General features: G+C 59.6%; 56 protein-coding genes. 35 read left to right on the forward strand and 21 right to left on the reverse strand.

What is annotated here, in order from left to right; translation table 11 throughout:
- The first annotated feature begins 250 nt into the window (after positions 1-250).
- A complete protein-coding gene (locus QLG10_RS10800; protein ID WP_020796133.1) occupies positions 251-418 on the forward strand; it encodes a DUF2897 family protein in 168 nt (55 codons plus the stop codon).
- 50 nt (positions 419-468) lie between these two features.
- Here the strand turns inward: QLG10_RS10800 and QLG10_RS10805 are convergent, their stop codons facing one another.
- From QLG10_RS10805 to QLG10_RS10815, 3 genes are all read right to left on the reverse strand, one after another.
- Positions 469-1,482, reverse strand: coding sequence for a GNAT family N-acetyltransferase (locus QLG10_RS10805; RefSeq protein WP_188263789.1), 1,014 nt, complete (start codon positions 1,480-1,482; stop codon positions 469-471).
- 87 nt (positions 1,483-1,569) lie between these two features.
- Complete coding sequence (locus QLG10_RS10810) at positions 1,570-2,364, reverse strand: amino acid ABC transporter substrate-binding protein (protein ID WP_282487325.1); 795 nt, start codon at positions 2,362-2,364, stop codon at positions 1,570-1,572.
- Positions 2,365-2,457: 93 nt separating this feature from the next.
- Positions 2,458-3,081: a TetR/AcrR family transcriptional regulator gene (locus QLG10_RS10815; protein ID WP_110749615.1), complete on the reverse strand. Its 624-nt coding sequence runs from the start codon at positions 3,079-3,081 to the stop codon at positions 2,458-2,460.
- 177 nt (positions 3,082-3,258) lie between these two features.
- Here QLG10_RS10815 and QLG10_RS10820 point away from each other — a divergent pair, with 177 nt between their 5' ends.
- The 8 genes from QLG10_RS10820 (at position 3,259) to QLG10_RS10855 (ending at position 12,596) form a co-directional block, all read left to right on the forward strand.
- The gene (locus QLG10_RS10820; protein ID WP_282487326.1) at positions 3,259-5,061 is read left to right on the forward strand and encodes an acyclic terpene utilization AtuA family protein; all 1,803 of its coding nucleotides are present in this window, start codon (positions 3,259-3,261) and stop codon (positions 5,059-5,061) included.
- A 12-nt stretch (positions 5,062-5,073) separates the two neighbouring features.
- On the forward strand, positions 5,074-5,943 hold the full coding sequence (locus QLG10_RS10825) for an SDR family oxidoreductase (protein ID WP_110749619.1): 870 nt from the start codon (positions 5,074-5,076) through the stop codon (positions 5,941-5,943).
- A 3-nt stretch (positions 5,944-5,946) separates the two neighbouring features.
- On the forward strand, positions 5,947-7,563 hold the full coding sequence (gene atuC / locus QLG10_RS10830) for a geranyl-CoA carboxylase subunit beta (protein ID WP_110749621.1): 1,617 nt from the start codon (positions 5,947-5,949) through the stop codon (positions 7,561-7,563).
- A gap of 42 nt (positions 7,564-7,605) precedes the next feature.
- A complete protein-coding gene (atuD, locus tag QLG10_RS10835) occupies positions 7,606-8,763 on the forward strand; it encodes a citronellyl-CoA dehydrogenase (RefSeq protein WP_110749623.1) in 1,158 nt (385 codons plus the stop codon).
- Positions 8,760-9,557, forward strand: coding sequence for an enoyl-CoA hydratase-related protein (locus QLG10_RS10840; protein ID WP_110749625.1), 798 nt, complete (start codon positions 8,760-8,762; stop codon positions 9,555-9,557). The genes atuD and QLG10_RS10840 overlap by 4 nt, the downstream gene beginning before the upstream one ends.
- 109 nt (positions 9,558-9,666) lie before the next feature.
- Positions 9,667-11,628, forward strand: coding sequence for an acetyl/propionyl/methylcrotonyl-CoA carboxylase subunit alpha (locus tag QLG10_RS10845; RefSeq protein ID WP_110749627.1), 1,962 nt, complete (start codon positions 9,667-9,669; stop codon positions 11,626-11,628).
- Between the two features lie 71 nt (positions 11,629-11,699).
- Positions 11,700-12,242 carry an exonuclease domain-containing protein gene (locus QLG10_RS10850; protein ID WP_033042085.1) on the forward strand — a complete coding sequence of 181 codons (543 nt, stop codon included), beginning with the start codon at positions 11,700-11,702 and terminating at the stop codon, positions 12,240-12,242.
- A 69-nt stretch (positions 12,243-12,311) separates the two neighbouring features.
- Positions 12,312-12,596 carry a pyrimidine/purine nucleoside phosphorylase gene (locus tag QLG10_RS10855; protein WP_007973461.1) on the forward strand — a complete coding sequence of 95 codons (285 nt, stop codon included), beginning with the start codon at positions 12,312-12,314 and terminating at the stop codon, positions 12,594-12,596.
- 67 nt (positions 12,597-12,663) lie between these two features.
- Here QLG10_RS10855 and QLG10_RS10860 read toward each other — a convergent pair whose 3' ends face one another.
- Both QLG10_RS10860 and QLG10_RS10865 read right to left on the reverse strand, forming a co-directional pair.
- Positions 12,664-13,470: an MOSC domain-containing protein gene (locus QLG10_RS10860; protein WP_110749628.1), complete on the reverse strand. Its 807-nt coding sequence runs from the start codon at positions 13,468-13,470 to the stop codon at positions 12,664-12,666.
- Between the two features lie 157 nt (positions 13,471-13,627).
- Positions 13,628-14,563, reverse strand: coding sequence for a chemotaxis protein CheV (locus QLG10_RS10865; protein ID WP_188263785.1), 936 nt, complete (start codon positions 14,561-14,563; stop codon positions 13,628-13,630).
- Between the two features lie 422 nt (positions 14,564-14,985).
- On the opposite strand from QLG10_RS10865, the gene QLG10_RS10870 reads away from it, so the two are divergent.
- From QLG10_RS10870 to QLG10_RS10880, 3 genes are all read left to right on the forward strand, one after another.
- On the forward strand, positions 14,986-15,456 hold the full coding sequence (locus QLG10_RS10870; RefSeq protein ID WP_188263784.1) for a hypothetical protein: 471 nt from the start codon (positions 14,986-14,988) through the stop codon (positions 15,454-15,456).
- Between the two features lie 455 nt (positions 15,457-15,911).
- A complete protein-coding gene (locus QLG10_RS10875; protein ID WP_188263824.1) occupies positions 15,912-16,805 on the forward strand; it encodes a sensor histidine kinase in 894 nt (297 codons plus the stop codon).
- Positions 16,802-17,461 carry a response regulator transcription factor gene (locus QLG10_RS10880; protein ID WP_110749635.1) on the forward strand — a complete coding sequence of 220 codons (660 nt, stop codon included), beginning with the start codon at positions 16,802-16,804 and terminating at the stop codon, positions 17,459-17,461. Before QLG10_RS10875 ends, QLG10_RS10880 begins: the two co-directional genes overlap by 4 nt.
- Here the strand turns inward: QLG10_RS10880 and yegS are convergent.
- Positions 17,445-18,362, reverse strand: coding sequence for a lipid kinase YegS (yegS, locus tag QLG10_RS10885; protein ID WP_188263782.1), 918 nt, complete (start codon positions 18,360-18,362; stop codon positions 17,445-17,447). The genes QLG10_RS10880 and yegS overlap by 17 nt on opposite strands.
- Positions 18,363-18,575: 213 nt before the next feature.
- Here yegS and QLG10_RS10890 point away from each other — a divergent pair, with 213 nt between their 5' ends.
- Positions 18,576-18,884 carry a hypothetical protein gene (locus tag QLG10_RS10890; RefSeq protein ID WP_110749639.1) on the forward strand — a complete coding sequence of 103 codons (309 nt, stop codon included), beginning with the start codon at positions 18,576-18,578 and terminating at the stop codon, positions 18,882-18,884.
- Between the two features lie 62 nt (positions 18,885-18,946).
- Here QLG10_RS10890 and glp read toward each other — a convergent pair whose 3' ends face one another.
- Together glp and moaB are read right to left on the reverse strand one after the other, a co-directional pair.
- Positions 18,947-20,173: a gephyrin-like molybdotransferase Glp gene (glp, locus tag QLG10_RS10895; protein ID WP_282487327.1), complete on the reverse strand. Its 1,227-nt coding sequence runs from the start codon at positions 20,171-20,173 to the stop codon at positions 18,947-18,949.
- Positions 20,157-20,696 (reverse strand): molybdenum cofactor biosynthesis protein B, encoded by a 540-nt coding sequence (moaB, locus tag QLG10_RS10900; RefSeq protein ID WP_020796825.1) that lies wholly within the window; start codon positions 20,694-20,696, stop codon positions 20,157-20,159. Before moaB ends, glp begins: the two co-directional genes overlap by 17 nt.
- A gap of 81 nt (positions 20,697-20,777) precedes the next feature.
- Here moaB and mobA point away from each other — a divergent pair, with 81 nt between their 5' ends.
- Positions 20,778-21,380, forward strand: a complete 603-nt coding sequence (gene mobA / locus QLG10_RS10905; RefSeq protein ID WP_248678872.1) for a molybdenum cofactor guanylyltransferase MobA — start codon at positions 20,778-20,780, stop codon at positions 21,378-21,380.
- Positions 21,381-21,455: 75 nt separating this feature from the next.
- On the forward strand, positions 21,456-21,677 hold the full coding sequence (locus QLG10_RS10910; RefSeq protein ID WP_020796823.1) for a YgdI/YgdR family lipoprotein: 222 nt from the start codon (positions 21,456-21,458) through the stop codon (positions 21,675-21,677).
- A gap of 76 nt (positions 21,678-21,753) precedes the next feature.
- On the opposite strand, the gene QLG10_RS10915 is transcribed toward QLG10_RS10910, so the two are convergent.
- The 5 genes from QLG10_RS10915 to QLG10_RS10935 all read right to left on the reverse strand — a co-directional run bounded on the left by QLG10_RS10915 (position 21,754) and on the right by QLG10_RS10935 (position 25,125).
- Positions 21,754-22,032 carry a hypothetical protein gene (locus QLG10_RS10915; RefSeq protein WP_020796822.1) on the reverse strand — a complete coding sequence of 93 codons (279 nt, stop codon included), beginning with the start codon at positions 22,030-22,032 and terminating at the stop codon, positions 21,754-21,756.
- Positions 22,033-22,170: 138 nt separating this feature from the next.
- Positions 22,171-23,061 (reverse strand): pseudouridine synthase, encoded by an 891-nt coding sequence (locus QLG10_RS10920; RefSeq protein WP_110749645.1) that lies wholly within the window; start codon positions 23,059-23,061, stop codon positions 22,171-22,173.
- Positions 23,062-23,132: 71 nt separating this feature from the next.
- On the reverse strand, positions 23,133-23,450 hold the full coding sequence (locus tag QLG10_RS10925) for a hypothetical protein (RefSeq protein WP_020796820.1): 318 nt from the start codon (positions 23,448-23,450) through the stop codon (positions 23,133-23,135).
- 153 nt (positions 23,451-23,603) lie between these two features.
- Positions 23,604-23,843, reverse strand: coding sequence for a glutaredoxin family protein (locus QLG10_RS10930; protein ID WP_110749647.1), 240 nt, complete (start codon positions 23,841-23,843; stop codon positions 23,604-23,606).
- Positions 23,844-23,916: 73 nt separating this feature from the next.
- Positions 23,917-25,125, reverse strand: coding sequence for an ammonium transporter (locus QLG10_RS10935; protein WP_282487328.1), 1,209 nt, complete (start codon positions 25,123-25,125; stop codon positions 23,917-23,919).
- Positions 25,126-25,442: 317 nt separating this feature from the next.
- Here QLG10_RS10935 and QLG10_RS10940 point away from each other — a divergent pair, with 317 nt between their 5' ends.
- From QLG10_RS10940 to QLG10_RS10980, 9 genes are all read left to right on the forward strand, one after another.
- Positions 25,443-25,757 carry a YqjD family protein gene (locus QLG10_RS10940; RefSeq protein ID WP_282487329.1) on the forward strand — a complete coding sequence of 105 codons (315 nt, stop codon included), beginning with the start codon at positions 25,443-25,445 and terminating at the stop codon, positions 25,755-25,757.
- Position 25,758: 1 nt separating this feature from the next.
- Complete coding sequence (locus QLG10_RS10945; protein ID WP_020796816.1) at positions 25,759-26,148, forward strand: phage holin family protein; 390 nt, start codon at positions 25,759-25,761, stop codon at positions 26,146-26,148.
- Entirely contained in the window at positions 26,145-26,489 is a 345-nt protein-coding gene (locus tag QLG10_RS10950) for a hypothetical protein (RefSeq protein ID WP_179054607.1), read from the forward strand. The genes QLG10_RS10945 and QLG10_RS10950 overlap by 4 nt, the downstream gene beginning before the upstream one ends.
- A gap of 129 nt (positions 26,490-26,618) precedes the next feature.
- Positions 26,619-27,782, forward strand: coding sequence for an EAL domain-containing protein (locus tag QLG10_RS10955; protein ID WP_110749652.1), 1,164 nt, complete (start codon positions 26,619-26,621; stop codon positions 27,780-27,782).
- Between the two features lie 68 nt (positions 27,783-27,850).
- A complete protein-coding gene (locus QLG10_RS10960; protein WP_020796813.1) occupies positions 27,851-29,179 on the forward strand; it encodes a deoxyguanosinetriphosphate triphosphohydrolase in 1,329 nt (442 codons plus the stop codon).
- Between the two features lie 178 nt (positions 29,180-29,357).
- Positions 29,358-29,768 carry a response regulator gene (locus QLG10_RS10965; protein ID WP_110749656.1) on the forward strand — a complete coding sequence of 137 codons (411 nt, stop codon included), beginning with the start codon at positions 29,358-29,360 and terminating at the stop codon, positions 29,766-29,768.
- A gap of 215 nt (positions 29,769-29,983) precedes the next feature.
- Positions 29,984-30,610 (forward strand): response regulator transcription factor, encoded by a 627-nt coding sequence (locus QLG10_RS10970; protein ID WP_110749658.1) that lies wholly within the window; start codon positions 29,984-29,986, stop codon positions 30,608-30,610.
- Between the two features lie 8 nt (positions 30,611-30,618).
- The gene (locus QLG10_RS10975; RefSeq protein WP_282487330.1) at positions 30,619-34,248 is read left to right on the forward strand and encodes a transporter substrate-binding domain-containing protein; all 3,630 of its coding nucleotides are present in this window, start codon (positions 30,619-30,621) and stop codon (positions 34,246-34,248) included.
- A gap of 59 nt (positions 34,249-34,307) precedes the next feature.
- The gene (locus tag QLG10_RS10980) at positions 34,308-37,253 is read left to right on the forward strand and encodes an HD domain-containing phosphohydrolase (protein ID WP_282487331.1); all 2,946 of its coding nucleotides are present in this window, start codon (positions 34,308-34,310) and stop codon (positions 37,251-37,253) included.
- Here QLG10_RS10980 and QLG10_RS10985 read toward each other — a convergent pair whose 3' ends face one another.
- Positions 37,254-37,736, reverse strand: a complete 483-nt coding sequence (locus tag QLG10_RS10985) for a GAF domain-containing protein (protein ID WP_020796807.1) — start codon at positions 37,734-37,736, stop codon at positions 37,254-37,256. It lies immediately after the preceding gene.
- Positions 37,733-38,623, reverse strand: coding sequence for an ATP-binding protein (locus QLG10_RS10990; protein WP_110749670.1), 891 nt, complete (start codon positions 38,621-38,623; stop codon positions 37,733-37,735). The genes QLG10_RS10985 and QLG10_RS10990 overlap by 4 nt, the downstream gene beginning before the upstream one ends.
- A gap of 159 nt (positions 38,624-38,782) precedes the next feature.
- Between QLG10_RS10990 and QLG10_RS10995 the strand changes: the two genes are divergently transcribed.
- Positions 38,783-41,104 (forward strand): response regulator, encoded by a 2,322-nt coding sequence (locus QLG10_RS10995; protein ID WP_177411603.1) that lies wholly within the window; start codon positions 38,783-38,785, stop codon positions 41,102-41,104.
- On the opposite strand, the gene QLG10_RS11000 is transcribed toward QLG10_RS10995, so the two are convergent.
- The 3 genes from QLG10_RS11000 to msrB all read right to left on the reverse strand — a co-directional run bounded on the left by QLG10_RS11000 (position 41,088) and on the right by msrB (position 42,638).
- Positions 41,088-41,549: a MarR family transcriptional regulator gene (locus QLG10_RS11000; RefSeq protein ID WP_020796804.1), complete on the reverse strand. Its 462-nt coding sequence runs from the start codon at positions 41,547-41,549 to the stop codon at positions 41,088-41,090. The genes QLG10_RS10995 and QLG10_RS11000 overlap by 17 nt on opposite strands.
- Positions 41,546-42,031 carry a glutathione peroxidase gene (locus QLG10_RS11005; RefSeq protein ID WP_110749674.1) on the reverse strand — a complete coding sequence of 162 codons (486 nt, stop codon included), beginning with the start codon at positions 42,029-42,031 and terminating at the stop codon, positions 41,546-41,548. The genes QLG10_RS11000 and QLG10_RS11005 overlap by 4 nt, the downstream gene beginning before the upstream one ends.
- A 211-nt stretch (positions 42,032-42,242) precedes the next feature.
- A complete protein-coding gene (gene msrB, locus QLG10_RS11010; RefSeq protein WP_020796802.1) occupies positions 42,243-42,638 on the reverse strand; it encodes a peptide-methionine (R)-S-oxide reductase MsrB in 396 nt (131 codons plus the stop codon).
- A gap of 226 nt (positions 42,639-42,864) precedes the next feature.
- Here msrB and QLG10_RS11015 point away from each other — a divergent pair, with 226 nt between their 5' ends.
- Entirely contained in the window at positions 42,865-44,076 is a 1,212-nt protein-coding gene (locus QLG10_RS11015; protein ID WP_007983502.1) for a pyridoxal phosphate-dependent aminotransferase, read from the forward strand.
- Positions 44,077-44,392: 316 nt separating this feature from the next.
- Positions 44,393-45,283, forward strand: coding sequence for a protease HtpX (gene htpX, locus QLG10_RS11020; RefSeq protein WP_110749676.1), 891 nt, complete (start codon positions 44,393-44,395; stop codon positions 45,281-45,283).
- A 127-nt stretch (positions 45,284-45,410) separates the two neighbouring features.
- On the opposite strand, the gene QLG10_RS11025 is transcribed toward htpX, so the two are convergent.
- Positions 45,411-46,067, reverse strand: coding sequence for a thiopurine S-methyltransferase (locus tag QLG10_RS11025; RefSeq protein ID WP_110749678.1), 657 nt, complete (start codon positions 46,065-46,067; stop codon positions 45,411-45,413).
- 102 nt (positions 46,068-46,169) lie between these two features.
- On the opposite strand from QLG10_RS11025, the gene QLG10_RS11030 reads away from it, so the two are divergent.
- Complete coding sequence (locus QLG10_RS11030) at positions 46,170-46,937, forward strand: class III extradiol ring-cleavage dioxygenase (RefSeq protein WP_110749680.1); 768 nt, start codon at positions 46,170-46,172, stop codon at positions 46,935-46,937.
- Positions 46,938-46,962: 25 nt separating this feature from the next.
- Here QLG10_RS11030 and phnR read toward each other — a convergent pair whose 3' ends face one another.
- Positions 46,963-47,676, reverse strand: coding sequence for a phosphonate utilization transcriptional regulator PhnR (phnR, locus tag QLG10_RS11035; RefSeq protein WP_110749682.1), 714 nt, complete (start codon positions 47,674-47,676; stop codon positions 46,963-46,965).
- A 350-nt stretch (positions 47,677-48,026) separates the two neighbouring features.
- Here phnR and QLG10_RS11040 point away from each other — a divergent pair, with 350 nt between their 5' ends.
- The 6 genes from QLG10_RS11040 to QLG10_RS11065 all read left to right on the forward strand — a co-directional run bounded on the left by QLG10_RS11040 (position 48,027) and on the right by QLG10_RS11065 (position 53,328).
- Positions 48,027-49,091, forward strand: coding sequence for an ABC transporter substrate-binding protein (locus QLG10_RS11040; RefSeq protein WP_110749684.1), 1,065 nt, complete (start codon positions 48,027-48,029; stop codon positions 49,089-49,091).
- Between the two features lie 127 nt (positions 49,092-49,218).
- On the forward strand, positions 49,219-50,025 hold the full coding sequence (locus QLG10_RS11045) for an alkaline phosphatase family protein (RefSeq protein ID WP_110749686.1): 807 nt from the start codon (positions 49,219-49,221) through the stop codon (positions 50,023-50,025).
- Between the two features lie 5 nt (positions 50,026-50,030).
- Positions 50,031-50,867, forward strand: a complete 837-nt coding sequence (locus QLG10_RS11050; RefSeq protein WP_282487336.1) for an ABC transporter permease subunit — start codon at positions 50,031-50,033, stop codon at positions 50,865-50,867.
- Complete coding sequence (locus tag QLG10_RS11055; RefSeq protein ID WP_110749689.1) at positions 50,854-51,654, forward strand: ABC transporter permease; 801 nt, start codon at positions 50,854-50,856, stop codon at positions 51,652-51,654. Before QLG10_RS11050 ends, QLG10_RS11055 begins: the two co-directional genes overlap by 14 nt.
- The gene (locus QLG10_RS11060) at positions 51,651-52,640 is read left to right on the forward strand and encodes an ABC transporter ATP-binding protein (RefSeq protein WP_110749691.1); all 990 of its coding nucleotides are present in this window, start codon (positions 51,651-51,653) and stop codon (positions 52,638-52,640) included. Before QLG10_RS11055 ends, QLG10_RS11060 begins: the two co-directional genes overlap by 4 nt.
- Before the next feature lie 34 nt (positions 52,641-52,674).
- Positions 52,675-53,328, forward strand: coding sequence for an HAD family hydrolase (locus QLG10_RS11065; protein ID WP_110749693.1), 654 nt, complete (start codon positions 52,675-52,677; stop codon positions 53,326-53,328).
- Between the two features lie 126 nt (positions 53,329-53,454).
- Here the strand turns inward: QLG10_RS11065 and QLG10_RS11070 are convergent, their stop codons facing one another.
- A complete protein-coding gene (locus tag QLG10_RS11070; protein WP_110749697.1) occupies positions 53,455-54,417 on the reverse strand; it encodes an NAD(P)H-quinone oxidoreductase in 963 nt (320 codons plus the stop codon).
- 138 nt (positions 54,418-54,555) lie between these two features.
- On the opposite strand from QLG10_RS11070, the gene QLG10_RS11075 reads away from it, so the two are divergent.
- Positions 54,556-56,637, forward strand: coding sequence for a carboxy terminal-processing peptidase (locus tag QLG10_RS11075; protein ID WP_177411597.1), 2,082 nt, complete (start codon positions 54,556-54,558; stop codon positions 56,635-56,637).
- The last annotated feature ends 40 nt before the right edge of the window (positions 56,638-56,677 follow it).

The following is a 56,677-nucleotide window of genomic DNA, read 5'->3' on the forward strand; positions in this document are numbered from 1 at the left end:
ATACCAACCGAAAACAAGTTGAGGGCTTCACCTCAACCATAGAATCTCCCACAGTGTTTTGCAGTGTTTGGGCGAACGCTTACCCCCTGTGGGAGCGAGCCTGCTCGCGAAGGGGCGATGCAGACGACACAGGGGTGAACGACACAGAACAGGCATACAATGGAACCACTGCGAAATCCAATCGCTCAAAGTGGTATGCACGTTCGACAGGCGAAACCCTCGCCCGCCGGCCGGCTTTCAAGGAGGTCGTATGCCCTGGTATGCCTGGTTGATTCTGGTGGTTGCCATTGGCTCTATCGTTGGCGGTTTAATGATGTTGCGCGACACCGCCCACAAGGTTGAGCTGACCGATGAACAGCGCAAACGCGTCGCCGAACGCAATGCGGAGATGGACGCCAAGGAAGCGCAGGACCGCTAGCGGCAAAATCGTCCGAGACCTGTGCGGCATTCGGACGATTTTCCTGCGGTTCAGGTCAACGAGCAGCGATCAAAAAAACGCTCGCGCCCCAGCGCCATCAGTGCTGCGCGCTTGTGTGGAAAGTCGAATTCCTTCTCGCAATAAAACCCCTGTCGCTGCAGGTGCCCAATCATCTTCGCGTTGTCGGCACGGGGCTCGGCGACCACCCGACGAGTCCGTGGATCGTCGAGAAACAGGTAATGCACCAGCGCCGTCAGCCAGCTCGCCACCTTGTGCGGACCACGGTGACATTCTTCGCCCACCAGCATATGGATGCCACGGTCGTAATCATCCGCATCATAGAACGGTGCGATACGATCTTCCTTAGCCCAGTAAGCTTCGAAATAGGCAAAGGGTTGATCGTCGAAACAACCGATCAACGTCAGGGTATGGGGATCGTCCTGGCGTTTGCCCAGGTACTCTCGATGCTGATGGAGGCTGCCCTGCTCTTGCCAGAAATTCGCGACCCGAGGACTGTTCTGCCAGCCATTGAAACGCGCAAGATCCTCGTCGATATCCACCGTGCGCAGGGAAACCCAGGCTCCCAGCCCGACATCGAAACGCCGATACACCTCGCCTTGCGGCTTCGGTGGGCGCAGGGGGTGACGCTTGCCGCCGCTGAGGACCCTCTGCTGCGGGTAACAGCCCATCAGCGATCGGCCCACCCACGGCTGTGGCAACTGCCAGAACAGCGTGCGTTCGCTCCGGTATTGGCCAACCGTTTCGGTAGGGATCAGCAATGCGTCGAGCAAGGCGGCAGGCGGGGCCTCATCCAGTTGCCAGAGCAGACGCTGGCAAGCAGGGTCACGGGCGAACAACCAATAACAAGCGGCCCAGACCGCTCGATGGTCGAGGCATGCTGCGCCCTCTGGCAACTGCAGCAGCAACTCCGGCTCGCGCGTCAGGTGTAACGAGATCAACGGCTGGCCTTCAAGACTGAGGCTCAGCCCGGTTGCGGTTTCATCGGCTACAAGACTACCGCCGGTTGATAAAGGCAACGCAGTCAGGACATTCGCAATGGACATGGGTCGGGCTCACGTTATTCATCGACAGGTCAACGGATGACGTGAGCGGAGCCTGGAAATTTAAGCGACATGACTTGCGGTGTCCGCTCAGTTACCGGGCACCGGCAATACCGCGATTTTATAGGGGGCGAAAATCTTCAGCATCTGGCCATTATCGCGCAACCCTTGCAGCAACCTGCCGAAGACCTCGCCGCTGATCGGCGCGGTCGGGCGGAGAATGGCGTAGTGGTGATAGATCTGGTCGACGCGCTCGGATACCAGTAACTCACTGGCGACTTTCTCGTTGCGCAGGAAGTAGTCGCTCAGGTAGGAGCGGGTGACCAGGGCGACATCGGCGCGGTCACGCAGCACCATCAGCAGGTTGCTGTCATGGGAATAGGTCAAGGTGGCGTTGTGGTGAGTGGCGAGGTACTTGGGATCGGCATTGAAGTGGGCGAATTCGTAGTGATACCCGCTGAACAATGCCAGGCGCTTGCCGGCGAGCTCGCTGAAGTAGCTTTGCTGGCGCTGTGGCAAGCGTTGCGCAACGAAGATTTCGGCGTCTTCCAGGCCCATGTCGACGCTGGTGTGGGGTATGTCCCCCCAGCCCCAGTCAGGGTTCTCGAAGATCGCCATGTCCACCCGGCCTTGCTTGAAGTCGCCAAAGCGGCGGGGAATGGAGGTGGGTACCAACACGAACCGGTAGTCGCTTTGCAGGTTGTTGAGAGCGGCGACCAATTGCGGTAGCAAGCCAGTGTCGGCACCGGACTCCGGGCGTACCGTATAGGGAGGAAAGTGCGCGGCACCGATGCGCACCAGCTGCGCGGCCTGGGTCGGCATGATTGCCAGCGCCGCGAGTACCGCCAGTAAAAGTCGCGAAGCCGTCCGAATTGGCGAAGACATCAAAACAACCCACTCCCCGAAAACTGCATCAATGCATTGAAGCTAGGCGATTTCGACCACTTAGCCAGTTTCCTGCCGACCCGCCTGCACGCCCTATTTGCCCGCCAGTACCAGAATCAAGGCCTCCTCGGCCAGTTGATCCAGGTTCATGCTGCCATCGGCGCGAAACCAGGTGGTGGTCCAGGACAACGCTCCGGTCAGGAAACGCCGGGTGATAAACACATCGCCGCGGATAAAACCGGCGCTTTTGGCTTCACCCAGCACCTGCAGCCAGATGTCTTCATAGATATCGCGCAACGCCAGGACCTTGGCCTGCCCCTCATTGGACAGTGACCGCCATTCATAGACCAGCACCGCCATGGCCTCGCCACTGCCGCCCATGATGGACTGCAATTCGCAGCGAATCAGCGCCAGCACCCGCTCGCGCACGGTGTCGGCCTCGGCGATGGCCGCACGCATCAACGCGGTGTTGTAGCGAATGGTCTCCTCCATCACCGCCCGCAGGATATCGTCCTTGCTCTTGAAGTGATGAAAAATACTTCCCGACTGGATGCCCACGGCACCGGCCAGGTCGCGCACGGTAGTGCGTTCATAGCCTTTGTTGCGAAACAGGTGGGCCGCCACTTGCAGCAACTTGCCCCGGGCGCTGTCCGGGTCGGTCAATTGTCCGCTGTCGACCAACTCGCGCATGACGCTCAAGGCTTTTTGCTCATCCACCCGTTCTCTCCTACAGTCGATCAGTCCAATGCCGCGCTCCCCGCGAAAACATTGGGTTGCGCTGGCAATTTAAGCAACTGGCGACGACCAAGCAAGCGCTCGGGCAGAAGATAGTTCAGTCGTTTACAAACCAAGCGCTTGCTTGGTAGTCTCACAGCATTGTTGCCGGAGGTGGTTATGGAGTTGACTGCGCCAAGAACAATTCGCATCGGGTGCGCCAGCGCCTTCTGGGGCGACACCTCGACCGCCGCCGCGCAACTGGTCGAAGGCGGGCGCCTGGACTACCTGGTCTTCGATTACCTGGCCGAAATCACCCTGTCGATCATGGCCGGCGCACGGATGAAAGATCCCCAGGCCGGGTACGCCAGTGACTTCATCGAAGTGCTCTCTCCTCTGCTCTCTCAACTGGCCGAACAAAAGATCCGCGTCATCAGCAATGGCGGCGGGGTCAACCCTCAAGCCTGTGCAGCCGCCCTGCAGGCAGCTTGCGACAAGGCCGGCGTCGCGCTGAAGATCGCCGTCTTGTCAGGCGATGACTTGCAACCGCAGATCAAACAACTGGGCAGCCTTGGCATTCATGAAATGTTCAGCGCCGCCCCCCTGCCGCCGATGTGTGTCTCGACCAACGCCTACCTGGGCGCACCGGGCATTGTCGAGGCCTTGCGCCTGGGCGCGGACATCGTGATCACCGGACGCGTGGTCGACAGCGCCGTGGTCAGCGGCGCGCTGGTGCATGAGTTCGGCTGGTCGTGGCACGACTACGACAAACTGGCCCAGGCGGCGCTGGCCGGGCACATCATCGAGTGTGGCGCGCAATGCACCGGTGGCAACTTCACCGACTGGCGCGATGTGCCCGATTACGAGCACATCGGTTTTCCCATCGTCGAAGTCAGCGCCGACAGCCAGTTCATCGTCAGCAAACCCGAAGGCACCGGCGGCCTGGTCACACCCTTGACCGTGGGCGAACAGATGCTCTACGAAATCGGTGACCCGCGGGCCTACCTGCTGCCCGACGTGGTCTGTGATTTCACCCAGGTCAAACTCGTGCAGCAAGGCAGGAACGCGGTCCGGGTGCACGGCGCAAAAGGCTTGCCGCCCACCGCTCAGTACAAGGTCAGCGCCACGTACCCGGACGGTTTCCGTTGCACCGCCAGTTGCCTGATCGCCGGAATCGATGCGGTCGCCAAGGGCCGCAGGGTCAGCGAAGCGATCATCAACAAGACCTCACAGATGTTCAGCCAGCGCGGCTGGGCGCCCTACAGCGAGGTGAACATTGAACTGCTTGGCAGCGAAGCCACGTACGGCCCCCACGGGCAGCGCCAGGACAGTCGCGAAGTGGTGATCAAGCTCGCGGTGCGCCATCCGCACAAACCGGCATTGATACTGTTCTCCCGGGAAATCGCCCAGGCCGCCACCGGCATGGCGCCGGGGCTGACCGGGATCGTCGGCGGCCGGCCGACGGTGTATCCGCTGATCCGCTTGTTTTCGTTCCTGATCGACAAAACTGCCTGCACGCTGGAAATTGATCTCATGGGCCAGCGCCACTCGTGCGCCCTGCCCGCCCTCGATGTGCTCGACAGCGCCGACTTGCCCGTGCCGATTGAGCCACCCCGCCCCACGGGACCTGCCGATGCCAGCGTCGCCCTGGTCAAGCTCGCGGTGGCCCGCTCTGGTGACAAGGGCAATCACAGCAACATCGGCGTCATGGCCCGCGACCCGCAGTACCTGCCGTGGATCGCCGAAGCCTTGACCCCGGCCGTGATCGTCGACTGGATGAGCCATGTCCTCGACCCGATCCACGGGCGCGTCGAGCGTTGGTATTTGCCCGCCAGCCACAGCCTGAATTTCCTTTTGGAAAACGCTTTGGGTGGCGGAGGCGTCGCCAGCCTGCGGATCGATCCGCAGGGCAAGGCCTTCGCCCAGCAATTGCTGGAGATCCAGATTCCGGTGCCACAGCGCATCGCCGACCAGGTCAACTAGAGGATTGCCGCCATGGCTTACGATTCGATTTTCAAAGCCGGTCTGTTTGCCGGCCAGACCATCATCGTCACCGGTGGCGGCAGTGGCATTGGCCGCTGCACGGCTCACGAACTGGCGGCCCTCGGTGCGCATGTGCTGCTGGTCGGGCGCAAGGCTGACAAGTTGAAAAATGTCGCTGCCGAGATTACCGAAGATGGCGGCAAGGCTGACTGGGGCACCTGCGATATCCGTGAGGAAGAAGCGGTCACGCACCTTGTCAGCGAATTCATCCGCAAGTACGGCCCGATTCACGGCCTGGTCAATAACGCTGGGGGCCAGTACCCATCGCCCCTGGCCTCGATCAACCAGAAGGGTTTCGAAACCGTGATGCGCACCAATCTGCTGGGCGGATTCCTGATGGCCCGGGAAGTGTTCAACCAGTCCATGAGCAAGCACGGCGGCGCCATCGTCAACATGCTCGCCGACATGTGGGGCGGCATGCCCGGCATGGGCCACTCAGGCGCGGCGCGCTCGGGCATGGACAACCTGACCAAGACCGCGGCCTTCGAATGGGGGTACGCCGGGGTCCGGGTCAACGCTGTGGCGCCGGGGTGGATCGCTTCCAGCGGCATGGACACCTACGAAGGTGCGTTCAAGGCGGTGATTCCGACCTTGCGTGAGCACGTGCCGCTCAAGCGCATCGGCACCGAATCGGAAGTCAGCGCGGCGATCGTGTTCCTGCTCAGCCCGGCGGCGGCGTTCATCAGCGGCAGCACCCTGCGCATCGACGGCGCGGCCAGCCTCGGCGGGCGCGCATGGCCGATTCACAAGGCGACCAACAGCCACTCGTACAACGGCTTCCACCGCGCGTACTTGCCTGATGTTCTCAAGGACAAGGAATAACCCATGCCGGTGATTGAATCGCAACTGGACCCCCACAGCGAACAGTTCGCCCGTCATCGCGCGGCCATGCTGGACGCCGTCGAACAGGTCCGTACCCTCGAACAGAACCTGCTGGACAAGGCGGCCGAGGCCAGGCCCAGGTTCGAAAAACGCGGTCAGTTACTGCCCCGCGAGCGCCTCAACCTGCTGCTCGACCCGGGTGCGCCATTTCTCGAACTGGCGAGCCTGGCCGGCTACAAGTTGCACGACGACAAGGACGGCAGTTCGGCCGGCGGCGGCTTGATTGCCGGGATCGGCTACGTGTCAGGTGTGCGGGTGTTGGTGGTGGCCAATAACAGTGCGATCAAGGGCGGCACCATTTCCCCTTCAGGCCTGAAAAAATCCCTGCGCCTGCAACAGATCGCCATGGAAAACAAACTGCCGGTGATTACCCTGGCCGAGAGTGGCGGCGCGAACCTCAATTACGCGGCGGAGATTTTCGTCGAAGGCGCGCGCAGCTTTGCCAACCAGGCACGCATGTCGGCCATGGGCCTGCCGCAGATTACCGTGGTCCACGGCTCGGCGACGGCTGGCGGTGCCTATCAGCCGGGGCTGTCGGACTATGTGGTGGTGGTGCGTGGCAAGGCCAAGCTGTTCCTGGCCGGCCCGCCTCTTTTAAAAGCAGCAACCGGAGAGGTCGCCAGCGACGAAGAACTGGGTGGCGCGTTGATGCACGCGCAAACCGCCGGCACCGCCGAATACCTGGCAGAGAATGACGCCGACGGCGTGCGCCAGGTGCGCGAGATCGTCAGTCTGCTGCCATGGAATGCTCGCTTGCCGGTGTTGCCTGCCAGACAATGGCAGGAACCGCTCTACCCCATCGACCAATTGCTGGGCCTGATCCCGGACGATCCGAAAAAACCCTACGACGTGCGTGAGATCGTCGCCCGAATCGCCGATGGCTCGAACTTCCTCGAGTTCAAGGCCGAGTTCGATCAGCAGACCGTGTGCGGCCAATTGACAATCCAGGGGCGCGCCTGCGGATTCATCGGCAACAACGGTCCGATTACGCCCAAGGGTGCGAGCAAGGCTGCACAATTCATTCAGCTGTGCGACCAGAGCCAGACGCCCCTGCTGTTTTTCCACAACACCACCGGGTTCATGGTTGGCACCGAATCAGAGCAGCAAGGAGTGATCAAGCATGGCGCCAAAATGATCCAGGCGGTGGCCAATGCCCGGGTGCCGAAACTGACCATCGTGGTGGGCGGCTCCTACGGCGCCGGCAACTACGCGATGTGCGGCCGGGGCCTGGACCCACGCTTCATCTTCGCCTGGCCCAACAGTCGCACCGCCGTCATGGGCGGCACCCAGGCCGGCAAGGTGTTGCGCATCGTCACCGAAGCCAAGCAGGCCAAGGACGGCCTGGTGCCCGACCCGAAAATGCTCGACATGCTCGAACAGGTCACCGCGCAGAAACTCGACAGCCAGTCCACGGCGCTGTATGGCAGCGCCAACCTGTGGGACGACGGCCTGATCGATCCACGGGACACCCGGACCCTTCTTGGTTACCTGCTGGATATCTGTCACGAGGCCGAGGTGCGCTCGCTGCAAACCAACAGCTTCGGTGTCGCGAGGTTTTGATCGTTCCCACGCTCTGCGTGGTTTGCCAGGAGAAAAATAAAAATGATCTTCACCCAGGAACACGAAGCACTGCGTCGTACCGTCCGCCAGTTCGTCGATCATGAGATCAATCCACACGTCGAGGAATGGGAAAAGGCCGGGCGTTTTCCGATCCACGAGATCTTTCGCAAGGCCGGCGACCTCGGCCTGCTGGGCATTTCCAAACCGGAAAAATTCGGCGGCATGGGCCTGGACTACAGCTACTCGATCGTCGCCGCCGAAGAGTTCGGCACCATTCATTGTGGCGGGATTCCCATGTCGATCGGCGTGCAGACCGACATGTGCACCCCGGCCCTGGCACGTTTCGGTTCCGATGAGTTGCGCGATGAGTTCCTGCGCCCGGCCATCAGCGGCGAGCAGGTCGGCTGCATCGGCGTCTCCGAAGTCGGCGCGGGGTCCGACGTGGCCGGCTTGAAAACCACGGCGCGCAAGGACGGCGACGACTACGTGATCAACGGCAGCAAGATGTGGATCACCAACTCGCCGAGCGCCGATTTCATCTGCCTGCTGGCCAACACCTCGGATGACAAACCGCACGTCAACAAGTCGCTGATCATGGTGCCGATGAACACGCCGGGCATCAGCCTCAGCTCGCACCTGGACAAACTGGGCATGCGCAGCTCGGAAACCGCCCAGGTATTTTTCGACAACGTGCGGGTGCCACAGCGCAATCGCATCGGTCACGAAGGCGCGGGGTTCATGATGCAGATGCTGCAGTTCCAGGAGGAGCGCCTGTTCGGTGCGGCCAATATGATCAAGGGATTGGAGTACTGCGTCGACAGCACCATCGAGTATTGCAAGGAGCGCAGAACCTTCGGCAGTGCGCTGATCGACAATCAGGTCATTCACTTTCGCCTGGCTGAACTGCAAACCGAGATCGAATGCCTGCGGGCGCTGGTCTATCAAGCCACCGAACAATACATCAAGGGCCAGGACGTCACGCGCCTGGCGTCCATGGCCAAGCTCAAGGCCGGTCGCCTGGGTCGCGAGGTGACCGACAGCTGCCTGCAGTACTGGGGCGGCATGGGCTTCATGTGGGACAACCCGGTGGCCCGCGCCTACCGCGATGTGCGCCTGGTGTCGATCGGCGGCGGTGCCGACGAAATCATGCTGGGGATTATCTGCAAGCTCATGGGCATCCTGCCCGGGAAAAACAAATGAGTACTCTGCCGGATTGCCAGACACTGCTGCTCGATATGCACAACGGCGTGCTGCACATCACCCTCAATCGACCGGACAACCGCAACGCCATGAACTTGCAGATGGTCAGCGAACTGCGTGCGGTGCTGGTGGCAGTGCACGATGACCGGGGAGTCAGGGCCTTGGTGATCGGCGGTGCCGGCGGGCATTTCTGTGCCGGGGGCGACATCAAGGACATGGCCAATGCACGCGCCCAAGGTCCGGGCGCGCACCGCGACTTGAATCGACTGTTCGGTGCGTTGCTGCAAGAGGTGCAGCATGCGCCGCAGGTGGTGATCACCGTCCTGCAAGGCGCGGTGCTCGGTGGTGGCTTCGGTTTGGCCTGTGTCAGCGATATAGCCCTGGCCGATCACCAGGCGCAGTTCGGCCTGCCGGAAACCAGCCTCGGTCTGTTGCCAGCGCAGATCGCACCGTTCGTGGTGCAGCGCATCGGCCTGACCCAGGCCCGCCGCCTCGCCCTGACCGCAGCCCGTTTCGACGGCACCCAGGCACGGCGGATGGGGCTGGTGCATTTTGTCGAGCACGATACGCAGGCATTGGCCGAGCGTCTCGATGAAGTGCTGGCCCATGTGCTTTGTTGCGCGCCCGGGGCGAATGCGGCGACCAAGAAACTGTTGCTGGCGAGCGCCATGCAGCCATCGGATGCTTTGCTCGATGAGGCGGCCGAGTGGTTCAGCGAAGCAGTGACCGGGGTTGAAGGGGTCGAGGGGACCACGGCATTCGTGCAAAAACGCAAACCGGGGTGGGCCCTTTAAAAGCTTCGCGAGCAGGCTCGCGCCCACAATTGGAATGCGTTTCAACTGTGGGAGCGAGCCTGCTCGCGAAGAGGCCCTCACATTCAACGCAAATCCCTGGGAGCAGAACATGCCCGGATTCAGCAAGATCCTGATCGCCAATCGCGGTGAAATCGCCTGCCGCCTCCAGCGCACCGCCCAGGCCCTGGGCTACCGCACCGTCGCGGTATTCAGCGACACCGACGCCGATGCCCTGCACGTGCAAATGGCCGACGAAGCGGTGAACATCGGCCCGGCTCCGGTGCAGCAGTCCTACCTGAATATCCAGGCGATCATCGACGCGGCCCGGCGCACTGGCGCGGATGCCATCCATCCGGGCTACGGTTTCCTCTCGGAAAATGCCGCTTTCGCCCGCGCCTGCCAGGACGCCCGCATCACTTTCATCGGGCCCAGCCCCGAAGCCATCGAGCTGATGGGCAGCAAGCGCCGGTCGAAAATCGCCATGCTCAATGCCGGCGTACCCTGCATCGAGGGTTATCAGGGTGCCGAACAGGACGATGCCACCCTCATCCGCGAAGCCGACCGCATCGGCTACCCGCTGATGATCAAGGCCAGTGCCGGCGGCGGTGGGCGTGGCATGCGCCTGGTGCATGGGGCCAGCGACCTGGTGCAACAGCTGCGCAGCGCTCGCTCCGAAGCCTTGCACGGTTTTGGCAGTGACGAACTGATCCTCGAGCAGGCCTTGATCGAACCGCGCCATGTCGAGGTGCAGTTGTTCGGCGACTCGCACGGTAACCTGATCTACCTTGGCGAGCGTGATTGTTCGATCCAGCGTCGCCACCAGAAAGTCATCGAAGAGGCCCCCTGCCCCGTGATGACGAGTCCGTTGCGCCAGGCCATGGGCGAAGCGGCGCTCAAGGCGGGACGCGCGGTCAACTATGTCGGCGCGGGCACGGTGGAATTCCTGCTGGATGCGCGCGGACAGTTTTACTTCCTGGAAATGAACACCCGACTGCAAGTGGAACATCCGGTGACCGAATTCATCACCGGCCTGGACCTGGTGGCCTGGCAGTTGAACATCGCCCAGGGACAGGCGCTGCCGCTGCGTCAGGAAGACGTTCAGCTCAAGGGACATGCCATGGAAGTGCGCCTGTACGCCGAAGACCCTGCGCAAGGTTTCCTGCCACAAACCGGACGAGTCACGGCCTGGGAACCGCGTTTGCAGGATGGCGTGCGGATCGACCATGGGCTGGTCGAAAGCCAGGGGATCAGCCCGTTCTACGACCCGCTGCTGGGCAAAATCATCGCCCACGGCCAGACCCGTGAAGAGGCTCGGCGCAAGTTGCTGCGGGCCGTGCAGGACTGCGTGCTGCTGGGCGTACAGAGCAACCAGCGCTTGCTCGTCAGCCTGCTGCAACATCCGCAATTCATCGGTGGCGAGTTCAGCACCGGGTTCATCGAGCAGCATTTCGCCGAACATTCCTGTTTGCAGCGCCAGGTCCCGAGTGCCGAACAACTGGCGATTGCCGCGGCGCTGTTCTATCAGGCATCGGCACAGGCGCATCCGGTGGCGCTGGCCGGTTGGCGCAATAACGCCAGCGTGCCGCTGCACTATCGCCTCGCACTGGACGATCAGGATTGGCCGGTGGCGTTGCACGCGGTTCCCGGTGAGCCGCTGCGGGTTGAAGTCGCCAGTCGCCACCTCGAACTTAAGATCATCCAGAGCGACGGCCGCTGGGCCACGCTGCAACTCGACGGCATCCGCCAGCGTCATGCGTACCGCATGGAGGCCGGGCAACTTTGGCTGCACACAGGTCCCGGCAGCCTGCGACTGGTGGATCGCACTCAAGCGCCGGCCTGCAGCCAGGCCAGTGTCAGCTGCGGCACCCTCAAGGCGCCCATGGACGGTGCGGTCATCGACGTGCTGGTCAGTGAGGGCAGCAAGGTCAGCAAAGGCCAATTGCTGGTGGTGCTGGAAGCCATGAAAATGGAGCACCCGCTCAAGTCGGGTATCGACGGCGTGCTCAAGCGCTTGCAGGTGCAGGTCGGAGACCAGGTGAAAAACCGTCAGATTCTGCTGGAGGTCGAATAAGCCGCTAGGCGTAACCGCAGGCTTTGGCTACGCTCAAGCCCTATCAGCATGCGGATACCGGGAACCCTGCGATGCCTCACTGGTTGGTCATTGATCTGGAAGCCACCACCGATGAGGGTGGTTGGCCCATTACGGAAATGGAAATCATCGAAATTGGTGCCACCCTGGTGGATCACAAAGGCCGCGAGCTGGATTTCTTCCAGCGTTTCGTGCGCCCGTTGCGGCGCCCTTTGTTGACGCCGTTTTGCCGGGAGTTAACGCACATCACCCAGGCCAATATCGATGCCGCACAGCCCCTCGGCGAAGTCTGGGCGGCGTTCGAGCGTTGGCTGGGCCAACATCACGCGCGGCTTGAAGGCTGGGTCAGTTGGGGCGACTACGATCGCAAACAGTTGCTCCAGGATTGGCAACGCCTGGCACTCGATAGCGCGTTGAGCCAAGTGCCGCACATGAATCTCAAGCAGCGCTTTGCCAAGGCCCGGCGCCTGGAACGACCCTTGGGACTCAACGGTGCCCTGCAACTGGCGGGACTGCAGTTCAGCGGGCAGCAACACCGGGCGCTGGAAGACGCGCGCAATACCGCACGCCTGTTGCCCCTTGTCCTTGCGCTTTAGAGAGGTGACTAGGCCTTGGGCCTTGTGCATACTGGCCGGCCCTTTTTAGCCCTTTTCGAGGAATCGCCCATGTTTAAAGTCAACGAGTACTTCGACGGCACCGTCAAGTCGATCGCCTTTGGCACTGCTGAAGGTCCAGCGACCATTGGCGTCATGGCTCCGGGCGAATACGAATTCGGCACCAGCCAGCGTGAAATCATGCACGTGGTGTCCGGCGCCCTGACCGTCAAGCTCCCGGACAGCAACGATTGGGAAACCTTCGCCGCTGGCAGCCAGTTCAATGTGCCGGCCAACAGCAAGTTCCAGCTCAAGGTGGCCGTCGACACCGCCTACCTGTGCGAATACCGCGGCTAAAATCCCGGTTTCATCGCGAAAAAAAATGCCCGTGTCCATCGACACGGGCATTTTCATTGAGGGGTATTTATTCGAGCACGGTGACTGGCATGCCGACTTCGAGCCGGCCATTGCCGTCGTTGACCAGGTTCTGCCCAAACATCGCACCCTCGGCCTGGGCACGGTACTTCTGCAAGGTGGCGAAGGGTTCGCGGTCAGCGCTACGCTCGCCGGTCTGCGGGTCGATAGTGGTCATGATGCAGCGTGAACAGGGCTTGACCACGCGGAACTCGACATCACCGATGCGCAGGCGTTTCCAGCCATCCTCGGCAAACGCCTCGCTGCCCTCTATCACCAGGTTCGGACGAAAACGCAGCATCTCCAGCGGGCGCCCGACGCGTTGCGATAAGTCCGCAAGCGATGCCTGGCCAATCAGCAACAACGGGAAGCCATCGGCGAAGGCGACCTGATCGTCGTCCTGGCCATAGCCCGATGCGGTGGTCCGTGCGCGGTCCAGTGGCACCTGCACCAGGCGCGTCGGCTTGCCGATGAACCGGCTGACCCAGGCGGCCGCCGCATCGCCGGCGTCGGGCACACGCAAGCTGTCACGCCAGATGGTCACGCCGCGCAATTGAGCATCGCTGTCGGGCAAGTCGACATCGATCGGCGAATGGCCGGGCGCGCTGAGGGTCAAGCCGCCCTCGGCATTGCACAATGCCGACAGCTGGCTCATCTGCGCTACCGCGCGCTGGGTCAAGAAGCGTCCACTGGCTTCATCCACCAACATCCAGCGTCGATCGCCGTCCAGCCCCAGCTTGTCGAGGCCAACCTGTTGCAGGATCTCCCCTTTGCCGGATTTCAACGGATAACGATACAGCGCGCTCAGACGCAACATGGCCAGCTCCCTGATGGAAAAAAACGCCACCCTATACGAGCTTGATCAGCGAATCAAAGCCCCCCAACCAAGGTGGCCTGGATTTTCAAGAAGCCTGTAGGAGCGAGCATGCTCGCTCCTACAGGGACGGGTGCAGCCGAAAAATCCTGACCGGCTGTCAGGCCGGTACCGCATCAAGCATCAAGCGCTGGCGCACCACATCAACGAGCTTGTCCGGCTGGAACTTGGAGAGAAAGTTGTCGCAGCCAACCTTCTTGACCATCGATTCGTTGAAACTGCCGGACAGGGACGTATGCAGCACCACATAAAGGCCACGCAGTCGCGGATCGTTGCGGATTTCGGTGGTCAGCCGGTAGCCATCCATTTCCGGCATTTCCGCGTCGGTGAATACCATCAGCAGCTTGTCGGTCATATTGACGCCGGTATCCGCCCAGGCCTTGAGCATGTTCAAGGCCTTAAGGCCATCGCTGGCGATGTGCATCTTCACACCCAACTGCCCCAGGGTATCGCGCAATTGCGCCAGGGCCACATTCGAGTCATCCACCAGCAGCACCTCGCGGCCACGGGCGCGTTCCAGCACTGGATCCTCGAGTTTTTCCCGGGAGACCTTGGCGCTGTAAGGCACGATTTCGGCGAGGACTTTCTCGACGTCGATGATCTCCACCAGCTGATCATCGACCTTGCTGATCGCAGTCAGGTAATGCTGCCGACCAGCACTGCTGGGCGGCGGCAGGATGGCTTCCCAATTCATATTGACGATGCGGTCCACCCCACCGACCAGGAAGGCCTGAACCGATCGGTTGTACTCGGTAACGATGATCGTGCTGCCAGGACCTGGCACCAAAGGACGCATCCCGATTGCCTGGGACAGGTCGATGACCGGCAGGGTCTGGCCGCGCAAATTGACCACGCCGCAAACGAACGGGTGCCGCTGGGGCATCAAAGTCAGCTTCGGCAGTTGCAGGACTTCCTGCACTTTAAACACGTTGATCGCGAACAGTTGCCGCCCGGCAAGCCGGAACATGAGAATTTCCAGGCGGTTCTCACCCACAAGTTGCGTTCGTTGGTCTACCGTATCGAGAATGCCGGCCATCGATGACTCCTGGGCTTGTTCGGATGAATTCACTGGATAGAGGGTTATCGGCGGTTTTCGCTGGACCTTGACCCCCTTGGCAAATGCCACGCCCTGCATTGATGTCACATTAACATCATGCTTTACTGGCGCTGTTATTTCATCTGCTGCATTCTCTTCGCCGCGACCACAGTTCGTGCGATGAGTTCCGTCACATAAGGGATTCCCCTAGCAACAATCAGGTGCAACCTGATATTCGCGATATCCAATAGCCATTAATGTGACGCCATTCTCATTGCATGAAGTGGAGTCGGGCATTTGTGTGCGATCGCAAACCAGTGGCCAGCCACCCTCTCAAGCGTCCAGCCCGCACTTGAGCCGTTCAGAGCGCGAACTCAAGACACGACACCCTCCTCATTTGACATGATGTTGTGGAGATAAGCATGCCGAACAATCGTAAAGAGTGGGCAAAGCGTATTCCGGAGTTTATCGTCGAGGCTGAAACGCTCCTGGCCAGGACCGAGGAATGCCTGAGTCATCTGCAATTGATCAGCAACGACCCGGACGCCATTGACTGCTTGCTCAGCACCCTGCTCAAGCTCGCCAGCAAGGCCGACGCCCTCGCTCTCGCCGCGGTGTCAGAGTTTTCATTGCATATTCATGGTTTGCTCAATCACGCCCTGAACCACATGGAACTGCACGACGAAGCCCTGGACGCGCTCAAGGACTGCCTGACGCTGATCGCCTGGCAACTTGAGCTGATCGACCAGAACACCGGACAGCTCAGCCTTGATGAAACCGAACAGACCACCCTGATCGAAGCTTTTGCGTTCCAGGTCGGCCAGAGTCAGTTTCGTCCGCCAGTTAATTCCACGCCGTTCACGCTCCTCTCTTACTCGGAGCGACAGGCTTAGTTTTTTGCAAGTACAATTCAGCGGCAATAGAGAACTGCATCACTAGAATCAATGTCGCAATTGAATACTTCATATCGATCAGCGACACTCGAAACAAGTAACTATTGCTTGTACAAGTATTTGTCTGCCTGACCCGACTTTTCGGATATGTAACGACCTGAATAATCGAACCCTGCGTGACGATATCCCCATTCCTGCGCGCTATGTCCTGCCCTCCTGGATCTTTATCACAGGCGCGACCAACGGTATCCGAAGTGGTATTATGCCGCCCATTAGTTGACGTCAATTAACGGCAACGATTGCAGCCAACAAGTTGCAGGCCTGATTTCTTATACAAAACTCTGATTTTCTTATACAAAATTCAGTTGAAATCGATAGCTGACCATAAAAATCATCGATCTGTCAGCGAGCATGACCGATCAGCCCGCAGCGAACATCCATTGGCTCCATCCGCTATGTACGCCAGCCTCAAGTCAATTGCCAAATGGCCACCCTCCCGAGAAAACGCACGTCGGTTCACGTTATTGCTGTGTGTCGGTTCGACGCTCGGCAGCCTGCTGGTCTACAGCCTGTCCACGCGCTTGCCGCTGGGCCTGCTGATACTCGATAGTGCTGCACTGGGCTGCGTGTGGGTGCAGTACCGCCTGTCACGCAAGTCGATCAAGTTCCAGCCCCAGGAGCTGGCCGATCGGCTGCTGCAAGTCCAGGAAAACGAACGCCACCGCCTCAGTCGGGAGTTGCACGACGACATCGGCCAGTTGCTGACGGCGGCAAAACTCCAAAGTGACTGGCTCAAGCGCAGGATGCCCGAAGACCTCCAGGCGCAGTGCTCGGTGCTGTGCGACACGCTCGAGGAAACCCTGGCCAAGGTTCGCGATGTATCGGCCATCCTTAACCCCCGGCAACTGACCAGCCTTGGGCTGGAAGCCAGCCTGCGGGCGCATTTGCTCAAGACGCTGAGCAACACTTCGGTGCACTGGAGCCTGGAATGCCATCAACGACTGACCGGCATCCCGGAAGAAATAGCGGTGGCGGCCTTTCGTATTACCCAGGAAGCCGTCACCAATATGCTGCGCCATGCCCAAGCGCAAAACCTGTTGGTCTGCCTGCAGCGTTTGCCCCAGGGCCTGACATTGATGATCAGTGACGATGGCCTGGGGTTCGCGCCCGCCACCGACCCGGGGCGTGAGGGACAACGCGGAATGGCCGGGATGTCGGAACGGATCAAACAACTGGGTGGCACTCTGACCGTGACCAGCGAGCCAGGCAAAGGCACTCAAATCGAAGCCCTCTTCCCATGGGCGCCGCGTGCGTTCGAACGGGCCAGTCCGAATAAGGTTATGCATTGACTTGTAACTTACTTCTGGTGGATGACCACTCGCTGATCAGGGCAGGCGTACGCGCCCTGGTGCTGGATCTTCCTGGCTATGCGGTTATTGGCGAGGCCAATGATGGCTCGCAATTGCTCGACATGGTCCAGCAACTGTCGCCTGATATCGTGCTGCTGGATATTTCCATGAAGCAGACAGGCGGCCTCGAAGCCCTGCAGCAACTCAAGCGGGTCCGCCCGCAGGCCAAAGTGCTGATCCTGTCGATGCACACCGACCCGGCCCTGATCATGCAGGCCCTGGAATCGGGCGCCCATGGTTACCTGCTCAAGGACACCACGGCCACCGAACTGGAACACGCGCTGCACGCCCTGCGTAACAATGAGCGCTACCTGAGCCCGGCCATCGCCCATACCGTGATCACCCAGGCATTGAACCGGACCCAGAAAAACCCGGTAGAGCCGGCAGACTCGCACAACCTGACAGCTCGCCAACTGGAAATCCTGCGGCTGATCGTGCGCGGAAAATCCACCCGGGAAATCGCCAACGGCCTGGGCCTGAGCGTCAAGACGGTCGAAACCCATCGCTCGCAAGTCATGAAGCGCTTGCAGATCTTCGACGTGGCCGGCCTGGTATTATTCGCCGTCCGAGAGCAAATCATCAGTCTGGATGACTGACAGCGCAGGCTTTGCTCAACAAGGGTGACTGCTCGGGTAAATGCACCCACAACGCTGCCGGCCGGGCCGAGAAACGCAGACTGTCACCCTCGAGCGGCTCCCCATCAAGGTTGATGTAAAGCCCCTCCGAGGACTTGATCTCAACCCATGGCAGGCGAGCACGAACGAACATGTTGTCGATTCCGAAGCCATCGGCCAGCAGGTCTTTCAAGGTGCTGAGCAGCTCCTGCGGCGCTGGCAAAATACTGATGTCGAGCATCCCGTCGTCAGCCAGGGCCTGCGGGCAGAGCAGATGCCCACCGCCCGCCTGCCGGCCATTGCCGATCCCCAGAGCCAGCAACTCGCCACTCCAGTGGAAATCAGGCCCCTGTAACTCACCATAGGCGGCATGCAACTCACTGAACCGCGACAAACCGGTGAACAGATACGCCGCCCCGCCTAAAACCTTTTTCAGTTCCTCGGAGGTATTGGCCGTAACCTGGCTGCCAAAACCACCAGTGGCCATGTTCAGAAATACCTGCCCACCGACCTCCCCGAGGTCGATGGCACTGGGGGCAACGTCCAGAAGCGCCAGTGCCTCATCCGGCTCCAGTGGAACACCGGCAGCACGGGCAAAATCGTTGGCGGTTCCCAGCGGCATCAATACCAGGCTGGCCTGCTGCGCCTGTCCGGCCATCGCTTCAGCGATATCGCGCAGGGTACCGTCGCCGCCACCGGCGATGATTTGCCGATAACCTGCATCCAGCGCTTCACCCACCAGCCTTTGCGCATCCCCGGCCTCCCACGTCAATCGAACGGCCAGCTCCCAGCCTTGTTCACGCTTGCTGTCGACGGCGGCCCGAACCGCTTCGTTGAGCGCCTGCTTGCCATGCAAAATCAACAGCGCCTTGCGTTCGCTCATTGTCGTCACTCCCATTATTGAAGGCGTATGAGACATGTGACCTTGCTTCCCTGCGGAAAAGTCGCAAAAAACTGAATTATTTACACTTGAGTTCAATAAGGAGATTTTTCTTACAAAACGTGAGGAAACGGCTCAATTGACCAGAAATGACGATTGGTCCACTTTTGTGTCAGCGGTTTTCAGTCATCAGCAGGACAGACACAAGGATGTGCAATGCAACAACATGACACCAGGTCACCGGTGGTTCCGGTGATGCCGCTCGCAATGAAACGGGCCAATCATCAAGCTGAATTCGTCAGCGATGCAAAATCCAGCGGAGAAGTTGATATGCCACATCGCCTCAACGAGCTTGAGACACTGGACACCCTGCGCAGCGACCTGGAAAAGATTCGCAGTGACATCAAGTCCGTCAGGCATAGGCTCGCCTATTCGGCGGTCGGAACAGCCGTAGTCCTGGGGCTGCTGGGCTGGATCGCCAACAGCCGTTTTGATCAGGTGGTACTACTGCTGTTGGCCCATTGACCGGGCATGGGTGCAAAACCCGGCGCGATCGACCGGGCTTGCACGCCTGGCGGCGGCCAGGCTCAGCCCAACACTTCGCTCAGCGGGATGAAGTAGACGACATCGCCTGGCACCAGTGTTCGCTCCTCCATGACCTCGACCAATCCATCGGCCCAGGCCGCGCTACGCAGCACACCGGAACTCTGATTGCTGTAGAGGATGGCCCGGCCGTTCTGCAGCCGACCGCGCGGGTACTCGCGTCGGTTGCCGGCCTTGGGCCAGTCGAACCCAGCTGGCACTTGCACCTTCAGAGGCTCCACCTCCAGGACACCCATGCGCCGCAGCAGATAAGGCCTTGCCAACAAGGCAAAGGTCACCAGGGTCGAGGCGGGGTTGCCTGGCAAGCCAATCACCGGTACGCCACGAAAATGCCCGAAAGTCAGGGGTTTTCCAGGTTTGATGGCGAGTTTCCACAGCGCCAGCTCGCCCTCTTCTCTCAGGGCGATACCCAGAAAGTCGGCCTCCCCCACCGATACGCCACCGGTCGAGAGAATCAGGTCGACATCCCCCAACTCGCCCAGGCGTGTGCGCGTGGTATCCAGGTCATCCGGCAGAATTCCGGCATCAATGACCTCGCAACCCAGGCGCTGCAACCAGCTGCAGAGCAACACGCGGTTGCTGTTGTAGATTTGCCCTGGCCCCAACGCCTGGCCTGGCTCGATCAATTCGTCGCCAGTGGACAGTACCGCCACGCGTACCTTGCGAATCACTTCCAGCTCGGCACACCCTAGCGAGGCTGCCAGGCCTTGTTCGATTGGCCCCAGCCGTGTTCCTGCGGGCAGGATCAGTTCGCCAACGGTGGTTTCCTGTCCTTGCGCACGAATGTTCTGCCCGATGATCAGGGTTTCGGTGAAACGTACACGTTCATCCCCCAGGACTTCGGCGTTCTCCTGCATCTCGACGCAATCTGCACCGGGTGGCACAGGTGCCCCGGTGAAGATTCGTGCACAGGTGCCCGGCGTCAACTCAACAGGGGCCTGGCCAGCAAACACTTTCTGACTGACGACCAGCGGCTCTGTGTTCCAGTCGGCCACGCGCAGGGCATATCCATCCATCGCGCTATTGGGCCACGGCGGCAGATCGAGGGACGACAGCAGATCATCGGCCAGCACCCGGCCCTGGACTTGCGCCAATGGCAAACGCTCGCGCTCGACAATTCGTGAGGCGTCCGCCATTTCCAGCAAGCGAGCGAGGGCCACCTCGACTGGCATCAGGCTGCCAGTCTTGCCCGGCTTACCCGCGGGATTCACAGGGTGCCGCCTGTTTCAGGTGAGTCACGAAATTGCACGGGCGATGCCGCGAATCCAGCTGCTCGCCAAGAATGCCATCCCAACCGGTGCGCACTGCATTGGTCGACCCCGGCAAGCAGCACACCAGCGTGCCGTTGGCCAGGCCGGCCAATGCGCGGGACTGGACGGTGGAGGTGCCGATGTCCGCCACCGATATCTGGCGGAACAACTCACCAAAACCATCGACTTGTTTGTCGAGCAGGCAGCTCACCGCTTCCGGCGTGCTGTCACGACCAGTGAAGCCAGTGCCACCGGTGATCAGCACCACCTGTACGACGTCGTCGGCGATCCAGTTGGCAACTTGCGCGCGAATCTTGTAGAGATCATCTTTGAGCAAGACCCGACAGGCCAGGTTATGTCCGGCAGCCGTCAGGCGGTCAACGAAGACCTGGCCTGAGGTATCGGTTTCCAGGGTACGGGTGTCGCTGACCGTCAACACCGCGATGTTGAGCGGTGCGAAAGGTACATCAGCCTTGGCTTTCATAGGCTCGTCCAGTTGTAGGAGAAACAGCCCGGTGTTATATCACAGCGACCCCATTTTTCGCCGCCCCCATGGAGGCCTGCCATGACTTCAAATCCTGCGTTGCCACCCTGCTCCATTTTGCTCCTGGCAGGCGGCCGTGGCCAACGCATGGGCGGCCAGGACAAAGGATTGCTGGAATGGCACGGCGAGCCGCTGATTGCGCATTTGCACCGCAAGACGCGCCCTCTGAGCGATGACTTGATCGTTTCTTGCAACAGGAACCTGGAAAAGTACGCGCCCTACGCCGATCAATTGGTCCATGACGACGAAGGCGACTTTCCGGGCCCCTTGGCGGGCATTCTTGCAGGTCTGAAGGCTGCTCGGCATCCACACCTGCTAGTCTTGCCTTGTGATGTCCCGCGCATCGACAACGCACTGCTCACCCGCATGCGCGAAGCCGCCGCCGAGCATCCCGACAAACCGTTGATGCTGCGCCATGACGATCACTGGGAACCCCTGTTGTGCGTAATTCCCCTGGCCCTGCGCGTTGATTTCGAAACGGCCTGGAAGGAGGGGGAGCGTAGTCCGGGACGACTCATGCGCAGGCTGGGCGCTACTGCATTGCAGTGCCCCGACAACGATCCGCGCCTGGCAAACCTTAATACGCCGGAACTATTAAGCATGCCAGACGGTGTGTCAGACTGAGTATCAAGGAACTTGCACGCGCTGTTCACGTCTCAACCCCAGCAACCAAAAGAATTCATTTTCGGAGACACTTCCATGACTCAACGGACCCTGGCCACTTTCATGCTTGCACTGGGCCTCGCTACCCTCGCCGGTTGCGCATCGCCTACCGTGATCACTTTGAATGACGGTCGCGAAATCCAGGCCGTCGATACGCCAAGCTATGACAAGGATTCGGGCTTCTACGAATTCGAACAACTGGATGGCAAGCAAAACCGCATCAACAAGGATCAGGTTCGTACCGTCAAAGAGTTGTAATCTTCGCGGTGACTACCGGATACATGAAAATGCCCCGACTTGTCGGGGCATTTTTTATGCAACCGAAAACCCGGCGCTACGGGTTTGGCTCGTTGTTCAGTTTATCCACCCGTGCCAGCGCCTGGGTGGCTTCGGTGATGCATTTCTTGTCATCCTTGGCAGCCCGGGCCGCTTCAGCGCTGGCCTGCATCCGCTTGATTTCCATGGTGGTGTTTTCGGACGTGGCAGGCAGGCTTGTGACCTTGTCCTTGAGCTCCTGCAGCTTGATGGTGCACAGATCGTTGTCTGCGGCATAGACGGAAGAGGACAACATGGCGGCGCAAATCAACATTCCAGCGAAAACAGTGCGTTTCATGAAAATCTCCTTGCTTGGGAGGTCTCGGCGCGCCTGATAACCATGCGGCTGCGCCGAGTTCATCGGACGCCACATGCGTGGCGCCTGATCAAAAGACTGTAGCGCTGCGCACAAATTCGATTTTTTTGACGCCCTTGCTCACCATTGCAGTGTGATTGCGCTCTCGAACTCCCTGTCCTCGCCGGATACCGGGTCTACAAATTTCAGGCCCTGGGCCAGCAGCTTCAGCGGGTTGGCGTAGTCATCCTGCACATCCTTGAGCACCTGGGGATAAAACGGATCGTTGCAGATGCTCGCGCCCAACGCCGTCATGTGCACCCGCAACTGATGCTTCTTGCCCGTTACCGGATAAAGGCCATAACGCCAGAGATCACCGTTCTTCTCCCGGACTTCGACAGCCGTCTCGGTGTTGCTCGCGCCCGGACCTTCCTGCATGCGAAAGAAAGGCTCGCCATCGATGAGCCGGCTCTTGTGCACCAGGGGGAACGTCAATTCAGGCAACGCCCGGGCAATAGCTTCGTAGCGCTTTTCTATTTGTCGTGTTGGAAACAACGATTGATACGCCGAACGGCTTTGCGGATTGGCTGAAAACAGCACAAGCCCCGCCGTATGCCGGTCGATGCGATGCAAAGGCACCAGATGCGGGTTATCCAGTCGACGGATAAGACGGCGCAACAGGGTCTGCTCAACGTATTCTCCCGCCGGGGTCACGGGCAGGAAATGAGGCTTGTCTGCCACGACCAGATGCTCGTCCGCGTACAGGATCGACTCGACCACCGGGATCGATTTTTCATCCGGCACTTCGCGAAAATAGTGAATCCGCAGGCCTTCCTTGTAGGGCAGGTCCAGGGCAATTGGCGCGCCCTGCCCATCGAGCACGCGGCCGCGAGCGATTCTGTCCAGCCACTGTTCACGACCGATGGCGCTGAAGTGCTCGCACAGGCAATCGAAAACGGTCTGCCACGGGCCGGGCGGCAAGTACAGCGTGCTGGCCTGGCTGTGTGCAGCAGAAAAAGATGAAGTGGACATACAAAAGCTCTTACCTTGAATGCAGAGCGGCATTATCCAACAGCAACGCAAGCGAACCTAGCGCAGAATCCTCAAGCCGGTATCTGCGCTCGCCCGGCTGCCTCGGTGTACTCCTTGAGCCAGCGCAACACGTCGACCGCCTCCCAGCGACCCGGGTCATACAGTGCATACAACAAACCCTGATAGCCCACGACATCCAGCTGCCGGTGATAGCCAGCGCGCTGAAACAAGGCTTCGATTTCAGCGAAACAGGTATTGAAATGCAGCTTGTTGAAGGGCGTCTTGCCCTCCGTCACCAAGCCGTCCAGACGCAATTCAGCGACGGCTTCGCGTACTACATCCACCGACATGCGGTTAACGCTGCTCTTCAATTGTTCGACATTGACCACGAATCACCCTCTCTCGCCCGGATTTGCCCCGCTCAAAGCCGAAAATCAGCGCAGACAAGGCAACAACCCGGATAACTGTATGCGCATACAGTATCCGAATCGCGCCAATTAAGCCAAGGGGATAGATCCTGAAGTTCGACGGGCGGAACAAAATCATTCACGCAAGAAGGCCACCACTTCGTCGGGACTAAAGGGCCAACCCAGTTCCGAGCCGGTGTCGAGCCGACGCAACACCGGAATGCGCAGGCTGTAGGCCTGGAACCATGTTTCGTCTTCCGCGATGTCCACCAGCTCCACCAGCAAGCCACGCTCGACGAACTCCATCAACATGGCTTCGGCCACTTCACAGAGATGGCACCCAAGCGTGCCGAACAGCTGACATTCAGGAAGCATGAGCGCTCTACCAAAAAATTAAGAGCCTATTCTAGGCCTGCCCCGAAATGCCGTCGAGCCAATGAACCCACGGTTAATCCTGGCTGACGGCGCCGATCTTGTGCACCGACAAGTCCGCGCCGTAATACTCTTCTTCCTGGCTCAGGCGCAAACCATGGAACGCCTTGATCACGCCGTACACCGCAAAGCCACCGGCCAGCGCCACCATCACACCCAGCGCAGTGCCGATCAACTGGCTGAGCAGGCTCACACCGCCCAATCCACCCAAGGCCGCCTGGCCAAAAATGCCGCAGGCAATCCCGCCCCAGGCGCCACACAGACCATGCAGTGGCCAGACGCCCAGCACGTCATCGATATGCCATTTGCCTTGCGCGGCCGTAAAGCACCAGACAAACAGCGCCCCGGCGATGGCACCGGTGGCCAGGGCACCCACCGGGTGCATCAGGTCGGAGCCGGCACAGATCGCTACCAGGCCGGCCAGTGGACCGTTGTGCAGAAAGCCCGGGTCGTTGCGCCCGACAATCAGCGCCGCCACCGTACCGCCGACCATGGCCATCAGCGAGTTTACCGCTACCAGCCCGCTGACCCCTTGCAGGGTTTGCGCGCTCATCACGTTGAAGCCGAACCAGCCGACGATGAGAATCCACGAGCCCAATGCCAGAAACGGGATGCTCGACGGCGCGAACGCCACCAGTTTCCCTTCGCGATAACGCCCGTTGCGTGGCCCTAACAACAGCACCGCTGCAAGCGCCAGCCAACCGCCCATGGCGTGCACCACCACGGAACCGGCAAAATCGTGGAAGCTGGCGCCCAAATGCTCCAGCAGCCAGGCCTGCAGGCCCAGGTTGCCGTTCCAGATCATGCCTTCGAAGAAGGGGTAGATGAATGCCACGATCAACGCCGTCGCGCACAACTGCGGGACGAACAGGGCCCGCTCGGCGATGCCTCCGGAAATGATTGCCGGGATCGCCGCGGCAAAGGTCAGCAGGAAGAAAAACTTCACCAGGCCATAGCCGTGATCGGCGTTGATCACCGCCGCCGGTTGCATGAAAGTCACCCCATAGGAAATCCAATAGCCTATAAAGAAGTAGGCCAGGGTCGAAACAGCGAAGTCGCTGAGAATCTTCGACAAGGCGTTGACCTGGTTTTTTTGCCGAACCGTGCCCACTTCAAGAAAGGCGAACCCGGCATGCATGGCCAGCACCATGACCGCGCCGATCAGGATGAACAAGGTATTGGAGCTATGGACCAGGGTGTCCACAGCGCTTTGCAGATTTTCCATGGATTAGGCAGACCTTAAGGCTGAAAAAAGCACCAAAGCAGTTCGCGCGGGCAATCCATGCACCAAGTTGAGACTTCAACACGTCTCTACCGATGAACCGTTTTGGAGCACAGGTTCATCAAGGTCAATCACGACCGGGACATTCGCGCGGGTTTCGATTGTTTGAGTTAAGGTTTTACGGGAATCTTGCCCAGCAACAGCGCAACAGCGCGGGCTGACGCACCACGACACAGCAAAAGTTGTACCAGTCATTTGTACTGAACCTTCGCACAAGGCTCATACTCGAACGATTCAGACGCCACTTATGGAGATCACCAATGGCCAGCATCAAGGCAAAGACTGCTCAAGAAATTTTGATGAGCGATTTTCAGACACTGGTCAGCGATACCGAACGGTTGCTGGAGCACACCGCCTCCCTGGCCGGTGACCAGGCCGATGAATTGCGCAACCAGATCCACGACAGTCTGCTGCGTGCACGTGAAACCTTGAAACTGACTGAAGACTCCCTGCGCGAACGCGGAAAGGCTGCCGTGACCGCCACCGAGGACTATGTCCAGGCCAACCCATGGCAATCGGTCGGAATCGCGGCCGGCGTGGGCTTCCTGATTGGCTTGCTAGCTACTCGGCGCTGATATGGCCATCGATGAATCCGGCTCGTCCGGGACAGGCCCAAGTTCCTCACCGCGGCGCCTGGGTGCCGCTTTCCTTGGACTGCTGCACAGCCATGTCGAACTGTTCGGCATCGAACTGCAGGAACAAAAAGCCCGCACTGTGAGCCTGTTGCTGTTTGCAGGCCTGGCGCTGGTGTTTGCCTTATTGTTGCTGGTGGGGTTGTCCACCCTGGTGCTGATCCTGTTTTGGGACACTTACCGCTTGCCTGCCATCATCGCGCTTTGCGTGTTCTACACCTTGGCATGCGTCTTCTGCGGCATGCGCCTGAGAGCGGCGATCTTCGACGAGTCCTCGCCTTTCCATGGCACGCTGGAAGAGCTGGCCAATGATCGGGAGCGCCTGCTGCCATGAACCTGCCTGAACTGCCTCGAAACAGCTCGCGCACGGAAATGCGCAAGGCACTGATACGCCTGCGCATGGAAATGCATCGCCAGGAGATCCGCCACGAATCCGCGCAACTACTGCAACCCTTGCAGCGGGTACGTGGAATGACCCAAAACCTGCAGGACGGTTTCGGCATCAAGCATGCCCCGCTGTGGGGCGTGGCCGCTGTCACCCTGCTGGGGTTTCTGAGCGGCAAGGGCGCCAGGAAGGGCAACGGCGTGGGTAGCCTGGCCCGACTGGTCCGCCTGGGCACCACGCTGGGGCCTCTGGTCAAACTGGTCTTGCAAGGTTCTTCGCGTAAACACTGACCCTGTCAGTATCTGGCTACATTCTTGCAGTACCCACGGGATCGAACCTCTCCATCGAGGGGTTCAATCCTGCGCGCCTATCCGGTGGCCCGGGCTTTATCCAATAACAAGATCCATCAAGGAGGCCTTGTGATCGACGGGCAACCGCTCGCCTGCTTTCAGCCGTTCATCGATACCGCCACCGGCGGTATCGCCGGCGTGGAGGCCTTGGGCCGCCTTCGCCGGGCGGACGGCCAACTGGTTTCGGTCGGGCCGCTGTTCGCAGATCCCAGAACCAACGCCGTTGCCCTGCGTCGGTTGGACCGCCAGCTACGCGACAACGCGCTGAGCCGCCTGCATGAAGCACCCGGCGACTGGTTTCTCAGCCTGAACATTTCTCCACGCTGGATCAGCCGCCTGCGCCCGGACCAACCGTTGCCCAGCCTCGGCCAGCTGCAAAAGCACGGCGTCGACCCGCAACGCATCGTTTTCGAAATCACCGAACTGGGTGGTGACGTCCAGCGCCTGGCTCACGTGGTGGCCCGCTATCGGCAAGCCGGCGCACGGATTGCCATCGATGATTTCGGTGCCGGGTACTCTCAGCTCGATCGGGTACTGGCGCTGCAACCGGACATCCTCAAACTCGATATGCGCCTGTTCCAGGCGGCGGCTCTGGGCGGACCCAGCAGCGATGTGGTCAAGGCCCTTGCACAAATGGCGGAAAAAACCGGTTGCTGGATCATTGCCGAAGGCGTGGAAACCGAAGCGCAACTGAATTTCGCCCTGGAGTGCGGCTCACGTTACGTCCAGGGGTTTCTGTTTGCCGGGGCACAAGCGGATTTCTTTGCCGCTGACGCCTTCGTCGAGCGCTTTGCGCATCTGCGCCAGCGCTATGTGGAGCAAAAGCTGGCCGAGCGCGGTCGCCTGAAGATCATGCGCCAGCAACTCAGTGAGCTGATGGCGATCCTGCAGGCCTGGGCACAGGCCAGGGCACCCCTTAGTGCCCTGCCACGACTGGAGGCCTTTCCCTGGCTACTGCGTTTCTACCAGTGCGACCGTCACGGTACGCAGCTGACGCCCAACCTGGAGTGGCGCAATAGCGAGTGGGTCGCCGACAACCGCTATCTGGGCCATAACTGGTCGTGGCGTCCGTATTTCTATCACCTGCTGGCGCAGGGTTGGGACGAGTGTCAGCTGACCCTTTCCAATACGTATCGCGACGCCACCAGCAATCAGTACTGCCTCACCGCCGGGCAATTTTTCGACAACGGCGAACGCCTGCTGCTCATCGATATCGATGCCATGGGGCTGTAGTGACACTTGCAGGTAACGATGCGAACCGGGAAGCTAGCCAATCAGTCACCTGACGGAGAGAACCAGCCTTGGATTGGCCTACCCTGCTTACCCGCGAACGCCTCGGAAAGCCCCTGTACAGCCCGGAAGAAGTGGGCCGCAGTCCTTTTCACAAAGACCACGACCGCATCATTTTCTCGGGGGCGTTCCGCCGTCTCGGACGCAAGACTCAAGTTCATCCGGTCCACAGCAACGACCATATCCACACGCGCCTGACCCACTCGCTGGAAGTCAGCTGTGTAGGCCGTTCATTGGGCATGCGCGTCGGTGAAAGCATCCGCAGCGCCCTGCCCGACTGGTGTGAACCCAGTGATCTGGGAATGGTGGTCCAATCGGCCTGCCTGGCCCATGACATCGGCAATCCACCCTTCGGCCATTCCGGCGAAGACGCGATTCGGCACTGGTTCCAGCAAGCCGCTGGACGGGGCTGGCTGGATGCGATGAGTGAAGCGCAGCGCAATGACTTCCTCAACTTCGAAGGTAACGCCCAAGGCTTTCGGGTACTGACCCAGCTTGAGTATCACCAGTTCGACGGCGGAACCCGGCTGACCTATGCCACCTTGGGCACTTACCTGAAATACCCATGGACAGCCAGGCACGCCGACTCTCTGGGGTACAAGAAGCACAAATTCGGGTGCTACCAGAGCGAACTGCCGCTGCTGGAACAGATCGCGCAAAAACTTGGCCTGCCACAGCTTGAGGAGCAGCGCTGGGCACGCCACCCGTTGGTGTACCTGATGGAAGCCGCGGATGACATCTGCTACGCATTGATCGACCTCGAAGACGGCCTGGAAATGGAGTTGCTGGAGTACGCCGAAGTCGAGTCCCTGTTACTGGATCTGGTGGGCGACGATTTACCGCAAACCTATCGCCTGCTCGGCCCGAACGATTCGCGGCGACGCAAACTGGCGATCCTGCGGGGCAAGGCCATCGAGCACCTGACCAACGCAGCGGCCCGCGCCTTTGTCGAGCAACAGGATGCACTGTTGGCCGGCTCCCTGCCTGGCGACCTGGTGGAGCATATGCACGGCCCGGCCAAACGCTGTGTCCTCAATGCAAAGGACATGGCTCGGCAGAAAATCTTCCAGGACAAACGCAAGACCCTGCACGAAATCGGTGCCTACACCACCCTGGAAATTCTGCTCAACGCTTTCTGCGGTGCCGCACTGGAGCAACACAACGGTCGAACGCCGTCCTTCAAGAGCCGACGGGTTCTCGACCTGCTGGGCAACAATGCACCCGATCCGAACGGCCCCCTGCACAACTCGTTCCTGCGCATGATCGATTTCATCGCTGGCATGACCGATAGCTACGCCAGCCATATGGCTCTCGAGATGACAGGACGCTCCAGCCACTGAAAACTATTGGTCGAGCGGCTATTACCCCGCAGGTAATGGCCGTTCAGTCCTGAAGTTCAAATAACTTTCAACGAACACCGAATTCCCCTACAGCATCTGTCGAGTGCACTGATCGAATGCGCGATTTTGACAGGAAACAATCACGCCTATCGGTTCCGATAGAAGAAGCGTGAATAATATGATCGACGACAGTCTGCGCATCATGCTGGTGGAAGACCACCCATTTCAGCTCAAGGCTACTCAATGCCTGCTTGAGAGTTACGGCTTCATTCATTTAACCACCAGCGACTGTGCCACAGGCGCATTGCAACACATGCTCAGGGCAGAACAGCCGTTCGATATTCTGTTATGCGACCAGTGCCTGCCCGAAGTATCCGGCATTGACCTGATAAAAATTGCCAGTCATCGGGGAATGATCAAGCAGGCGATACTTTTAAGTAGCCTGACATCTACCGAACTGCGCGAACTTGAAATGATGGCATTGCTCAATGGACTGCCATTACTTGGCTGCTTGATAAAACCTTTGAAACAATGCGAACTGAGTCGCCTGTTGAAACTTATTCCGCACCCTCCGAACAGGCCCAGATGAAAAATCCGTGACCTGCAAATTTTCGCCTGCGCCCCATAATTAAACAGCAACACTAATTGCGTTAACCTCACCAAAAACCAGTTGACACGTAAGTAATTTCCTTTTCGCACGTAGGAACTTTCCTATATTGCCACGACAGACCCGTCAGTTCATACGGCACATCAACTATCTGAGCTAAGGTGCGCGCTTTATCTGAGCTCGCATGGGATTTGATTATGAACTCCGTTTTTATCGTCGACGATCACCCTGTCATCCGCCTTGCCGTTCGTATGTTGCTTGAGCACGAGGGCTTCAAAGTCGTCGGTGAAACCGATAATGGTGTCGATGCCATGCAGATGGTGCGTGAATGCATGCCCGACCTGGTCATTCTCGATATCAGCATTCCCAAACTGGATGGCCTGGAAGTGCTGACCCGTTTCAACGCCATGCATACACCCCCGAGAATCCTGGTATTGACCGCACAATGCCCGAAACTGTTCGGTATACGCTGCATGCAATCCGGCGCCTCGGGATATGTTTGCAAACAGGAAGAACTGAGCGAACTGGTGAGCGCCATTAAAGCGGTACTGTCAGGTTACAACTATTTCCCCAGTGAAGCCTTGAACCCTGCCCGTGGTGATGAAGCGCGGTGCGCCGAACTCGAACTGTTCAAGTCAGTCAATGACAGGGAGCTCATGGTCATGCAACTTTTTGCACAAGGTCGCAACAACAAGGAAATTGCCAAGGGCATGTTTCTCAGCAACAAAACGGTCAGTACTTATAAAAAACGACTCATGCAAAAGCTCAAGGCCAAATCACTGGTTGAACTCATCGAGATGGCAAAACGTAACTTGTTAGTGTGAGACACAGGATGCCCAGTCGCTTGAAGGACTATTTGCTGATCATGATTACAAGCTTGTGCCTGTGCACCTCGCTGCACGCCGCGCAGGCCTCCGAGCAACTCACCCTGCTCAGTCGTTCAGCCCCCCTGCACCTGAAAGTCGAGCTGGATCAATCACAGCGACATTGGGCCCGGAGCAAACAGGAACTGATCCTGGGTACTTCAGCACCCGACTATCCCCCCTTCGACCTGACCAGCAGCGGTCATGACTACGAAGGTTTTACTGCGGACTACGCGGGCATTCTTGGCACGGTGCTTGACCTGCCCATCAAGGTCCGGCGCTTCACCTCCCGGGGAGCTGCAATCGAAGCACTGGAAAACGGCGAGGTAGACCTGCTGGGCACCGCCAACGGATTCGAGGCGAGCAATGACCATATCGCGCTTTCCAGGCCCTATGCGGTCGATCAACCGGTCCTGGTGACACGTGAAGGCGAAACCCGCACGCTCAATGATGGGCTGTCCGGATTACGGCTGAGCATGCTTTATCACTACCTGCCCCTGGAGGAGGTAAAGGCCCTGTATCCGAAGGCAATCATCACCTCCTACCCCTCCTACCAGAACGCGATCAATGCCGTTGCTTTCGGTCAGGCCGATGTTTTTCTCGGTGACACCATTTCAACCCACTACATGATCAACAAGGGCTATCTGAACAACATTCGCATGGCCAGTTTCGGTAGGCACGAAGCCCACGGTTTCAGTTTTGCGGTGCACAAGACCAATCCACAACTGCTCGACATCATCAACACGATGCTCAAGGCTATCCCCGCCAGCGAACGGGAAAACATCGCCAAGCGCTGGAGCGCCGGGAGCGATATCCTGCTCACCGACCAGAAACTGGAGCTCAGTTACAATGAGGAACACTGGCTGGCGCAACATCCGGTGGTCCGGGTAGTCGTCAATGAGGCCTATGCGCCACTGACTTTTTTTGACAGCGCCGGCAACTTTCGTGGAATTGCCGCGGATCTGCTCGAGTTGATCAGGTTGCGTACCGGCCTGCGCTTCGATATTCAGCGCAGCCGCAGCGACAGCGACATGATCGAGCGGATCAAGACCGGTCAGGCCGACGTGATCGCCGCGCTGCTCCCCAGCGCGAAACGCGATAACTTGCTGAATTTTACCCGCCCCTACCTGCAGAACTCCTACGTCCTGTTGACACGCAAGGCGCATGACAGTCCGACAAGCCTTGCGCAGCTCAAGGGCAAGAGCCTGGCAATTGCCCGAGGCAATCCCCTGGTCGAGTATCTGCGCAGCGAGTTTCCGCAGATCCGGTTGATCAAGACCCCGGACACCTTCAGTGCGGTAGAAATGCTCGCCGAAGGCCGGGTGGAAGGCGCAGTGAATTCGCTGGTGATCGCCAACTACTTCATCGCCTCGCAACTGTTCGAAACCGATCTGCAAATCAGCACCACCATCGGCACCCGGCAGGCGGCGTTCTCCCTGGCAACCGGGCGCGATGCCAAGGAACTCAATGACATCCTCAACAAGGCACTGTTGAGCATCACGCCACAGGAGCTGGGCGTCATCAATAACCGTTGGCGTGGCTACTCGGCGTCCTCGCAAAGTACCTGGCGCAATTATCAACGGGTGTTCTATCAGATCGTCATCGGTGCGGGATTACTGTTGTTGATCTCCGTGACCTGGAACGCCTACATGCGGCGTCAGATCAATCAACGCAGGGCGGCCGAGCGAGCGCTGAACGATCAATTGGAATTCATGGGTTCATTGGTCAATGGCACGCCTCATCCAATTTATGTGCGTGATCGTCAAGGACTGCTGCAAAGTTGCAATGACAGTTACCTGCGAACCTTCAACACAAAACGCGAAGACGTGATCGGCAAAAGCGTGATCCAGGGCACCCTCGGGAACGCCTTCGAAGCCCGGGAGTACCAGGCCGATTACCAGCGTGTCGTGACCGAGGGCACGCCCATGATCCTTGACCGTGCGCTGCACATTGGCGACCGCCGATTGACGATCTATCACTGGATTCTTCCGTACCGTGACTCGAGTGGTGAGGTCCAGGGCATCATTGGTGGCTGGATCGACATCAGCGAACGGCGGCAATTGCTCGATGACCTGCGTTGTGCCAAGGAACGTGCCGACGAAGCGAACCGCGCCAAGAGTACGTTCCTGGCAACCATGAGTCATGAAATTCGCACCCCGATGAATGCCATCATCGGCATGCTCGAACTGACGCTCAAACGCATCGACCACCAGCACCCGGATCGTCCCGCCATTGATGTGGCCTACCACTCGGCGAGGGACCTGCTGGAACTGATCGGGGACATCCTCGATATTGCCCGCATTGAGTCCGGCCACCTGAGCCTGAACCCGGAACGGGTCAATCCAGAGGAAATCGTGGCGTCAGTGGCGCGTATTTTCGATGGGCTGGCACGACAGAAGGGCCTCGAACTGCAATTGGAATTCAATCCGGCCAACCCGATGATCGACGTGTTGCTCGACCCCCTGCGCTTCAAGCAGGTGTTGTCGAACCTGGTCAGCAATGCCATCAAGTTTACCGAGCATGGCCAGGTCAGGATTATTGTCGCCCTGCACCTGACCGATAAACCCAACCAGGTTCAAATGCTGCTGCTGGTCGAAGACACTGGCCCGGGGATCAGCCATGAGGATCAACAACGCCTGTTCGAACCGTTCGCCCAGGCCGGTAATACTGCTCAGTCGGCCAGGGGGGGTGCCGGGCTTGGCCTGGTAATCAGCCGCAGCCTGTGCGAGATGATGAACGGCAGCCTGCAGTTGAGCAGCCAGCCTTGCGTCGGTACCCGGGTGAGGATTTCATTGCCGTTACCTGCACTGCCTCGCCAATCACGGGAGCAAACAGCTGAGCCGCCCATCCACTGCGCCACGGTCCCATTGAATGTGCTGGTGGTCGACGACCACGCAGCCAATCGCTTGCTGATGTGCCAGCAGCTGGAGTTACTGGGCCATCGATTCAGCGTCGCGGCAGATGGCCAGGCTGGCTTGGACGCATGGAAATCCGACAAATTTGACCTGGTGATCGCCGATTGCAACATGCCGGTCATGAACGGATACGAACTGGCCCAAGCCATTCGTCGACATGAACAGCAAACACAATTGCCGCGCTGCACCCTCCTGGGCTTTACCGCCAATGCTCAACCGGAAGAGATTCAACGTTGCAAACAGGCCGGGATGGACGACTGCCTGTTCAAGCCACTGTCCCTGGCCGCCCTGGGTCAATGGGTCAAGGGCATCCAGCCCGCGGCCGCCGCACCAGCCTTCAGCCAGCAAGGCTTGCATGTGTTGACGGGTGGCAATTCAACGTTAAACCTGCGCCTGCTGACCGAACTGTTGAACAGCAACCGCCTGGATCGACAGAGCCTGCAGGCGCTGTCAGGCACACGGGACCCACAGGCATATCGCGACATTGCCCATAGAATCAAGGGCGCCGCCCGAATCGTCCAGGCCACTCGGTTGATCGACAGCTGCGAGGCGCTCGAGGCTGCCGGCCATGCCCCCTTCTCCCCCGAGAAAGTAAGCGAATGCTGCGACGCCGTAGAGCACGCTTTGCTCGAACTGGAGCAGGCATTGCTGCAACAGATCGAGCAAACGCCCCCTGCACAATGAGCGAGCCTTAACTATGCTTGGACGCGGAGCAGTGTGTTAACCATCATGGAGTGACCTGCATGCCCAGCCCACTGCGTCCGGATCAACGCCGTTTTCCCCTGCACGTTCATATCAGCGTGATGTTCACTTGCCTGCTGTTGCTGACCGGGATCGTGCTGGGCATTTTCAACTATCAGCAAACCACGCAAATCATTCTGTCGAGCAGTGAAAAACTGTTCAGCCGAATTGAACAGGACGTGCGCCTGGACCTGCACGCCACCTATGAACCGATTCGGCACCTGCTGAGCCTGTTGACGCTTACCCCCGCCACCCAGGCGCCCGATCTGCAGCAGCGCCTGGCGCTGCTACTGCCCTTCAGTCAGTCACTCCAGGACAACCCCGACCTGGCTTCGCTGTACGTGGGGTACGACACCGGTGACTTCTTCATGGTTCGCCCGCTGCGCACCCCAGATCAGAAGGCGCTACTCAAGGCCCCGGATACCGCGGTCTACCAGGTCTGGAGTATCGAGCGAAACAGCAACGGCCAGGCCCATTCGCAATCCCTGTTTTTTGATCGGGAGCTGACGCTCGTCAGCCGTCAGGACAACCCGGAAGAAACCTACGATCCGCGTGGCCGCGCCTGGTTTATCAGCGCCAGCCAAAACGCTGACCAGATCACCACCGAACCCTACGTTTTTTTCTCGACCCACAATGTCGGTACCACCCTGGCACGGCGCAGCGGCGAGCATGCCGTACTCGCGGCCGACCTGACCCTGGCCGAGCTTTCGGCCACACTGGCCAAGCATGTGGTGACGCCCGCTACCGAGATCGTGCTGTTCGACGCGCAAGGCAATGCCATCGCTTATCCCGACAGCCGGCGCCTGATCGTTGACGATCAAACCGCCCGCCTGAGCAAGGCCGCCGACCTCAGCCCGGCCCTGCAGGCGCTGCTCGGCACACCTGCGCCGGGTAATCGCCTGGCTGCCATGGGTCGTCAATGGATTGTTGCGCGTAGCCGCATGCAGGAAGGCGGCCCCCAGGGGCTGCAACTGGCAATGCTGGTACCTGAAGATGAACTGCTCGTCGATGCCTACCGCATGCGCTGGCAAGGCGCACTGATTACCCTGGCGACCCTGCTGCTGTGCGTGCCACTGGGTTGGCTGACGTCCAGGATCCTGGTCAAGCCCCTGCGCTCCCTGGTGCAGGAAGCGGATGCCATTCGCAGTTTCGATTTCAACTTTCCGGCCACACGTCGCTCTCCGGTACTTGAGGTCGACCAGCTAAGCCTGTCCATGGAGCGGATGAAAGATACCCTGGCGAGCTTTTTCCAGATCACTGACAGCCTGAGCGCCGAGACCCGGTTTGCCCCATTGCTGGAGCGGGTGCTGTTTGAAACGGTAAGGATCGGCCGGGCCCAGGCTGGCCTGATCTACCTGCGCGAAGGGGATGGCGACCTGATGGAACCCCAGGGCCTGGTGATCAACGACACCGCACACGCCCTGTCTTCATTCGACCTTCGCGCACACGCATTCAAGGACGCAGACAGCCCCGCCTGGCTGCAGCAGCTGTCGACGGCCGACAACGTTGTCACCCACCTGGGTTTCGAACAGGCGGGGGATCTCCAAAAAGTCCTGCTGGCAATGGCCTGTCCCCGCGTTCACCTGATCGGCATCCGCTTACACAATCGTCACAACGAAACCGTCGGCCTGCTGGTGTTTCTACTGGCCGACAGCGGCAACGAGAGCGACCTGGACAAACTGCGTCCCGACCGCATCGCATTCCTGCAGGCGGTATCCGGTGCCGCCGCTGTGAGTATTGAAAGCCATCGCTTGCAGGACCGGCAAAAAAAGCTGTTGGACGCCTTCATCAAGCTGCTGGCCGGCGCGATAGATGCCAAGAGCCCCTATACCGGTGGCCATTGCCAACGAGTGCCGGCGCTGACGCTGATGCTCGCCCAGGCTGCGGCAGCCAGCCAGGACCCGGCTTTCAGCGGCTACCAGCCAACGGACGATGAGTGGGAGGCGCTGCACATCGCCGCCTGGCTGCATGACTGCGGCAAGGTGACAACCCCGGAGTACGTCGTCGACAAAGCCACCAAGCTCGAAACCCTGAACGATCGAATCCACGAAATACGCACCCGCTTCGAAGTGCTCAAGCGCGATGCCTGGATCCACTATTGGCAAGCCATTGCCCAAGGTGGCGATGAGCAGCCCCTGGCGCAACAGCGCGATGCCACTTTGGCGGAGCTCGATGATGATTTCGCCTTCATCGCCCGCTGCAACCTCGGCGGCGAGACCATGGCCGAAGCCGATCTGCAACGCCTGCGCCGTATCGGTCAACGCACCTGGACGCGGACCCTGGATGACCGCCTGGGTGTTTCCTGGGAGGAGAACCAGCGCCAGGCACGCACGCCCGCACCCACACTGCCCGTCTGCGAGACGTTGCTGGCGGACCGGCCCGAGCATCTGTTCGAACGCACCGAAGCCGAAGTGATTGCCCAGGACAATCCCTGGGGTTTCAAGCTCGATGTCCCGCATTACAAGTACAACCGCGGCGAGCTCTACAACTTGAGCATTACCCGAGGCACCCTGACACGCGAAGAGCGCTACATCATCAACCACCACATGGTGCAAACGATTCTGATGCTCAGCCACCTGCCCTTCCCCGAGCACCTGGGCAACGTCGCGGAGATCGCCGGCGGCCATCACGAAAAAATGGACGGTACGGGTTATCCGAAACGCTTGAAGCGTGAGCAGATGAGCCTGCCGGCGCGGATGATGGCGATTGCCGATATCTTCGAGGCGCTGACCGCCGCCGACCGTCCCTACAAGAAAGCCAAGACCCTGAGTGAAGCGCTGGGCATCATGGCCAACATGTGCCGGGATGCCCACATCGACCCACAGTTGTTCGAACTGTTCATCAACGCGCAGATTTACCTGCAGTACGCCCGACGCTTCCTCGCCCCAGAGCAGGTCGATGCAGTGGATGCGCCAAGCCTGCTGGTCAAGGCAGGCTTGAGAGCGTGATCAGCAGTCGGTCAGGCGCAGGAAAATAGCGGCCAATTGCTCGATGCCGGCTTGATCCTGCGCAGTGAAACGCGCCAGTTGCGGGCTGTCGAGATCGAGCACGCCGATCAGGCGACCATCCTTGACCAAGGGCACGACCAGTTCGCTGTTCGACGCACTGTCGCAGGCGATATGCCCGGCAAACGCGTGCACGTCTTCGACTCGCTGGGTCTGCAAGGTCGCCGCCGCCGTCCCGCACACGCCCCGGCCGAACGGAATCCGCACGCAAGCGATTTGCCCTTGGAACGGCCCCAGCACCAGCTCCCCATCACGATTGAGGTAGAACCCGGCCCAGTTCAAGCCCTCGAGTTGATTGAACAGGAACGCCGAAAACTGAGCGGCGTTGGCAATGAAATCACGCTCATCCGCCAGCAAGGACTCCAGCTGCGCGTGCAGCATGCCGTAGCCCTCGAGGCCCTGGCCGCTCTTTTGTAAATCGATCATGCCTTGTGCTCCAACAGTTTCAACCCCACCCAATAGCGGGCAAATTGATACGCGCAACGTCCGTTGCGATTGCCCCGCCCCGTGGCCCAGCGCACCGCAAGGACGTCCAGCTCTTCGGTGCGTTGCCACGGCAGGCCTGCCTTGTCGGCCAATTGACCGATCCAGTGTTCGACCACATCCAGGAAGTGCTCCTGGGTGAACGGATAGAACGATAGCCACAAGCCGAAGCGATCCGACAGGGCGATCTTGTCTTCCACTGCCTCGCTGGGGTGCAATTCACCATCGACCCGTTTCCAGTTTTCGTTATCGCTTTCCTTTTCCGGCACCAGGTGTCGACGGTTGGAGGTGGCGTACAGCAACACGTTGTCCGGTGCCTGTTCGAGCGAACCGTCGAGAACGCTTTTGAGCACGCGATAGTCGCCCTCGCCTGACTCGAACGACAGGTCATCGCAGAACAATACGAAACGCTGCGGTAGCTTGGCGATCTGCTCGACCACCCGCGGTAAGTCCGCCAGGTGATCACGCTCGATTTCGATCAGGCGCAGACCGGCCTCGGCGTGCTCAGCCAGCAAGGCGCGCACCAGCGACGATTTGCCAGTGCCACGCGAACCCCAGAGCAGGGCGTGGTTGGCCGGCAGGCCATCGAGGAACTGGCGGGTATTTCGTCCCAGTTGCTCCACCTGGCGGTCGACACCGATGAGGTCGCTCAGACGCATGTCCAGGCTGACCTGCAGCGGTAGCAGAAAACCGCTGCGCCCCTCACGCTGCCAGCGCGCAGCCAGGCAATGGGTCCAGTCGATGGCTTGCCGAGGGGTGGGCAACAACGGTTCGATACGGGCCAGAACGGCATCGGCACGCTCAAGAAAAGCATTTAATCGGGAATCCACGTCTTCTCCTCGGGCACGTTCACAGTAATGATGGCGATACAGCAACGAAATACAGCGTTCGATGAACGGTCAACCGCCCTGTAGCGGGGCTCGCGGGATCACCCTGCATGATCGACTATGCTTGAGCAGCGAAGGAAAACGGAAGTGATTCAACACCCCATGGACATCAAGTTCACCAACCGGCTGTCTTACAAACAAGCGCGGCTCACCGTGCTGGTCGGTTTTGTTCTGGGTATGCTGCTCAGCGTGCTGCAAATAGGCATCGATTATGCCAGTGAAGACGCCTCCATCAACCGCGAAATCCTGTCTTTGCTCGAAATCAGTCACAACCCCGCCTCGCGCATCGCCTACAACATCGACGCCGAACTCGCCCAGGAACTGACCTTGGGCCTGTTGCGCTCGCCCGCGATCATCGGTGCGAAACTGACAGACAACAACGGCAGTATCCTGGCCAAGGTCAAGCGTCCAGGCCTGCAAAGCGACTATCGGGTCTTGAGTGACCTTCTGTTCGGGGCCAACCGGCAGTTCGAAGACCGCCTGTACCTGGATCATTTGCCCAGCGAATCCCTGGGTACCCTGCAACTGGACGTCGACACTTACTCGTTCGGCTACCGGTTCCTGCGGCGGGCCGAGGTCACCCTGATCAATGGTTTCGCCCGCAGCCTGCTCCTGAGCGGTATCCTGCTGGCGCTGTTCTACGTGATGCTGACCAAGCCGTTGGTGCGGGTCATCCGCGAACTCAGTGGCCGCGATCCGCGCAGCGCGGAGCCGACCTCCCTGGAATGTCCGGCGGGGCATGCCAACGATGAAATCGGCGTACTGGTGAAAGTCGCCAACCAGCAATTCGAAAACATCGCCACCGAAATCCAGCAGCGACGCAACGCCGAAAACCGTCTGACCGACTATCTTGGCCAGCTGGAAAACATCGTTTCGGCGCGCACCACCGAACTCAAGAGCATCAACGCCCGGCTCAGTCAGTCCAACCAGGAACTGGAAGTCGCGCGCAGTACCGCCCTGGACATGGCCGAAGCGCGTTCAGTGTTCCTGGCCAACATGAGCCACGAAATTCGCACGCCCCTCAATGGCTTGCTGGGCATGATCGCGCTGTCGCTGGACGGCCCGCTGTCTGCCGAGCAACAGCAACAGCTGGCCATCGCCCATGACTCGGGCAAAGTGCTGGTGGAGTTGCTCAACGATATTCTCGACCTGTCGAAATTCGATGCCGGCCAGCTCGAACTCGAGCACATCCCGTTCGACCTTGGTTCGCTGGTCGAAGACACGGCCAACCTGCTGTCGCAGAACGCCGCACCGAGTGTCGAACTGACCTGCCTGATCGATCCGGACTTTCCTGCGCTGGTGCTCGGCGATCCGACACGGGTCCGGCAGATCGTCAGTAATCTGCTGTCCAATGCGCTCAAGTTCACCCGCTTTGGCCGGGTCGATGTGCGTCTGTCGACCTACCAGGATGGCGTCAGCATCGAAGTCTGCGACACCGGCATTGGCATCCCCCGGGATGCTCAGGTGAAGATCTTCAAGCCCTTCACCCAGGCTGGGGCCGGGATTACCCGACAATTTGGCGGCACCGGGTTGGGTTTGGCCCTGACCCACAACCTGTGTGAAGCCATGCAAGGCCGGCTCACCATCAGTTCTGAACCCGGTTTCGGCAGCCAGTTCTGCGCGCAACTGCCCCTGCCCAGTCACACCCGGGCACTGGCCCCGGCTTCCCTGCAGGGCAAGGTTATCGCGATTACCGCCGCCAGCAGCGGCCTGGCGGAGCTGCTGAGCCGTGTATTGCCCGGGTGGGGGCTCGATTATCAGCAACGGTCGATTGATGATCCATTGCTCGGCTTGAACCCCGATGTACTGATCACCGACTGCCCCGAGTGCCTGTTCAACCTGCGCCCTACCGTCGGCGCGCCCATCCTGCTGGTGACCGCTTACGGCAGCTTCATGCCCAGCGAACAAGTCAGCGCCCTCGCCCCCCTGCAGCAGCAGGCACGCCCACTGGCACGCAATGCGCTGTATCAGACTTTGCGACGAATCTTGCTGGCGCAAACCGATACCCCCATCGATACCCGGGTCGATAGCCACGTCCCGCAGCGACGTGCGCGAGTGCTGCTGGTGGAGGACAACCCGGTCAATCAACTGGTGGCCAAGGGCATGCTGGGTAAACTCGGTTGCGACGTGATTGTCGCCGCGCACGGTGCCGAGGCACTGGATCAATTGGAAGGCCGCGACTTCGATCTGGTGCTGATGGATTGCAATATGCCGGTCATGGACGGCTATGAAGCCAGTCGGCAAATCCGCCGCAGTGGTCGGTGGCCGCAACTGCCCATCGTCGCCCTGACCGCCAACGCCATGTCCGAAGAACGCGAACGCTGCCGTGCAGCGGGCATGAGCGACTACCTGGCCAAGCCTTTCCGCCGGGAAGAGCTTGCCGCCCTGCTGGACGTTTGGATACCGGCTACGACAACGCCTTGATTTGCCCCAGCAAGTGGTCAAGGCCGTCGCGCAGGTCATTCAGCCGATCCAGATCCACACCGCTGTCGCATAACAGGCGGGCCTTGAGCGGCCCGACCTGATCACGCAGTGCGGTGCCCTTGGGCGACAAGCTCAGGTGTACCTCGCGCTCATCGCGCGCCGAGCGCTGACGCTGAACCAGTTGCAGTTGCTCAAGACGCTTGAGCAGCGGCGTCAGCGTGCCGGAGTCCAACGCCAGGCGCTCACCCAGCGCCTTGACCGTCGGCTGCTCCGGGGCAACCGCCTGCCATTCCCACAACACCAGCATCGCCAGGTACTGTGGATAAGTCAGGCCCAACTGATCGAGCATCGGCTTGTAGGCGCGAATGACCGCGCGGGACGCCGCATACAGTTTGAAGCAGAGCTGGCTGTCGAGGCTCAGCGAGTCGACGGACAAGCTGTTCATTTGAGCAGTGCTTCGATCTCACCGCTCAAGTCCTGCGGCTTGGTCGCTGGCGCGAAGCGCTTGACCAGCTGGCCGTCCTTGCCGATCAGGAATTTGGTGAAATTCCACTTGATGCCTTGGGAACCGAGCACACCCGGCGCACGCTTTTTCAACTGCACAAACAAGGGATGGGCGCCGTCGCCATTGACTTCAATCTTTTTGAACAGCGGGAAACTGACACCGTAGTTCAGCTCGCAGAACTCGCTGATCGCCCCTTCGCTGCCCGGTTCCTGCTTGCCGAATTGATTGCAGGGGAAGCCAAGCACCACCAGGCCTTGATCCTTGTAGGTCTGCCACAGGTCCTCAAGACCTTTGTATTGCGGGGTGAAGCCGCATTTGCTGGCGGTGTTGACCACTAATACGGCCTTGCCGGCGAAATCCGCCAAGGTTTTTTGTTCGCCCTTGATGGTGGTGCAGGGAATGTTTAGGAGGTTGTCGCTCATGATCGAGGCACTCGAAAAGGGGATGATGCGACAAACATAGCGAGCAATTGAATTGTGTGCAATCTAATAAATCCCACCTGCCCCTCAATCAACACTCAATCCCTGTAGGAGCTGCCGCAGGCTGCGATCTTTTGATCTTGATCTTTCGCGATTGAGAGAGAAAACAAAGATCAAAAGATCGCAGCCTGCGGCAGCTCCTATAGGGTTCGCGTTACGAGCGGGGTACCAGGTCCAGGCACACAGAGTTGATGCAGTAACGCAGGCCGGTTGGCGGCGGGCCATCCGGGAATACGTGGCCCAGGTGCGCGTCACATTTGGCGCAGACCACTTCGGTGCGGATCATGCCGTGGCTGACATCACGAATCTCGGTCATGGCGCTATCGCCGATCGGCGCATAAAAGCTTGGCCAGCCACAGCCGGAATCGAACTTGGTGCTGGAATCGAACAACGGCTCGCTACAGCAGATGCAGTGGTAGATACCGTCGGTCTTGGTGCCGTTGTACTTGCCGGAAAACGGGCGTTCGGTGCCCTTGAGGCGGCAAACGTTGTACTGCTCGGGATCGAGCATGGCTTTCCATTCTTCCAGGGTTTTTTCCAACTTTTCCATCATCACACCTCAGCAACTGAAAAAGCCCGATCTGTACCTTTTCCACGGATCGGGCGGCACGTATGATTGCGCCTCGTCAAACGCCAGTCTGGCAGCCAGACCACGCGCATTCAAACGGATTTATGGGTGCTGCCTCTCAAGGCGTCAGGCCTGTGTGATTACGCAGGATTCCCAGCACGGTTGTCCACACGCCGCCTGGATCGTTCATTTTCGGGAACACATCGCCATGCAGGTCAGCAAATCGAACAAGCTCGCCAACGTCTGCTACGACATTCGCGGCCCAGTGCTCAAGCACGCCAAACGCCTGGAAGAGGAAGGCCATCGCATCCTCAAGCTGAACATCGGCAACCCGGCGCCCTTTGGTTTCGAAGCGCCGGACGAAATCCTCCAGGACGTGATCCGCAATCTTCCCACTGCCCAGGGTTACAGCGACTCCAAGGGCTTGTTCAGCGCGCGCAAGGCCGTGATGCAGTACTACCAGCAAAAGCAGGTGGAAGGCGTCGGCATTGAAGACATCTACCTGGGCAACGGCGTTTCCGAGCTGATCGTGATGTCGATGCAGGCCCTGCTCAACAACGGCGACGAAGTGCTGGTGCCAGCGCCCGACTACCCGTTGTGGACCGCCGCGGTAAGCCTCTCGGGCGGTAACCCGGTGCATTACCTGTGCGACGAGCAAGCCAACTGGTGGCCGGACCTGGCGGACATCAAGGCCAAGATCACCCCGAACACCAAGGCACTGGTGATCATCAACCCGAACAACCCGACCGGTGCGGTGTATTCCAAAGAAGTCCTGCTGGGCATGCTGGAGCTGGCCCGCCAGCACAACCTGGTGGTGTTTTCCGACGAAATCTACGACAAGATCCTGTACGACGACGCCGTGCACATCTGCACCGCGTCCCTGGCGCCGGACCTGCTGTGCCTGACCTTCAACGGCCTGTCCAAATCTTATCGAGTGGCGGGTTTCCGTTCCGGCTGGATCGCTATTTCCGGGCCGAAACACCACGCCCAGAGCTACATCGAAGGCATCGACATGCTGGCTAACATGCGCCTGTGCGCCAACGTGCCGAGCCAGCACGCGATCCAGACTGCACTGGGTGGCTATCAAAGCATCAACGACCTGGTGCTGCCGCCAGGGCGACTGCTGGAGCAGCGTAACCGCACCTGGGAACTGCTCAACGACATTCCAGGCGTGAGCTGCGTCAAACCGATGGGTGCACTGTATGCGTTCCCGCGGATCGACCCGAAGGTATGCCCGATCCACAACGACGAAAAATTCGTCCTAGACCTGCTGCTCTCGGAGAAGCTGCTGGTGGTGCAAGGCACGGCGTTCAACTGGCCATGGCCCGACCACTTCCGCGTCGTGACCCTGCCGCGCGTCGATGACCTGGACATGGCCATCGGACGCATTGGCAATTTCCTCAAATCCTATCGCCAGTAAGCAGCCAGTCACCGTGCGATGCCAGAAACATCGCACCGTGATTCATTCTGCAACATATGCTCGCGCCCTACCCGTGACCTCACTCGCGATGCCCGTGCACTGCCCCATTGCCTGGTCACATCGAGTAACGACGGGCACTCTGTTGCCGGTTGGCTGGCAAATCACTTTGCCAGCCCTTGTCGGAAATGCCCTGCAAACAGCTACGCTGTTGCTGTAGGACACAGTTTGAAATAGTCACTCGGTTGAATACCCCGTTGCGGCACCTTATATACCCCGCAGTACGCTACATCTTTAGCATGAGGAGATTTCTACAACCATGATGCGCATCCTGCTGTTCTTGGCCACTAACCTGGCGGTCGTGCTGATTGCCAGCATCACCCTGAGCCTTTTCGGCTTCAACGGGTTCATGGCGGCCAATGGGGTTGATCTCAACCTCAATCAGCTGCTGATTTTCTGTGCGGTCTTCGGTTTCGCCGGTTCCCTGTTCTCGCTGTTCATCTCCAAGTGGATGGCGAAGATGAGCACCAGCACCCAAATCATCAGCCAGCCACGCACGCGTCACGAGCAATGGCTGCTGCAAACGGTCGAGCAATTGTCCCGCGAAGCCGGGATCAAGATGCCCGAAGTCGGGATTTTCCCGGCCTATGAGGCGAACGCGTTCGCCACCGGCTGGAACAAGAACGACGCACTGGTCGCGGTCAGCCAGGGCCTGCTGGAGCGTTTCTCGCCGGATGAAGTGAAAGCCGTCCTGGCCCACGAAATTGGCCACGTGGCCAATGGCGACATGGTGACCCTGGCCTTGATCCAGGGCGTAGTGAACACCTTCGTGATGTTCTTCGCACGGATCATCGGCAACTTTGTCGACAAGGTGATCTTCAAGAACGAAGAAGGCCAGGGCATTGCCTACTACATAGCCACCATCTTCGCCGAACTGGTCCTGGGTATCCTGGCCAGTGCCATCGTCATGTGGTTCTCGCGCAAACGCGAATTCCGCGCCGACGAAGCCGGTGCACGCCTGGCTGGTACCAGCGCGATGATTGGCGCACTGCAACGCCTGCGCGCTGAACAGGGCCTGCCGGTGCATATGCCTGACACCCTGAATGCCTTCGGCATCAACGGTGGCATCAAACAGGGGTTCGCCCGCATGTTCATGAGCCACCCGCCGCTGGAAGAGCGTATCGACGCACTGGCGCGTCGTCGCGGCTGAACGCTGGCGATATAAACAAAAAGGCCCGCAATGATGCGGGCCTTTTTTTGCCTGCTGATTTATACGGCGCTCATCAGGGCCCCTTCGCGGGCAAGCCCGCGAAGGGGCCGGCACTGGCGGCTACAACCTATCGACTGGAAACCCGATACACCCGCTCCTCGAGCCGCGTAACGCCTGCCTCCAGAAACTTGCCGCTCTCGCTCAGCACATCCTGGTCTTCGAGGGTCTTAAGCGTCCACGAAGCACCGAACAACCGCTGCACTTCTTCATCGAGCACGGCAAAAGGCGGCCCCTCCATCTGCGCCTGGTCGTAGTCCAGGGTAATCAACAACCCGTTGGAGCCCTTGGGCAGGATCCGCGTCAAATGAGCCGCATAGCGCTGACGCATTGGCGCGGGCAACGCAATCAATGCGGCTCGATCATAGACGGCCGAGCAGTCGGCGACATCGCCTGGCGTCAGATCGAAGAAATCGCCACACCACAGCTCGATGGAACCTGCGCGGTATACCTTGAAAGGCCCTTGTTCATCGACTGCTGGATCGAAATGGTGCTCGCTGAAGAAATCCTCGACAGCCTTTTCCGACAGTTCGATCCCCAGCACCTCATGGCCTCGCTGCGCCAGCCACAGCAGGTCCAGGCTCTTGCCGCATAACGGTACCAGTACGCGAGCGCCCTCTTCCAGGCCCAGCGCCGGCCAGAATCGCTGGAGATATGGGTTCACTTGCGGCAAGTGAAAACCGATCTGATTCGATTTCCATTTTTTGTGCCAAAACTCCGGCTGCATAAATAACCCCAAAATTCGATCAAAACACCCTAAAACTTATATTAGATTTAGATCAATGATCTGACAGAAGATGGCTCTATCTTAACTCTCAGGAGCTCATCCATGTTCCCCAGCCTCTACATATCCCATGGTTCGCCAATGCTGGCCCTGGAACCTGGGGCCAGTGGGCCGGCCCTTGCTCGCCTGGCGACAGAGATGCCCAGGCCAGACGCTATCGTGATTGTCTCTGCGCATTGGGAAAGCGATGAACTGCTGGTCGGCGGCAACCCGCAGCCGGACACCTGGCATGACTTCGGCGGTTTTCCGCGAGCCCTGTTCGAAGTGCAATACCCGGCCCCCGGCAACCCCGAGCTGGCCGCACAGGTGGTCAGTCTGTTGCAGGCCAACGCCCTTCCCGCCCGCATCGACAGCACTCGACCGTTCGACCATGGTGTCTGGGTGCCGCTGTCGTTGATGTATCCGCAGGCCGATATCCCGATTGTGCAGGTTTCACTGCCTACCCGAGGCGGTCCCGCGCTACAGGCCCGCGTTGGCAAAGCCCTGAGCGGCTTGCGTGAACGGGGCGTGCTGTTGATTGGTTCCGGCAGCATTACCCACAACCTGCGAGAGCTGGACTGGCATGCCGGCCCCGAGAGCGTGCAACCCTGGGCCCAGGTATTTCGCGACTGGATGATCGACAAGTTGGCGGCCAACGATGAAGCCGCCTTGCAAGACTATCGCCGGCAAGCACCGAACGCGGTGCGTAACCATCCCAGCGATGAACATCTGTTGCCGTTGTACTTTGCCCGCAGCGCCGGGGGCCCATTCAGTATTGCCCACCAGGGATTCACCCTGGGCGCGCTGGGCATGGACATCTACCGCTTCGGATAAGGGCCAGAACCTGCGGCGGCCAGGTTCAAGCCACATCGACCCCCACATGGATCGCATCGTGGCGCCAAAACTCTAGGTCACAATCGATCAGCCGCCCATGCTGATCGTAATTGACCCGGGCGATGCGCAGCCCAGGACTGCCCACCGACACCCGCAAAGCGGCCGCCGCGTCTGCCGACAACGCCGTCGGCACAATCTCGAAGCGCACCCGTCCGTAGTGCAGGTCGTAGTGCCGCGCATACAGTTCGGTGATCGACTGATTCAGGTCGAACTCCAGAATGCCCGGGAAATACTGCGGATTGAGATAGTGCTCCACGTACAGCACCAGTCGCCCATCGATGCGCCGCGAACGACAGACCTGAATCACGCTCGACAATGCTGGCAACTGTAACCAGGCACAGACCGCCGCCGATGCCGGCTGCAAGCGCGCCGAAATGACTTCGGTGGACGGCACCCGCCCCTGGGCGCTGACCATGGCGTGAAAGTGGCTGCGCTGCATCAGGTTATAGGCCAGGCGTGGGGGCGACACGAACCAGCCACGACGCTCCTCGCGATAGATCTGACCCTGGGCTTCGAGCTGCAGCAAGGCCTCGCGCACGGTTATGCGCGTGGTCCCAAACAACTCACTGAGCTTGCGTTCGGCTGGCAACTTGCTCCCCGGCGCCAGCAGCCCGTGATCGATCTGCTCCTGAAGCACCTGGCCAATGGCTGTCACCGCTTTTGTTGCCTCATCGCGCATCAACGTTACCTATCTGGACTAGACCAGCACACTTACAGGGCAGAACCGGCGAAAAAACCGGCTGTTTAACGATCCTGCAAGCGTAGGCAATGCAGATGACCGAGAGATGACATAGCCGCCGGACGGTCATCCTACGCACGTGCAAGACATCGGCCAAGTCCTTGCACACCGGGCCTTCGCCCATGGTCTACGCTTACTTGGCACCCGCCAATACCGGGCAAGTAAACGTTCATTGGGGCGACGAACGACATCAAAGTGTCATCGAGTCACCCTAGATTGGCTCAGGTATTGCTGACCTAGACCAACACAATCGCAATCGCAGCGTTGAAAACGCCCATAGGAGCTTCGGAATGAAACAGCTTTTCCTGGCATCACTGTTAGGCTCGACCATTGCCATGTGCACCGCCGCCATGGCGGCTGATGATTTGAAAACCCTGGAAGCCGCTGCGAAAGCGGAAGGCGCCGTCAACAGTGTCGGCATGCCCGATGACTGGGCCAACTGGAGAGGCACCTGGGAAGACCTGGCGAAGAACTACGGCCTCAAGCACATCGACACCGACATGAGCTCGGCCCAGGAAATCGCCAAGTTTGCCGCCGAGAAAGACAACGCCAGTGCCGATATAGGCGATGTGGGCGCAGCCTTCGGCCCGATTGCGGTGAAACAGAACGTTACCCAGCCCTACAAGCCGTCCACCTGGGACCAGGTACCGACCTGGGCTAAAGACAAGGACGGTCACTGGGCACTGGCCTACACCGGCACCATCGCCTTTATCGTCAACAAGAAGCTGCTACACGGCTCCGAAGTACCGACCAAGTGGGCTGACCTCAAAACCGGCAAATACAAGGTATCGATCGGTGACGTGAGCACCGCCGCCCAGGCTGCCAACGGCGTTCTGGCTGCTGCCTATGCCAACGGTGGCGACGAGAAAAACCTGCAGCCGGCACTGGCGCTATTTGCCGACCTCGCTAAACAGGGTCGCCTGTCGATGTCCAACCCGGTCATCGGCGCCATGGAAAAAGGCGAGATCGAAGTGGGTGTGGTCTGGGACTTCAACGGCCTGAGTTACAAGGCCAAGATGGCCAATCCGGATGACTACGTGGTGCTGATCCCGTCCGATGGCTCGGTGATTTCCGGCTACACCACCATCATCAACAAATACGCCAAGAACCCGAACGCCGCCAAGCTGACCCGCGAGTACATCTTCAGCGACGCTGGCCAGATCAACCTGGCCAAGGGTAACGCCCGTCCGATCCGGGCCGAGCACCTGACCCTGCCAGCCGAGGTCCAGGCCAAGCTGCTGCCGAACGAGCAGTACAAGAAAGTCACGCCGATCAAGGATGCGGATGCGTGGGAGAAGACCTCCAAGTCCTTGCCGCAGAAGTGGAACGAAGAAGTCATTGTTGAAATGAAGTAATGCTTCATCCGTAAGAGCCGGCTTGCTGGCGATCCAGTCAACGCGGTCTCTTTGAGCATCGCGTTGATCCAATCGCCAGCAAGCCGGCTCCTACGGGTTTGGAGAACATCCACGGAGTTTTGCCCCCATGAAACACAACGTCATCCTTGTCGTGCTCGACGGCCTCAACTACGAGGTCGCCCGTCACGCCATGGGGCACCTGCAGGCCTACGTCGGCGCAGGACGCGCCGCACTCTACAAGCTGGAATGCGAGCTGCCGGCCTTGTCCCGACCGCTCTACGAATGCATCCTCACCGGTGTCACACCGATCGACAGCGGCATCGTTCACAACAACGTCTCGCGCCTGTCCAACCAGCGCAGCATTTATCACTACGCCACCGCTGCCGGCCTGAAAACCGCCGCCGCGGCCTATCACTGGGTCAGTGAGTTGTATAACCGATCGCCGTTCGTGGCGGCCCGGGATCGCCATACCGACGACCCAAACCTGCCAATCCAGCACGGGCACTTCTACTGGAACGACCACTACCCCGACTCACACCTGTTCGCCGATGCCGAAAACCTGCGCCTGCGCCACGCACCGAATTTCCTGCTGGTGCACCCGATGAACATCGACGACGCCGGGCACAAGCATGGCCTCGACACCTCGCAGTACCGCAACAGCGCCCGCTCGGCGGACATCATCATCGCCGACTACCTGCAAGCCTGGCTCGACGCCGGGTATCAGGTGCTGGTGACTGCTGACCATGGCATGAACAGTGACCGCTCCCATAACGGCTTGCTGCCCGAGGAGCGTGAAGTGCCGCTGTTCGTCCTCGGCGACGCCTTCAGTTTCAATGCCGGCGCCACACCCAAACAAACAGAACTGTGCGGCACCGTGTGCGAATTACTGGGTGTCCCCCACGACAAGCCGATCTGCCGGGAGCTACTCAAGTGAACGCCATGACCCGCGGCAAATGGCTGGCAGCCCTTTGCCTGATACCTTTCGCGCTGTTTTTCTTCGTGTTCCAACTCGCGCCGCTGTTCTGGGTGATGATCAACAGCCTGCAATCGGAAGAATTCGGCTGGGGCCTGGCCAATTTCACTAAAATCTTCAATTCGAAATTCTACCTGCAGGCGATCCGGTACAGCCTCGAAATCAGTTTCTGGTCCAGCGTGTTCGGCATCATCATCGCCGTACTTGGCGCCTATTCCTTGCGCCGTGTCGACTCCAGGCTGCGTAATTTCGTCAATGCCTTTGCCAACATGACCAGTAACTTCTCCGGGGTACCGTTAGCGTTCGCCTTCATCATTTTGCTGGGCTTCAACGGCAGCTTCACCATCATGCTCAAGCAGGCCGGGCTCATTCAGGACTTCAACCTGTACTCGAAAACCGGGCTGATCATTCTCTACACCTACTTCCAGATTCCCCTGGGCGTACTGCTGCTGTACCCGGCCTTCGATGCACTGCGCGAAGACTGGCGCGAATCCGCCGCACTGCTCGGTGCCAACGGCTGGCAGTTCTGGCGCCACATCGGTTTGCCGGTGCTGACCCCGGCCCTGCTCGGCACCTTCGTGATCCTGCTGGCCAACGCCCTCGGCGCCTACGCCACGGTGTACGCCCTGACTACCGGCAACTTCAACGTGCTGACGATCCGGATCGCCGCGATGGTCTCGGGCGATATTTCCCTGGACCCGAACCTGGCCAGTGCTTTGGCCGTGGTGCTGGTGGCATTGATGACCCTGGTGACCATCGTCCATCAACTGCTGTTGAAGAGGAGCTACCATGTCTCGCGCTGAATTGGGGCCTGCCGGCATCTACCATCGGGTGGTGGTCTACCTGCTGTTTGCAATCATGTTGCTGCCGCTGATCGGCACCTTTGTCTATTCGATTTCCAGCAGTTGGTCGGCCACCATTCTACCCAGCGGTTTCAGTATCAAATGGTATGCGCAGCTGTGGAGCGATCCGCGCTTCCTGAGCGCTTTCGGCCAGTCACTGCTGGTTTGTGTCGGTGCGCTGATCCTGGCGGTCGTGCTGATCCTGCCGCTGCTGTTCGTGGTGCATTACCACTTCCCCAAACTCGATGCGCTGATGAACATCCTGATCCTGCTGCCCTTTGCAGTACCGCCCGTGGTGTCATCGGTGGGGCTTTTGCAGCTCTATGGCTCCGGGCCGTTTGCGATGGTCGGCACGCCATGGATCCTGATCGGCTGTTATTTCACCGTAGCGCTGCCGTTTATGTACCGCGCCATCACCAACAACCTGCAAGCAATCAACCTGCGCGACCTGATGGACGCCGCCCAGCTGCTCGGCGCGAGCACCTTCCAGGCTGCATTCCTGGTCGTGCTGCCGAACTTGCGAAAAGGCTTGATGGTGGCGCTGCTGCTGTCGTTCTCGTTCCTGTTCGGTGAGTTCGTGTTCGCCAACATCCTCGTCGGCACTCGCTACGAAACCCTGCAGGTTTATCTCAACAACATGCGCAACAGTAGCGGTCACTTCACCAGTGCACTGGTGATTTCCTACTTCCTCTTTGTGCTGGTCTTGACCTGGATTGCCAATATCTTGAACAGGGACAAAAGCGAATGAGCTATGTCAGCGTCCAACATCTGCAGAAAAACTATTCGGGCACCACGGTATTCAGCGATATCAACTGCGAAATCCAGAAGGGTGAGTTCGTTACCCTGCTGGGCCCGTCCGGTTGCGGAAAGTCCACGTTGCTGCGCTGCATCGCCGGGCTGACATCGGTCGATGGCGGCAAGATCTTGCTCGATGGCGTCGATATCGTGCCATTAAGCCCGCAAAAACGCGGGATCGGCATGGTGTTCCAGAGTTATGCATTGTTCCCCAACATGACCGTTGAGCAGAATGTCGCCTTCGGTTTGCGCATGCAGAAAGTCAATTCTGACGACAGCCAGAAGCGTGTCGCAGAAGTATTGAAACTGGTGGAGCTGCAAGAGTTTGCCGCCCGTTATCCGCATCAGTTGTCCGGCGGTCAGTGCCAGCGCGTCGCCCTCGCCCGTTCGCTGGTGACCCGGCCCCGGCTGTTGCTGCTGGACGAACCGCTGTCAGCCCTGGATGCGCGGATTCGTAAGCACCTGCGCGAACAAATCCGTCAGATCCAGCGCGAACTGGGCCTGACCACCATCTTCGTCACTCACGATCAGGAAGAAGCGCTGACGATGTCCGACCGCATTTTCCTGATGAACCAGGGAAAGATCGTACAAAGCGGTGACGCTGAAACCCTTTACACCGCACCGGTGGACGTTTTCGCCGCCGGTTTCATCGGCAACTACAATTTGCTGGACGCCGACAGCGCGTCGAAGCTGTTGCAACGGCCGATCAAGCACCGCATCGCCATTCGCCCGGAGGCCATCGAACTGAGCCTCGACGGCGATCTCGACGCCCAGGTACGCAGCCACAGCCTGCTGGGCAACGTGATTCGCTACCGGATCGAAGCCCGCGGCGTGGAACTGGTGGTGGATGTGCTCAACCGCTCGGCGTCCGACCTGCATCCCGATGGTCAGCGCCTGGCGCTTTCCATCGATCCGACGGCCCTGCGTGAGGTAGCCTGATGCCCTTGCTGAAGTTGAAGAGAGAACTGCACTGATGGCCCTGGCAATTTTTGATCTGGACGAAACCCTGATCCACGGCGACTGCGCCTCTTTGTGGAGCGAACAAATGGTCCGCCTCGGCTGGGTCGACGGAGAATCCTTCCTGCGTCGTGACAAGGAATTGATGGACGCCTACGGCAGGGGGCACCTGGCCATGGAGGACTACATGGCCTTCAGCCTGGAACCCTTGGTCGGCCGAACTCCCGCAGAAGTCGAACACTTGGTCGGCCCCTGGGTGGAAGATTTCATCGAACCGATCATCTTCAGCGACGCCACCAAAACCATCGCCGCCCACCGCAAGGCCGGCGACCGGATCCTGGTGATCTCGGCCTCGGGCGTCCATTTGGTCAAGCCGATCGCCGAACGCCTGGGCATCGATGAAATCCTGGGTATCGAGCTGGAAGTGGCACACGGGGTCTATACCGGCAAGACCGTCGGCACCCTGACCTACCGCGAAGGCAAGATCACCCGGTTGCTGGAGTGGCTGGATGCCGAAGAGGAAAACCTGGAAGGCGCGAGTTTCTACTCGGACTCACGCAATGATTTGCCGTTGTTGCTAAAGGTCGATTACCCGCACGTGGTCAATCCGGACCCGGTGTTGCTTGAGCAGGCCGAAAAATCCAACTGGCCAATCCATCTCTGGAAGTAGTACCTCGCCCTGATCATTCCCACGCTCCGCGTGGGAATGCAGCCCGGGACGCTCTGCGTCCCAGAGCCGAACGCGGAGCGTCCCTTGAGGCGTTCCCAGGCAGAGCATGGGAACGATCTACAGAGGTCAGGTCAGGCTTTCGTCAATCACCAACACCAACTTCCCCGCCACCTTGTTACTCGCCAACTCGGCAAACGCCGCTTCGGCGTCCTTGATCGGGAAAGCCTTGGCCAGTTGCGGGCTCAAGCGTTTATCCGCAAACAGCGGCCAGACGTGCTGGCGCAGATCGCTGAACAGATCCGCCTTGAACTGATCATCGCGGCTGCGCAGGGTCGAGCCCAGCAACTGCACACGCTTGGCCAGCACCTGCGCCAGGTCGAGCGTGGCCTCGCGGCCTCCCATCAGGCCGATCAACACCCAACGACCGTCGATCGCCATCAGTTTCAGGTTCAGCGCTGCGTAGTTGCCGCCCACCGGATCGAGGACGACGTCGAATGGCCCCAAGTCGCGCAGGCTGTCCAGCTCGTCAGTACGCACTACTCCGCCCTGGGCGCCGAGCGCTTCGCAATAGGCCAGCCGCTCAGCGGAGCCGACACTGACCCAGCACGGATTGCCGAATGCCTTGCACAGCTGAATGGCAGCTGAACCGATTCCACTCGCTCCGGCGTGCAACAGCACTTTTTCACCCGGCTTGAGTGCCGCGAGTTGAAACAAATTCAGCCAGACGGTTGCGTAGACTTCCGGCAACGCAGCCGCTTCGGCCAACGACATTTCGTCGGGAACCGGCAACACGTGCCGCCCGTCGACCACCACCTCCTGGGCCATCCCGCCCCCGGCCAGCAAGGCGCAAACCCGATCGCCCACCTGCCAGGCCGAACCCGGCCCGACCTCGCTGATCACCCCCGAACACTCTAGACCAAGCACTTGGCTGGCACCCGGCGGTGGCGGATAAAGACCGGCCTTCTGCAACAAGTCGGCACGATTGAGACCCGCTGCCGCCACTCGAATACGAACTTGCCCTACATCACACCCAGGACTGGGCTCTTCAACCCACACCACTTGACCGTCAACGCCTTGCAATGCTTTCACAGTGCCTCCATAGTGAGTCTGGACTGAGCCCGAAGCTGTAGCACCGGGCTTTTTGCATTATGCGACCGGCCCTTGTGGAACCGGCGACTTCAAAGACGGCCTAATATGCGTTATCAATTGTCCCCGCGTCGAATCAACATGAAGCGTTTGTTCCCCAGCACTGCCCTCGCCCTTTTCATCGGTATCGGCTTGCTGCCGATGTCCGGCACTACTTTCGCAGCCAACAGCTGGGACAAGCTTCAGCCCGACCGTGACGAAGTCATCGCCAGTCTGAATGTCGTGGAGTTGCTCAAGCGCCACCACTACAGCAAGCCGCCGCTCGATGACGCCCGCTCGGTGATCATCTACGACAGCTACCTGAAATTGCTCGACCCGTCGCGCAGCTACTTCATGGCCAGCGACATCGCCGAATTCGACAAGTGGAAGACCCAGTTCGACGACTTCCTCAAGAGCGGCGACCTCAACGCCGGGTTCACCATCTACAAGCGCTACCTGGACCGCGTCAAGGCGCGCCTGGACTTTGCCCTTGCCGAGCTGAACAAGGGCGTCGACAAGATCGACTTCACCACCAAGGAAACCTTGCTGGTCGACCGCAAGGATGCCCCTTGGCTCAAATCCACCGCGGAACTTGACGACCTGTGGCGCAAACGCGTCAAGGACGAAGTGCTGCGGCAGAAGATCGCCGGCAAGGATTCCAAGCAAATCCAGGAAACCCTGACCAAGCGCTACAAGAACCAGCTGGCGCGCCTTGACCAGACCCGCGCGGAAGACATCTTCCAGGCGTACATCAACACCTTCGCCATGTCCTATGACCCGCACACCAACTATCTGTCGCCGGATAACGCGGAAAACTTCGACATCAACATGAGCCTGTCCCTGGAGGGCATTGGCGCCGTATTGCAGAGCGATAACGATCAAGTCAAGGTCGTGCGCCTGGTGCCTGCAGGCCCGGCGGACAAGACCAAGCAGGTCGCACCGGCCGACAAGATCATCGGCGTTGCCCAGGGCAACAAAGAGATGGTCGACGTGGTCGGCTGGCGCCTGGACGAAGTGGTCAAGCTGATCCGCGGCCCCAAAGGCACCATCGTGCGCCTGGAAGTGATTCCGGCCAGCAATGCACCGAACGACCAGACCAGCAAGATCGTGCCGATCACTCGCGAAGCGGTGAAGCTCGAAGACCAGGCGGTGAAAAAGTCGGTACTCAACCTCAAGCAGGATGGCAAGGACTACAAGCTCGGCGTCATCGAGATTCCGGCTTTCTACCTGGACTTCAAGGCGTTCCGTGCCGGCGATCCGGATTACAAGAGCACCACCCGCGACGTCAAGAAGCTGCTGACCGAGTTGCAAAAGGACAAGGTTGACGGCGTGGTCATCGACCTGCGCAACAACGGCGGTGGCTCCTTGCAGGAAGCCACCGAGCTGACCAGCCTGTTCATCGACAAAGGCCCGACCGTACTCGTGCGTAACGCCGACGGCCGTGTCGATGTCCTGGAAGATGAAAACCCGGGCGCCTTCTACAAAGGCCCGATGGCGTTGCTGGTCAACCGCCTGTCCGCCTCGGCTTCGGAAATTTTCGCCGGCGCCATGCAGGACTACCACCGCGCACTGATCATCGGCGGCCAGACCTTCGGCAAAGGCACCGTGCAGACCATCCAGCCGCTGAACCATGGCGAGCTCAAGTTGACCCTGGCCAAGTTCTACCGGGTTTCCGGACAGAGCACCCAGCATCAGGGCGTACTGCCGGACATCGATTACCCGTCGATCATCGACACCAAGGAAATCGGCGAAAGCGCCCTGCCCGAAGCCATGCCGTGGGACACCATCCGTGCGGCGATCAAGCCTGCGGTCGACCCGTTCAAACCGTACATCACCCAACTCAAGTCCGAGCATGACGTACGCACGGCCAAGGACGCGGAGTTCGTGTTCATCCGTGACAAACTGGCCCTGGCGCAAAAACTGATGACGGAAAAAACCGTCAGCCTCAATGAGGCCGAGCGTCGCGCCCAGCACGCCGATATCGAAGCCAAGCAGCTTGCCATGGAGAATATCCGCCGCAAGGCCAAGGGCGAAGAGCCGCTCAAGGAGCTGAAGAAAGAAGACGAAGACGCTATCGCGGCCGAGGACGACAAGACCAAGCCGGAAGACGACGCCTACCTGAGCGAGACCGGGCGCATCCTGCTGGATTACTTGAAGCTCAATACGGCGGTAGCCAAGCACTAAGCTGATGGCAATTTAATGCTGACGCTCCCCGGAGCGTCAT

The sequence above is a fragment of the Pseudomonas sp. V98_8 genome (assembly GCF_029967975.1).
GTDB classification, from domain to species: Bacteria; Pseudomonadota; Gammaproteobacteria; order Pseudomonadales; family Pseudomonadaceae; genus Aquipseudomonas; species Aquipseudomonas umsongensis.

Excerpts from the sequence above, each read along its gene's own strand:
- QLG10_RS10820 (WP_282487326.1), top strand. The coding sequence starts at position 3,259 with ATGGAGTTGACTGCGCCAAGAACAATTCGCATCGGGTGCGCCAGCGCC.
- QLG10_RS10910 (WP_020796823.1), top strand. The coding sequence starts at position 21,456 with ATGACTCAACGGACCCTGGCCACTTTCATGCTTGCACTGGGCCTCGCT.
- QLG10_RS11005 (WP_110749674.1), bottom strand. The coding sequence starts at position 42,031 with ATGAGCGACAACCTCCTAAACATTCCCTGCACCACCATCAAGGGCGAA.
- QLG10_RS10840 (WP_110749625.1), top strand. The coding sequence starts at position 8,760 with ATGAGTACTCTGCCGGATTGCCAGACACTGCTGCTCGATATGCACAAC.
- QLG10_RS11065 (WP_110749693.1), top strand. The coding sequence starts at position 52,675 with ATGGCCCTGGCAATTTTTGATCTGGACGAAACCCTGATCCACGGCGAC.
- QLG10_RS10810 (WP_282487325.1), bottom strand. The coding sequence starts at position 2,364 with ATGTCTTCGCCAATTCGGACGGCTTCGCGACTTTTACTGGCGGTACTC.
- QLG10_RS10975 (WP_282487330.1), top strand. The coding sequence starts at position 30,619 with ATGCCCAGTCGCTTGAAGGACTATTTGCTGATCATGATTACAAGCTTG.
- atuD (WP_110749623.1), top strand. The coding sequence starts at position 7,606 with ATGATCTTCACCCAGGAACACGAAGCACTGCGTCGTACCGTCCGCCAG.
- htpX (WP_110749676.1), top strand. The coding sequence starts at position 44,393 with ATGATGCGCATCCTGCTGTTCTTGGCCACTAACCTGGCGGTCGTGCTG.
- QLG10_RS11075 (WP_177411597.1), top strand. The coding sequence starts at position 54,556 with ATGAAGCGTTTGTTCCCCAGCACTGCCCTCGCCCTTTTCATCGGTATC.
- QLG10_RS10800 (WP_020796133.1), top strand. The coding sequence starts at position 251 with ATGCCCTGGTATGCCTGGTTGATTCTGGTGGTTGCCATTGGCTCTATC.
- msrB (WP_020796802.1), bottom strand. The coding sequence starts at position 42,638 with ATGGAAAAGTTGGAAAAAACCCTGGAAGAATGGAAAGCCATGCTCGAT.
- QLG10_RS10805 (WP_188263789.1), bottom strand. The coding sequence starts at position 1,482 with ATGTCCATTGCGAATGTCCTGACTGCGTTGCCTTTATCAACCGGCGGT.
- QLG10_RS10855 (WP_007973461.1), top strand. The coding sequence starts at position 12,312 with ATGTTTAAAGTCAACGAGTACTTCGACGGCACCGTCAAGTCGATCGCC.
- QLG10_RS10825 (WP_110749619.1), top strand. The coding sequence starts at position 5,074 with ATGGCTTACGATTCGATTTTCAAAGCCGGTCTGTTTGCCGGCCAGACC.
- mobA (WP_248678872.1), top strand. The coding sequence starts at position 20,778 with ATGACTTCAAATCCTGCGTTGCCACCCTGCTCCATTTTGCTCCTGGCA.
- QLG10_RS10865 (WP_188263785.1), bottom strand. The coding sequence starts at position 14,563 with ATGGCCGGCATTCTCGATACGGTAGACCAACGAACGCAACTTGTGGGT.
- moaB (WP_020796825.1), bottom strand. The coding sequence starts at position 20,696 with ATGAAAGCCAAGGCTGATGTACCTTTCGCACCGCTCAACATCGCGGTG.
- yegS (WP_188263782.1), bottom strand. The coding sequence starts at position 18,362 with ATGAGCGAACGCAAGGCGCTGTTGATTTTGCATGGCAAGCAGGCGCTC.
- QLG10_RS11030 (WP_110749680.1), top strand. The coding sequence starts at position 46,170 with ATGTTCCCCAGCCTCTACATATCCCATGGTTCGCCAATGCTGGCCCTG.
- QLG10_RS11060 (WP_110749691.1), top strand. The coding sequence starts at position 51,651 with ATGAGCTATGTCAGCGTCCAACATCTGCAGAAAAACTATTCGGGCACC.
- QLG10_RS10995 (WP_177411603.1), top strand. The coding sequence starts at position 38,783 with ATGGACATCAAGTTCACCAACCGGCTGTCTTACAAACAAGCGCGGCTC.
- QLG10_RS10870 (WP_188263784.1), top strand. The coding sequence starts at position 14,986 with ATGCCGAACAATCGTAAAGAGTGGGCAAAGCGTATTCCGGAGTTTATC.
- QLG10_RS10980 (WP_282487331.1), top strand. The coding sequence starts at position 34,308 with ATGCCCAGCCCACTGCGTCCGGATCAACGCCGTTTTCCCCTGCACGTT.
- QLG10_RS10845 (WP_110749627.1), top strand. The coding sequence starts at position 9,667 with ATGCCCGGATTCAGCAAGATCCTGATCGCCAATCGCGGTGAAATCGCC.
- QLG10_RS11000 (WP_020796804.1), bottom strand. The coding sequence starts at position 41,549 with ATGAACAGCTTGTCCGTCGACTCGCTGAGCCTCGACAGCCAGCTCTGC.
- QLG10_RS10940 (WP_282487329.1), top strand. The coding sequence starts at position 25,443 with ATGGCCAGCATCAAGGCAAAGACTGCTCAAGAAATTTTGATGAGCGAT.
- QLG10_RS10965 (WP_110749656.1), top strand. The coding sequence starts at position 29,358 with ATGATCGACGACAGTCTGCGCATCATGCTGGTGGAAGACCACCCATTT.
- QLG10_RS10935 (WP_282487328.1), bottom strand. The coding sequence starts at position 25,125 with ATGGAAAATCTGCAAAGCGCTGTGGACACCCTGGTCCATAGCTCCAAT.
- QLG10_RS10890 (WP_110749639.1), top strand. The coding sequence starts at position 18,576 with ATGCAACAACATGACACCAGGTCACCGGTGGTTCCGGTGATGCCGCTC.
- QLG10_RS11055 (WP_110749689.1), top strand. The coding sequence starts at position 50,854 with ATGTCTCGCGCTGAATTGGGGCCTGCCGGCATCTACCATCGGGTGGTG.
- QLG10_RS10985 (WP_020796807.1), bottom strand. The coding sequence starts at position 37,736 with ATGATCGATTTACAAAAGAGCGGCCAGGGCCTCGAGGGCTACGGCATG.
- QLG10_RS11050 (WP_282487336.1), top strand. The coding sequence starts at position 50,031 with ATGACCCGCGGCAAATGGCTGGCAGCCCTTTGCCTGATACCTTTCGCG.
- atuC (WP_110749621.1), top strand. The coding sequence starts at position 5,947 with ATGCCGGTGATTGAATCGCAACTGGACCCCCACAGCGAACAGTTCGCC.
- QLG10_RS10920 (WP_110749645.1), bottom strand. The coding sequence starts at position 23,061 with ATGTCCACTTCATCTTTTTCTGCTGCACACAGCCAGGCCAGCACGCTG.
- QLG10_RS10875 (WP_188263824.1), top strand. The coding sequence starts at position 15,912 with ATGTACGCCAGCCTCAAGTCAATTGCCAAATGGCCACCCTCCCGAGAA.
- QLG10_RS11045 (WP_110749686.1), top strand. The coding sequence starts at position 49,219 with ATGAAACACAACGTCATCCTTGTCGTGCTCGACGGCCTCAACTACGAG.
- QLG10_RS11040 (WP_110749684.1), top strand. The coding sequence starts at position 48,027 with ATGAAACAGCTTTTCCTGGCATCACTGTTAGGCTCGACCATTGCCATG.
- QLG10_RS11025 (WP_110749678.1), bottom strand. The coding sequence starts at position 46,067 with ATGCAGCCGGAGTTTTGGCACAAAAAATGGAAATCGAATCAGATCGGT.
- QLG10_RS10860 (WP_110749628.1), bottom strand. The coding sequence starts at position 13,470 with ATGTTGCGTCTGAGCGCGCTGTATCGTTATCCGTTGAAATCCGGCAAA.
- phnR (WP_110749682.1), bottom strand. The coding sequence starts at position 47,676 with ATGCGCGATGAGGCAACAAAAGCGGTGACAGCCATTGGCCAGGTGCTT.
- QLG10_RS10915 (WP_020796822.1), bottom strand. The coding sequence starts at position 22,032 with ATGAAACGCACTGTTTTCGCTGGAATGTTGATTTGCGCCGCCATGTTG.
- QLG10_RS10950 (WP_179054607.1), top strand. The coding sequence starts at position 26,145 with ATGAACCTGCCTGAACTGCCTCGAAACAGCTCGCGCACGGAAATGCGC.
- QLG10_RS10930 (WP_110749647.1), bottom strand. The coding sequence starts at position 23,843 with ATGCTTCCTGAATGTCAGCTGTTCGGCACGCTTGGGTGCCATCTCTGT.
- QLG10_RS10945 (WP_020796816.1), top strand. The coding sequence starts at position 25,759 with ATGGCCATCGATGAATCCGGCTCGTCCGGGACAGGCCCAAGTTCCTCA.
- QLG10_RS10970 (WP_110749658.1), top strand. The coding sequence starts at position 29,984 with ATGAACTCCGTTTTTATCGTCGACGATCACCCTGTCATCCGCCTTGCC.
- QLG10_RS10850 (WP_033042085.1), top strand. The coding sequence starts at position 11,700 with ATGCCTCACTGGTTGGTCATTGATCTGGAAGCCACCACCGATGAGGGT.
- QLG10_RS11015 (WP_007983502.1), top strand. The coding sequence starts at position 42,865 with ATGCAGGTCAGCAAATCGAACAAGCTCGCCAACGTCTGCTACGACATT.